Here is a 56655-nt window from a genome sequence, read left to right as displayed (position 1 = left end):
GACTGGCAGTACTTTTATAATCATGAACGACCTCATATGTCAGTAAATGGTTGTCCACCTATTTTTAAACAATAACAAGGCTTTAGATTTTCTACCCATTAATTCAATTAAAAATGGGGGTATTACCATTCGAGATTTTTAATGCAGCTTTATCAAACCCAAGCACAGTCATTAGTAGAACTTACAGAAGATCCTTTTCGTTTGGAAAGAGAAATTCAAAGCCTGTTTGAAAACAATCTTTACAGTTTTACAGGTCTGGAATTCATCAAGTCTGAATTCACCATTAAAAATAACCGTATTGATACACTGGCTTTCGATCCTGAAAGCCAAGCTTTCGTAATTATCGAATATAAGCGAGAACGCAATTATAGCGTGATCGATCAAGGCGTTTCTTATCTGAATCTGATGCTCGACTATAAGGCAGATTTTATCGTTGAGTACAATGAGAGCCAGAGCAACCAGCTGAAACGTCAGGATGTGGATTGGTCACAAAGTCGAATCATCTTTGTCTCACCGAGCTTTACCGACTATCAAAAGCAGTCCACCAATTTTAAAGATTTGGGCATTGAGCTGTGGGAAATCAAACGCTATCAAGGTGGAATTGTTTCAGTCAATTCATTGCAGAAAGCCAAATCAGCCCCTTCAATCAAGCAAGTGCAAAAGGTTGAGTCTGAAGATATTCAAAAGATTGCCAAAGAAATCCAGCAATATGATGAAGCCTATCACTTGGCGGATAAGTCCGATGACATCAAAGAGCTATATGAGCAATTCAGGAACTCAATTCTGGGCTTAACCACCGATTTAGATGTTCATCCCAAGAAAATGTACATTGCCTTCCGAAAGGGTAAGCGTAACTATGTCTATATGAGTATCGGGACAAAGCAAATTCGCATTTGGCTGAATATGCCTTTTAATCAACTGGATGACCCGAAACAGCTCGCGAAAGATGTTACCAATATTGGACATTGGGGCAATGGCGATTGTGAGGTGATCGTGTCAGATACAGAAAATTTAGAATATATCTTGAGTTTAATTAAACAAACATTGAAGTGAATAATTTAAGATTTCAGAGGGGAAGGAAATGACAGTACAAAGCGAATACCAACTTGAAAACGAACTGATTAGCCAGCTCAAGCAATTGGGTTATGCCTCAGTCACGCTCAAGGATGAAAGCCAGCTACTGTCTAACCTCAAAACCCAAGTCGAACGCGCCAATGGACTTGCGCCCCTGTCAGAAACTGAATGGAAACAAGTCATCAGTTTTTTAAACACGGGCACCGTGTTTGAACGCGCCAAGAATCTGCGTGATCTATTTCCAGTCAAATTTGATGATGGAACCAGTAAACACCTTTTTTTCCTGTCTGATGATCCTAGCAAAAATATTTATCAAGTCACCAATCAAATCACCATCGACCACCGCGACTATAATGGCAGAACCAGCCGTTTTGATGTGACCTTACTGGTCAATGGTTTGCCTTTGGTACAGATCGAGCTGAAAAAACGCGGCATGGAAATCGCCGAAGCCTTTAACCAGACTCAGCGTTATACTCGTGAAGCGTATTGGGCTGGGCAAGGGCTATTTGGCTTTATCCAGTTGTTTGTGATTAGTAATGGTGCCAATACCCGTTACTACTCCAACGGCACGACCGGCATTGAATTTGCCTTTCCCTGGGCCGATGTCAGCAACAAACACATCAATGAAATTGTCGACTTTGCCGATACGTTTTTAAATCAGCGGCATCTAACCCAAATGCTGACCCAGTATATGGTACTGCTGGAAACCACCAAAAGCCTGATGGTGCTGCGTCCCTATCAGATCTATGCAGTACAGAAAATCGTGCAGCATGTGCAAAACTCCAATCAGAACGGCTATATCTGGCACACTACCGGTTCAGGCAAGACCCTGACTTCTTTTAAAGCCAGTCAGATCATCATGCAAATGCCTGATGTAGAAAAAGTCCTGTTTGTGGTCGATCGTAACGACCTCGATACGCAAACCTCACGCGAATTTAATGCTTTTAAAGCCGATAGCGTCGACAGCACCGATAACACATCGACCTTGGTGAAACAGCTGGATCAACGTCATGACAAACTGATTGTGACCACCATCCAAAAACTCAATCGAGCTATCAGTACCGACCGTTATTTAGAATCGATTGATTATCTTAAAAATAAAAAAGTGGTGTTTATTTTTGATGAATGTCATCGCAGTCAATTTGGTGAGACCCATCAGAACATCAAAAAATTCTTCAGCAATGCACAAATGTTTGGTTTTACCGGTACGCCTATTTTTGAAAAGAACAGCCAAAGCAAAGCAGGTTTAAAACTCACCACAGACTACCTGTTTAATGAATGTTTGCATAAATACGTGATTGTCGATGCCATCCGTGATCGTAACGTCTTGCAGTTCCAGATTGATTATCGTGGCAAATACACCGCCAAAGGCATGGCGACGAATGAAAGTTATGAGGAGGATGTAGAAGGCATCGATACCAAAGAACTGTATGACAATCCGCAACGCCTTGAAATGATTGCCCGCTACATTGTCAATATTCACGATACCAAAACTCGTAATCGCGAATTTACCGCAATGTTCTGTGTCAGTTCGGTCGAAACACTGACCCAATATTACGACCTCTTTGAAAAGGTGCAGGCTGAAAAGCAAATTGAAGATGAAGCACAAGGTCGGATATTTAAACCGTTGACCATTGCCACCATCTTTTCCTATGCGGCAAATGAGGCTGTACCGACTGATGACTTAAATGGCTTAATTCATGAAGAAGCCGCAGATATTCCAACTCAGGTCAATTCATCCAGTCGGGATAAGCTGGATCGCTACATTGCCAATTACAACCGCCAGTTTAAAACCAACTACAATTCTGGCGATCAATTTTATGCGTACTACCGCGATATTGCACAGCGCGTAAAAAACAGACAGATTGATATTCTAATCGTGGTCAATATGTTCCTCACGGGCTTTGACTCTAAGCCGTTAAATACCTTGTATGTCGATAAAAACCTAAAATATCATGGCTTGATTCAAGCATTCTCACGCACCAACCGTGTCTATAACGATAAAAAACCATTTGGCAATATCATCTGTTTCCGTAACCTAAAACGTGCAACGGATGAAGCGCTGGCGCTATTTTCTAATAAAGAAACGACCAAGATTGTACTTGTTCCCAGCTATGCGGAAATCGAACAGGATTACCAAGCAGCGGTGAGCAAATTGTTTGCCTTAACGCCTAATTACCAATCAGTCGATGATCTTGTCACTGAAGAACAGCAACTGGAATTTATTAAAGCTTTCCGTGAAGTGATGCGCTACAACGCCCAGCTACAAACTTTCATTGAATATGACCAGGATCAAACCGCATTAGATAAACAGCACTTTGCCAACTTTGCTTCCAAGTATGCTGACCTATGTCGTGCCGTTAGAAAGACCACCAAGAAAGAAAAAGTATCGGTACTGGATGATGTCGATTTTCAACTGGATTTACTGCACAGTGATCGCATTAATGTTGGTTATATCATCAACCTCCTACAGCTTGTTGTTGATACGGACTCAGAGGACAAACGTCAGAAGTACCAAGCGCAAATTTATGACTTAATCAGTAGCGATATTAGCTTGCACGATAAGCAAGACCTCATTCAAAAATTCATTGAAGAAAACATGCCTAAGATGATCAATGGTCAAAGCGTCCAAACGGCTTTTGCTCAGTTCTGGGATGCTGAAAAAGAACAGGCCTATCAGCATCTTTGTAAAGAAGAAAACCTGAAACCAGAAGCGATGAAGCAGGTTCTGGAGCATTATGAGTTCACCAAACGCCTACCACGTAAAGAAGAGTTGAAGGACTTACCAAACTATAAGGTTAAGCTGTTTGAACGGGAGAGCATTTTTAGCAATTTGCTGGTCAAGACCCGAAAGCTGATTGAAAAGTTTTATGTGGGCATATGATTTTGTTTTTATTTATTAAGAATTTACTTTTCATGAAAATATACTTGAAAGCAATATAAATGAATAAACGAAAAAAAATACTGTTAGTACGAGAGGATATCACTAAGCTTGCTGTGGATGCTATTGTGAACTCTGCGAATAAGTCGCTACTAGGTGGAGGTGGTTTAGATTACGTAATCCATAAGAAAGCAGGACTACTGATGAAGCAAGCCTGTATAGAGTTAAACAAGCTAAAAGGTGGATGTCCTACGGGACAGGCAGAGGTAACGATCGCAGGTGACTTGCCGGCACAATATATTATTCATGCCGTTGGACCAAGATGGTTGAATGGTGATCATAATGAAGCAGATTTGCTGTGTAGTGCATATTCAAATGCTTTGATCAAAGCAAATGAAGTACGAGCTAAAAAAGTTTCATTCCCCTCCATCTCTACAGGTGTTTATGCTTTCCCAAAGCAATTGGCAGCAGAAATAGCCATAGGAACAGTATTGTCCACTTTGCCAGATTATTCGTTCATTGATGAGGTGGTTTTTGTCATAAAGGATTCTGACAATTATCAAATTTATCAGAATATTTTGAGCAATCTGCATGATGAACATTTAGAAATTAAGATTGAAAAAACATGACCATAGCAACTTTAGAGCCGAGAGTTATCTCATTAAAAGAACTTTACCAACAAGCTTTAAGTATTCCTGATTATCAACGTCCTTATAAGTGGACAGAGAAGCATGTCAGAACGCTGTTTGATGACTTAGATTATTTTGTTGCGGGTATTACGGCAAAGAATCGTGATGATGATCGTTATAAGTATCGCCTAGGGACAATTGTTCTACACAAGCCTACTTTGATCATTCGCACGAAGAACCATAATGATTGCAATCAGCATCATCTCAGAATGATTGTCCAACACAAGTTACCTGATGTTAAAAAAAATATTGTGGACGGACAACAACGGACATTAACCTTTTATTTAATTTGGCATGCCTTGCAAGCGAGAAAAAGTCAATTAAACAGGTTGATTCTTCCTGAGTTCAGTTTAGAGATTCCTGCGTGTCGCATGAGTCAAGAAAACTTACGCCGAAATTATGATGTGGTTGAAAAGCTCATCGATAAGCCACGCTCAAAGCCCTTAGAGGAATATATTGATATTCTGCTGACCAAATGTGAGTTTGTTATTGTTGAGTTAAGCAAGCTGTCAGAGGCTTTTCAATTCTTTGATTCACAGAACTCGAGAGGATTGGATCTTCATCCACATGATTTGTTGAAGGCATATCATCTGCGAGAATTTGATCCATCAGAAGCTGAGTTGAAAACGAAAGCCGTTCAGCAATGGGAGCAAAGGAATGAAAAGGATGTCCATCGGATATTTTCTCATTTCCTCTATCCCATCAGACAATGGACTAATGGGGAAAAGGCATTCCACTTTGGTAAAGAGCAGGTGGAGGGTTTTAAAGGTTTGTCACTGCATCAGGAAGATCAGTTTCCACTGAGCCAGTCATATCGTATCTTGCACAGTATGGTTGATGAGTACAACAATGATCGCTTCCGTAAGGTAGATAACATACATTTGGCTTACCCATTTCAAATCACCCAAACCATGATCAATGGGCGACGTTTTTTTGAGTGGTTTAGCCATTATGAAAGCAAAGCTTTAGCGTTGCTTAATCCACGAGATCATGATGATTGGGTGGAGCCATTATTAACCACAGCAATGTCGAAAAAAATTTGGACAGTCATTAATGGCACTGAGAATTCTAAAGGCTATGAGTATACGGGTAGGAACAGAACAGGTGATGGCTATGTCCGAAAAGTGCTCAATGCTTTTTTGTTGGCTTACTATGATCGCTTTGGTGAAGCGGAATTTTCGAGTGCTTTGGAGATAGGATTTATTTGGGCATACAGTTTACGCCTTAAGCAATCTAGCATCTATGAGTCCAGTATTGAGAACCATGTGATAGGTCAGAATCTCTTTAGGCGTTTGGATCAATCATTACGACCAAAAGACTTCTTTAATTTTTCCTTGAATATCTATATTGGTTCAAATGATATAAGTGAGAAAAGTAGTAAAAGTAAAGTTGAAGGCATTAAGAAGCTGTTTAGAGAAATGAAATGCATGGCGGAGCAGGGATGATGTCTACAGAGCAAACACAACCATATACCATCTCACAATTGTTGAGTGAGGATGTGAAGTATCAAATCCCTGTATACCAAAGAAATTATGCTTGGGGAAGACCACAGATCCGAGCATTAATACAGGATGTTTATGACTATTATCTAAAGTTACAGACCAGTCCTGAAAACTATTATATCGGTAGTTTGGTGGTCGCAAAAAAAGAGCATTACTTTGAAGTGCTAGATGGACAGCAACGGTTTACAACCTTAAATCTTATGGCTTTATTCTTAAAGTCTAAACTTAAAAATGCACAACTCGATCAATTTAATAGCATACGATTAAGTTTTGAAAGCCGTGAAAAGTCAGAAATTCTTTTAAATTCATTATGGAAATTTGTCAGTGATAAATCTGTTGAAAAAGAAATAGATCGATTGAATGCACAATATGGTGATCACGCTATTCTCAGAGGTTATCACATTATTCAGGAAGAATGGCTCAAGCTTGTCCAAGAAGATGAGCTTGAAAAGTTTGCAAACTATCTATTAGATCGCGTGGTAATTTTACGCACAATGATTCCAGAGCTTGCAGATGTGACGCATTATTTTGATGCACTTAATAACCGTGGGGAACAGTTAGAAGCGCATGAAGTCATTAAGGCACATTTTCTGAGCTTGTTAAGTGCTGAGGATGCAGACCGTCATGTTGTTCATCAAGTTTGGTCAGCATGTCAGGATATGTATAAATATGTGGCATATGGTTTTAACCCCACAGATAGAAAGCAAATATTTGGTGGTTCATATCATGAATGGTGTGCCAAAGACTATGAAGACCTTAAGTCATGCCTGCCTATACAAACTCCATCGAAAGATACGAGTACTGAAGGGAAGCGCTCATATGGGGATAAGCTCACTTTGGAAGGAATTCTAAAGCTTAATCTTGTTCCTGTTAGTGAGAAGACAAATGAAGAGTCGAGCGAACGTTTTGCAAGCATCATTGATTATCCCAACTTCCTGATGCAGGTTTTGAAGATTTATGTCAGAAGGCAGTTGAAAGATGGCGACGCTAGCAAGATTGCACTTGATGACAAGACTTTATTAGAAAGCTTTAAACGCATGATTGTAGATGCAAGTCATGCAAAAGACTTTATCTACCTGCATTTAAAAACACGATATCTATTCGATCTGTATGTCATCAAACGTGAGAATAGTCCTCAGTACAAAGGTTGGTCACTCAAGAAACCTAAATACTATAGTTCTGGTAATGTGAGCTATGTGAATACCTTTTCACAATCTGAAGCTGAGGGGGAAAATGAATTAGCATTAGAAGGTGGTCAAAGAAACCTCGTGATGCTTCTATCTGCATTTCATGTTTCCTACCCAACACATGCACGTAAGAATTGGTTGTTGAGCATTTTATATTGGCTCATAGATCATAGTGACAAAGGAATTGGTTTAAATACCTATTTTGCATTTGTGGAAAATTTGGCACGTACTTTGATCAAGAAGCGGTACTTAAGTACAAAGCAAGACTATGAAAGTTTCATGTATGGCAATGAATTTGAGTGCAATACAGCAGTCACTGTAGAAGATGTAAAAACGCAGTTTACTTATGGGAAGATTCCTTACTTCTGTTTTAACTATTTAGATTACCTTTTGTTAAAAAAGGAAAAAGGGAATCATGCTAAATTTTACTTTAGTTATAAGGACTCAATTGAGCATTTTTATCCGCAAAAGCCTAAGGTCGGTGATCCATTACCACTGCAGGTTCGAGATAGTCTAGGTAATTTAGGTTTAGTGAATCAAAGTGAAAACTCTTCACTTACTAATGATATGCCGATTCAAAAAGCCAATTGGCTAAGGAAGCATACGGAAGCACCAATCAGTTTAAAGTTAGAGTTGATGATGCAGGTTGTTGAGAAGAACGAATCTGAGTGGAATGAAGCGAGTATAGAAAAACATCAGCATGATATGATAGAGTTACTGATAGAAGATTTAAACGGAAAAGCATGCTCTTAGAGGCATGCTTTTTTATTATGTATACCTTTTAGTGTACGAAATCTTAATTGGTTATAAAAAACATAATAAAATCAATAGTTAGATACTAATGCATCATTGGAGTGTGTGAAGATAGATCAGCCATGATTTCTGTCATGTTCATGCAGTTGAAGTCCTTTAATTTGAAGCGTAATTTAAGTGTAAGTATGTGACTAGCTTATTTTACGCCATCTTAGTCAAATTAGTGAACCTGCATGTCATTGTTGCTCGCTCTCTAACGAGTCGAACATCGAGCGGTTTAAGCTTTTAAATGGATAATATTCAATTGATCGGGTGTGTTAGTGAGCACACAGCCATAAAAAATATCGCCCATAAAATCTAAACCCACAGTTTCAAAAATGATATCGCATAGCTCAAAGAGCTTAGCTGTTGAAAATGTATGATTTGCGAAGTTAAAAGTGAAAATTATTGTGTCATTTGGCTGAATTTTACTGAGTTTTTCGTGTAATTCATCGTTATAAAAAGCATCGAAATTTGATTGTTTTCTATGGATTCATTTAGAAAGTAGTGCATGTTGTAACATTATGCTTTGCATGGTCTTATTTCTAGCTAAAAGCCGTACTTTGGAAAAACTTCATCACAATCAAAGTAAAAAAAGCCATCATCTTTTCAGATCATGGCAAGCTATTATTCAAACTCAAGCTATGTAGAATTTAAAAATTCAAACTATATGACACGCCCAAAATATTTTGGCTCATGCTTAAATTGGCTTCGCCACCACCAAAATCAGCGGGGATAGAGTTGTTACCTTGCACTGTTTCTTTGAGTGCGTGTGTATAAGCCACACTTACATTTTGTTGATCATCGAGTCGCCAAGTTGCACCAACACTTAAATGCTCTTGTACCACACCTGGTGCCAAAATATTTAGGAAGGTTTGATCATTTTTAACAGGCTGATCGTTATAGCTATAACCCGCACGTAAAGTCAGTTTTTCTGAGGCTTGATAAGTCGCTGAAATTTTATAGACATTGATGTCATCCCATCCAAAACCAGGACCTTGTGTTGTGCCAAATTTATTGTTTGCGAATAATTGATCCAGTTTATTGCCAACAGAATCTACATCTGAATAATTAATGCGTAAGTAATCTGTCGCGACTGATAAAGCAGGGGTAAGTTGATAATTTAAACCTACACCATAGCTTTCAGGTACGTCAAAATCACCTTGTTTGGCAAATAAACCTTCATATTTCTTAAAGCGGCTGGCATTAATTTTAGATGAATAGCTTGCACCAAGGGTCAGTTTCTCATTTGGTTTTGCAGACCAGCCAATACGTGCACCTACACCGTATGAATCGTCATTGCCACGGTCGCTAATTGCCGCACCGTTTGACGAAGCACCACCAAAGACATCACCAGCAAAACCTTGTGCGCTAAAACGTTGATATAAAATATTTGCAGCCAAAGCTATAGATTGATTTTCTGCATATTTGCAAGATAAAGCAGGTGAAATAAAGGCTTGGGTTAATGAAATACCTGCGCTTCCTGTATTATCATAAACTGCATAAGGATTATTTTTATAATTGGTATTCATGCCACCATTGCCATAAACCGCAATACCCGCAGTGACTTGTTCATTCACTGGGTGAACATAACCTACATCTGGAATTACAAAGTATTTACGGCTATTGCCATCATACTGACCATTTGCTCCATAACCATTTCCTGTAATTTCAGACTCACGATCTGGAGAGAAAATAGTTAAACCTGCATCAACACGCTTATCTAACCAGCTCAAACCCGCTGGGTTGCTTGCAATAGTCAGACTGTCCTGAAAATGGGCAATGGCTGTGCCTGCATTTCCTTGAGATTTCGCACTATATGCATGCATGAAATATCCTGTTGTTGCAAAAGCAGATGTTGAAAACAAAGGTGCGATAACAGCAATTGAGATAAAAGAAGATAGATATTTCATGAGAATATAGATCGAGTAAAAACAATATATGCGGCAGTATATTGAAAAGTTATATTCTTGTATTTGAATATAAATTCATATCTTTATTATATTTTTGAATATAGAGCTATGAAAACAGCAAGGGTATTCATTCTATATGTATATCAAAATGATGCTTCAAATCTTTTGACCAAAGAAGCTCCCTTGGGAGCTTCTTTATTGATTTACATTGCTTTAATTCATAATTATCAAGTGCTTTATGCCAAATTTTCTAACACAAATTGTGGCGATTTAATAAATAATCGAATTAATGCTTGAGCAGAACTCGAGGGTTGACGAACACCACGTTCCCAACTTTCTAAAGTTCGGGCAGAGATACACAATTTTGCCGCAAGTTCAGTTTGTGAAATATTCATTTTTTGCCGAACTTTAATGATCTGTTGTGCTAAATCCAAACAAGCCGTTTGCTCTACAGTATGATTCACATGATTATGACTGTGTTGAAGCAGATGCATAGTTATCTCCTCCTTAGGGTCGAATAAACAAGTCAATGAGTTATTAAAATAAGTATTGTCCTACAGCTGCATAAATTTGATACTGCAAAATTTACACTTTAGAGTGAAGCAAAGATGGCAACACTGTAAGAAATGATAAGAAAATTCAAGAGTCAAAGTGGGGCGGGGCACGACCTTGTGGCAGAACAAAAAGCGGCTCAGTTTGAAATAGTGTTGGTGTAAACGATGTTTTAAAAGACAAAACCCGAATTTGCGTTCGGACTAAAATTGGTCTGATTTTGTTTTCAAATAATGGTAGTGCAAAACTATAAACTAGACAGTATTCACATTCATGATCTGTATGCGCCGCATCTTCAGATGATGCATGTTCGTGTGAACTTTCAAGTCCGAATGCAACATGAGTCGCAGTTTCATGGTGTGTAGATGAATACGAAGAATGGGGTGCGGTGCGTTCTAAAAATAATGCTTGGGCAATAGTTTCACAGACAGAGGAAAAATGTTGTTTCTCTGGTAATAAAGGCTGTAGGAACACAGCGACTTGTAACAAGATTGCAAATAATCCTAGCAATCTGCCCCACATCATAAACACTGTATCAATCTTTTATTCAATTTATTCATGTAATACTATAACAAAAATGATAATGATAAATATTGAAGTATTACACGAAGTTTTAATTAATATTTAACCTAATATTGAGCGTTATTTAAGCATTCAACAGACCCTAGTATCATCTTGTAAAAGAAACTGTCGGAAAACCTGCTTCCAGCCAAGCTTGCATACCACCTTGCATTGAATAGACTTTCTCGAAACCCATTCTTTGTAAGGCTTGAGTGGCAAGTGCAGAACGCGCACCAGTACCACAAAGTAAGTAAATATCTCGTTCAGCCAGATTGGTAAGAGCACGTTCAACATCGCAATAGTGGTTTACTACAGGGTGTTGTGCAATTTTCATTTCTAACATGCCGCGTGGAAAATTCACTGCACGGTCTATTGCACAAGCCTGATGTTCTTCAGGTTCTCGTACATCAATCAAAATAATATCGGGATGTTGCAAATATTTTTCATGCAATTCTTGCACGCTAATTTCTGTAATTTCACTTTTGGCTTCAGTGATTAGTTGATCTGGTGTTTTCATTCATCCACACTCATTTATTTTGAGTTTATATAATATAATATTATATATTTAATAAGATTTTATTATTGTTAGGAAATGTGTCTGATCGAATATCGTTGTGATTTTCTATAAAAACATTTTAAATCAGGTGTTTAAATCCTAATAAAATTTAAGTCATCAATTGATCAAAAAGTCATATCTTATTCAACTATAAGGTATATACTAGATCTAACACTTTTGTTCGATTGTTCAGGGGACGTCAAATGCCTGCAAGATTTTTTGGAATTTTTCTGGGTTTAATTGCAGCAGTATTAATCATTGGTGGATTATTCATCAATATGATCAGTGGTGAAGCTACCGTCGTGGAATACTGGATTTTATTGTTGCTTCCATGTTTTGGTATTCCAATTTTGTCTGCAGTGTGCCTAAAAGAAATAGACTAAGCACAAAAGTATAAGTTTTCTTTACATTAAAATTGATAGATGATTCATCGCATTTAATTTTAATGATCCAAAAGCCCATGCGATCATGGGTTTTTGTGTTTACAGCAAAACAGTTGGTTTTGAGTTTTATTTGAATATTTGCAAAGCAGCGTTGCAGAATTGGGCTGTTCAGCAGCCTAGTCATAGTTAAATGCTATTAAAATCTAAAGACAATATTTAAGTTTAATAACATGTAAGCATTCCATTATCAGGTATTGCCAATCAATGTTCATTTTGGCGTAGGTCATCTGCAAAAAATTCAAGAGATTTTACGATCTTATACCTATAGGCGTATTTTAACTATTGCCACTGCAGGGCAAAAAGCCGCAGGCGAGCGTTTATTGGCACTAATCCAAGACATGGCTGTAGCGGTCTATCCTCATGCGGTGATGCATGTGCCAAAAGAAGTTGCCGATCAAGCCATTCAAGATGTGCAGCGTTTAAAGGTCGATTGCTGTTTGGCACTCGGCGGTGCTCTGCGATTGGTTTAGCCAAAGCAATTGCTTTAGAAACCCATTTACCGATTATTGCAATTCCGACCACTTATGCAGGTAGTGAAATGACTGCGGTGTATGGCATCACCGAAAACCAGCTGAAAACCACAGGCAAAGCAGCTCAAGTTTTGCCTAAAGTAGTGATTTATGATCCTGAATTGACACTCAACTTACCCACTGAAATTTCGGTATGTTCGGGTATGAATGCGATGGCACATGCAGTTGCGGCATTATATGCACAGGATAAAAATCCCATTGTAAGTTTAATGGCGCTAGAGGCGATTACTCAACTGGCACAGGCTTTACCTGAAATTGTGCAAGCGCCTCATAATATGCAGGCACGTGAACATGCTTTATATGGCGCATGGTTGGCAGGTGTGTGTTTGGGTTCGGTGGGTATGGCAATTCATCATAAAATTTGCCATAGCTTGGGCGGACGCTATCAGTTACCACATGCGCAAACCCACGCCATTGTGTTGGCGTATTCAGTGCATTACAACCGACATGCAGATATTGCTGCAATGAATCAACTGGCAGCGGCTTTAAATGTGTCAGATCGGGAACAGTTAGGCTTGGCGATTTATCAGCTTAACCAAAAATTGAATATTCCAATGGCACTTAAAGATTTAGGATTACCCGAAACAGCACCTGCCCAAGTGGCACGTATTATCTGTGATAGTCCATATTATAATCCACGTGAATATGACTATGCCGAATTAGAGGCTTTATTGACCAAAGCCTATTGGGGACAAGCACCGCTATAATGCTGCTAAAAAATAGCATGATAGATAAAAAACCGAAGCCACTTAGACTTCGGTTTTTTATTTGCCGTGACGGATTACGGTTTATACAAGCCTAAATCTTGCAAATGTAATCTAAGAATACGTCGCAGTTCCAATACAGCTTCTGGCGTTTCCTGAATGGAATGTCCGCCTTTAATAATTTTTTCTGAAACAGCGCCATCTAAGTGGGCACTGTTGTAATGCACCACATCGTCATTCATTAACAGATGCTCAGTGCTGTCGGTATTATTGCCAATAATACTGTGATATTTAAATCCTTTGACAGGCAAAATATCTTCAGTTAATTCCGTAAATTTGGAATTTTTACTTAAATCACTCGGTCCATTTTGAATGACGCCATGCCCAATTTCTTTGGTTAGATTTTTTAAATCGACTTCATGTTGCTGCAAGGTATCCGCAAACGCGCTTAAAAATGCAGTCGGTAAGCGAATGACTTTACGTGCTGCAAGGGTGAACCAGCGGTCTGCAAACTCTGTACCTTTATGCGGTGCAGCCAAGAATATTGCACGGTTAAAATTGGTGATGGGTTTAAGGCGCAAACGTGCTTGCAACAAAGGATCAGATTTAAAGCGTTCCAGACGTCGGTTTTTAAGCATTTGCATGGCAGGTTGAGTTAAATCAGTATCGCTGACCAACAAACGTGCCAAAATACCACCCATGCTGTGTCCAATTACTACAGCATCTTTTTTGGCTGCAGCAGAAGGACTGACCTGTTTAAAGCCTTGTTGAAGCAAGGCATAAATTTGGAAACGGCTTTCTAAAATTGGCATATTGGTCGAGTAAAACACTTGCCAGACTTGAAAGTTTTCCCGCAATACAGGATCGCCCATAATATCGTTGGTTAAGCGAATCCACGCTTCGGGGCTACTGGCCAAACCATGAATGAGGACAATGACTTTTTTATTCGGATTATACGGCTCAAGTAAGTACAAATGCGGCATACTGAGTCGTTCTTCACGATCAATTAAGGATAAATAAGCCGATTTACCTAAATTATTTTGCGCTAACCACAAGCCATAAGGTGCAGAAAAGTTAGCTGCAAGCGGGTAGTTCTTTTGTGCAATTTGGGCAGATTCATATTTATACGGATCATAAGCCTTGAGCTTAAAATGCGGCCGATTCAAAATATCTTCAATGGAATTGGCGCTATGTGGTTCTGCAGTGATTGTCGCGGCTAAATAGCGAGCTTGGTGAATATTTGGATTTTTTCCTGCAGGATAATCATATTTTAGCGGATCAATAATATATTTGCTTTTGCTCAGATCATCGTTTGGATTTTCAGGCAATACCACCAGAAATTCAGACCCAAAACCATCACGGCGCGTGACCGAGCGCAAACCCGAAAAGTTCAGGTTATAGGTTGACATCAACTGCTGAATTTTTTGTTGTTTCAGCTGCGGGTAGTACTCAAAATCAATGTCATAAATGCTGTTGCCAACACGAATTTGTTGTTGCAATTCATCGTGTTTATAGCGCAGCGCATAGCTGCTGACCAATTTGGCAATCGCCTGATTATAAAAATCCCGAATTTGGACTTGTCTGTTATCAAAAAGACGGTCTTGCGGCGCACGTTTGGTTTTAAACATGTAGGCGTAACTATAACGAATACTTTGATCGAGCATGTGCAATTGCTGATCTAAACATTGTTCATAATTGGCCTGATGAATTTTTTGTTGTTCTTCCGATCTTTTACTGTTCAGAATACTGATTTTACAGGACGATGAATTTTCCAGTTCAATCGCTTTCGCTAAATATAATTCACTGGCGGTTGAGAGCAGTTGTTCATCTTGAATTTGCGGGATTTGTTTGAGTGCACTTACACATTCTTCAGGTTTTTCGGCACAAATATTGGCTTCACGTCCTGTCATCGACAAGACATTTAAACTGGCTTCACTCAGTTTTTTGCGCGATAAAATACTATCACGTTCATTGGCAATACTAACTTTTAACGCCTGATTTTTAACACTGACCACCTGACAACCAGACAGCAGTGTTGTACTGAGCAATGCAGCAATCACAATTTTATTCATGGAAAGTCTGGCTTAATTTTTAAGATTTTTTTCCATCATACGTTTTTTTAAAGCTTTTTCAATTGCGTAGAAAGCAAAATAGACCGTCGAAACGGTCTATTTTTAGGTATTTTTGTATCGATTTTTTATTAAGTGCGTGGTGCGATCACTTGCCACACATTCCAGCGACCTTGCTTTTCAATTTCAGCAATCAAACGGTCAGCCACTTCGGCTTCTTGCGGGTATTTGATTTTATAGTTTTTCAAAGTTTGTACTGCATTTTTCTTTTGTTCCATGGCAATATAATTGTTTGCCGCAGACAAATAAGCTTCCTGCACACCTGCTTTCATGGCTTTGTCTAAATAAGGAATGGCTTCACGATGACCGCCACCTTCAGACAGACCGAAACCAAACCAGAAATTCGCTTCGGCATCTTCCTGATTAATTTTTAAGATACGCTGCGCATAGTTAAGTGAGCGTGTGGTGTAAACAGAGCCTAAGTCTAGGTTACGTGCCATAACACTGGCTTTAAATGCACGCATCAAAATATCAAAAGAGGCATTTTCATTGGCTGCCAAAGTGTCTAATTGTTGAGTCAATTCTTTGAGCTTTGCCTCGAAACCACGACGTTCCTGACGTTCGCTAAAACGTGGTGGATAGTGACGTGCTTTGCCTTCGACCAATTGTAAGAAGTCATCAATTTCGGTGATGTCAATTTCGTTTTCACCTGCCAAAACTGCAAACTTCAAGCTACGGGCATTGTTATTGACCGTAGGTACAATCAATTTGTTTTGATCTAAGGTAATGCTTTTGCTTGGATCATTTGGGTTAGTAACCACCATTTTAGTCACAGGCTGTGCTGCTGCTTTTTGTAGGTTAATTTCAAATGGTGGTGGGGCATCATAATTAAATGGATTTAAGGCATAGAATGGTGCACTTAATTCAGGTTCGGTAAATACGATAGGTGGTTTTACTTCTTGTTTTGGTGGTGCAACACAGGCGCTAACGAGCGTTGCGGCTAGAATACTGAGTGCCAAAGGCTTAAGAGTCATGGTGTCCTTCCGTTCAATTTATTTTAAAAGTGAGAGGTGATTGTGTCGGATTAAAATATTGCATGTCGGTCAGTCTAAGAAATCTGTTCCGAACATGCAATACAATTGAGGGGGCTTAGTTACACAGTGATACGAAGTTTTTTTAAGTATGTAGGATTGATCAAATAAACAGCCCTATTTACTTTGTGCTTCACACTCACGTCTAACATCTTCAATTATTTTTAATTCTTCTGCACTATAAGGTTGTTCATTTTGCTGTGGGTTTTTAAAGCTTGGGTCAAGTAAAGAGAGACGCTGACATAATAAATTCATACGTTTTTCATTTTGTTCCAAGCGATCTAGTAATACTCGCATGCCGTCCAATACTGGGTCAGATTGGTCCTGCGTTGCTGCATAAGGTTGGAAACCAATACTGGCAGCATAATCACGACGACGTGCTTCCTGATCATCGGCAGGTTTATTTTTCATAATAAAGCGCGCAGGGTTACCCACAGCAGTTGCGCCTTCAGGTACTTCTTTGGTCACAACCGCATTAGAGCCAACTTTGGCATTTTTATGTACGGTGAATGGGCCTAGAATTTTCGCGCCTGCACCGACTACTACGCCATCTTCCAAAGTTGGATGACGTTTGCCTTTATTCCACGTTGTGCCGCCTAAAGTCACGCCATGATATAAGGTGACATCATCACCAATTTCAGCAGTTTCACCAATCACCACGCCCATGCCATGGTCAATAAAAAAGCGACGACCAATTTTTGCACCGGGATGAATTTCAATTCCTGTAGCAAAACGGCTAAATGACGAGAGTAGACGTGCCGACCCCTTGCAGTCTTTGTTCCATAATTCATGCGCCACACGATGCATAATTAAAGCGTGAATTCCTGGATAAGTGGTTAAGACTTCAAGTGTATTTCGAGCAGCAGGATCGCGCGCGAAGACAGCTTGAATGTCTTCTTTGAGCTGTTTAAGCATTAGTTTGATCCTCGTCCTGTGTTGATGTAGATTTTTTCCATGAACCGTTATTCATTGCTTGTACGCGGCTAAAAATACCGCGAAGTAAATGGTATTCCATACGATCTAATTGTATACGTCCGAAAAGCCGACGCAAGCGCAAAGGCAATAATCGTGGATTTTTTGGATCCATAAATTCAATTTCTGCCAGCATTTTTTCTAAATGTGGATAGAACTGTTGCATTTGTTCATGGTTGACCAAAGGTTCATCCCATTGCATCGCTTCAGAATCTGTCACTTGCATCGTCGCTGCAGGATCGGCAATTTTTCCGACAATATCGATGGCAGCCATACGCATTTCATAGCAAATCACTTGAATGGCTTGAGCAACATTGAGCACACCATATTCTTCATTGACAGGAATCGTCACGTGATAATTCGCCAAAGCCAGCTCTTCATTGGTTAAACCACGATCTTCACGTCCAAAAATAATGGCAACATTTTGCCCATGCTGTGCCACAGCATTTAACGACTTTTCTGCCGCAGGGCGTGCATCTAAGAGTGGCCAAGGAATAGTACGACTACGTGCACTGGTGCCAAAGACCAAATGGCAGTCGGCAATTGCATCTTCGAGCTGTTCAACCACTTCAATCTGTTCAATTAAATCGGTTGCACCTGCCGCCAAAGCATCAATATCTGGATGCGGATAGGTTTTTGGATCAACCAAAACCAATTTACATAGCCCCATGGTTTTCATGGCGCGTAAGGCGCTACCGATGTTGGCAGGCAGGGTGGTATTCACCATGACAATACGCACGTGGGAGAGGTGTGCTGATACTGCAGCATTGTCGACTTGACTCATACAAGGTCCAAAAATTATTTTAAATTAAGAATATTGATCAACTTCGGTATGGTATAAATCCATAGCATCATCCATGCTCATATCAGCTGGTGGTGGTGCAATCGTTGCGGGTTTCGCCACATCGACAGCTTTCGCGGCTTTGGATTTCACTTGATATTCAATGTGCAGGCTTTCTTTACCAAAATAGTCACGCAATTTGACCAAGGCTTCATCTAAGGGTACGATTTTCCACTGAATGCCCAAATGTAATTCTGCAGTGGCATAAGCATAGTCAAGGTGCAATAAAACAGGAATATGCGTGCATAAATCCACATTACAATAAGGCAGCAACATATTTTGTAAGTCTTGACTCAAGGTCTTGCTTAAATGTTCTGCATGCAAGTGAATTTGAATACTATTGGCGCGTTTTTGACGAATTTCATTCAAGCTAAACGCTTTGGTTAAGCGTCCCATTGGGCGGTCAAAACCTTCACGTTCGTAAATTTCGCCTTCAATCACCACCACTTTTTCAGTTTGTACAATATCTTTAAAGCGTTGGAAGCGCTCATGGTTGGCAGATACTTCAATACGTGCCGTACCATCATCTAAAGTGACCACCATCCGATTTGGGAAGTTGGCGACATCCACCACCAAGCCTGCAAAGACGGTGGTCACGCCACGACGGGTTGGCGTCAGTTCATTAATTTTACTTGGAATAAAGGCTTTTAATTCATTGCGATAGACATCAATCGGGTGACCAGTGAGGTAAAGTCCAAGTGTGTCTTTTTCACCTTTAAGTCGGACTTCATCTGACCATGGTTTTACAGGTTTGGCAGGCTTACGTTGTACTTCTTCAACTTCACCAAATAAATCCATGATGCCTGTTTCACGGTTGGAACGTGCTTGTTCCGCCGCTTGTACCGCTTCTGGCAATTGTGCCATTAAACTTGAGCGTTCGATGCCTAAACAGTCTAATGCACCCGCACGAATTAAGGCTTCAAGGGTTCGTTTGTTGATTTTTTTCAAATCAATACGATGACAGAAGTCAAATAAATCGCGGTATGGACCTTCTTTTTGGCGAGAATCAATCACCGATTGCATGGCTTGTTCGCCCACGCCTTTAATTGCGCCAAGTCCGTAGACAATGGTGCGTTCATCGCTGGCGTGGAAATGATACAAAGACATATTTACCGAAGGTGGTAAAACTTCCAGACCATTGTGGCGACAGTCATCAATCAGGAACACCACGTTATCGGTGTTTTGCATTTCCGACGACATTACCGCAGCCAAGAATTCGGCAGGGTAATGTGCTTTCAGCCATGCCGTCTGATAGGCAACGAGGGCATAAGCAGCCGCGTGGGATTTGTTAAAACCGTAGCCTGCGAACTTTTCCATATAGTCGAAAATATGGTTGGCTGTGGCGGCATCAATGTCTTTTTTCGCAGCACCTTCAATAAAGATTTGGCGCTGTTTCACCATTTCTTCAGGTTTTTTCTTACCCATAGCACGACGTAGTAAGTCCGCACCACCGAGGGTATAGCCTGCACAATACTGTGCCGCCTGCATTACCTGTTCCTGATAAACCATAATGCCGTAGGTTGGTTCAAGCACACCTTCTAGCAAAGGATGCAGATACTCAAACTCGCCACCGTGCATACGGTGAATAAAGTCTGGAATGAGATCCATCGGGCCAGGACGATACAAGGACACGAAGGCAATAATTTCCTCAAATTTGCTTGGGCGTGCTTCTTTCAGCATCTTTTTCATGCCCACGGATTCAAACTGGAATACCGCTGTGGTGTTGGCATTGGCAAAGACTAAATAGGCGTCTTTATCGTCCAATGGAATATGGGCAATATCTAGCGGTGTATCGGCTTGGATGCGTTTATTGATATTTTGTACTGCATCTTCAATAACCGTCAGGTTACGTAAACCCAAGAAGTCAAATTTGACCAAACCTGCCGACTCAACATCGTCTTTATCGTATTGTGCAACACGGGCGGTTCCATCAGCATCGCACATAACCGCAGAAAAGTCGGTGATTTTGGTTGGTGCAATGACCACACCACCTGCGTGTTTGCCTGTGTTGCGGGTAATGCCTTCAAGTTTTAAAGCCATTTCCCAAATTTCTGAAGCATCGTCATAGTCTGGGTTAGATGGATTGGTCACCACATCTTTCAGCTGTGGTTCGGCTTCAATTGATTCTTTCAAACTAAGCCCTAAAGGTTTAGTTGGAATCAGTTTAGAAATACGGTCTGCCAAACCATAAGACTTGCCCAAAACCCGTGCGACATCTCGAATCGCACCTTTGGCGGCCATAGTACCGAAAGTGGCAATTTGTGATACCGCATCACGTCCATAGGTGCGTGCCACATAATCAATGACTTTATCGCGTCCTGCAATACAGAAATCGACGTCAAAGTCGGGCATGGATACACGTTCTGGGTTTAAGAAACGTTCAAAGAGTAGTTCATAACGCAATGGGTCTAAGTCGGTAATTTTTAAGCTATAAGCGACCAATGAGCCTGCGCCTGAACCACGACCCGGCCCAACAGGTACGCCATTATTTTTAGACCATTGAATAAAGTCCATGACGATGAGGAAGTAACCCGGGAAGCCCATCGAGTTAATAATATTAATTTCGTATTCAATTCGTTCATCATAAGGTTTGCGAATTTCTGCCCAGTCTTCATCGCGCTGTGTGACAGGATAGAGCACATTTAGACGTTCTTCTAAACCTTGTTTGGATAGGTGCGCGAAGTAGGTATCAATGGTGTGTCCGTCTGGAATTGGATAATCTGGAAGGAAATATTTACCCAATTGCAGCGTGACGTTACAGCGTTTGGCAATGTGATAGCTGTTTTCAATAGCACTTGGAATGTCGGAAAATAATTCCGTCATTTCTGCAGTAGTTTTAAAATATTGCTCAGGACTATACGTTTTAGGACGACGGTTATCCCCTAAAACATAACCATCGGCAATACAAACTCGCGCTTCGTGCGCTTCATAATCTTCACGGCGGACAAAGTGCACATCATTATGTGCCACCACGCCAATATTATATTTTTTAGCTAATTTAACCGCTTCGGCAATAAAAGCATCTTCATCGGGACGATCTGTACGGGTCAGTGCCAAATAAACCCGATTACCAAATTTTTCGATCCATTCTTCTAGCAACGGTTCGGCTTTTTGTGGATTGGACGTGATCAGCATTTTGCCGACATCACTTTGAATGCCGAGTAACAGAATTAGGTCATCGGCTTGTTCTAAAATCCATGCTTTATTGACGCAAGGGATATTGAGTTGCTGACCTTCAATATAGCCACGCGACACCAATTCGGTCAGATTGCGCCAGCCGTGATTGTTCATCGACAATAAAGTCACACGATGATCGGCATCATTTAAACGCAGCACTGAACCTAAAATCGGTTTGATGCCTTGCCCCAAACATTTGCCATAAAACTTTACGGCAGCGTGCAGGTTAGAGAGATCGGTCAATGCCAAAGCAGGCATTTCTTCATTGACTGCAGCTTTAATCAAGTCAGGTACGCGTACAATCGACTCGGTAATCGAAAATTCTGTATGTATACCTAAATGAACAAAGCGCATGAATCAGTCCCTTAAAAAATCACGGGTTAGTTTAGCATGCTCTGCTCAAGACAAAACATGCTGCAAAGTTTTTCCTACGGTTTTCGATGATCTTGACCGTATATCAAAATTTCAGTTTTTTGGATGTTGATATGGCGTGAATCACGTATGCATGGAGAAGGAGTGTGGTTTTAACCCCTTACACACTCATACGAGTAGCAAGGAGTTAAATGGTGAATCTATTTCTGATGTGTAGATGAAAGATTTATCTGAGTTTAGATAACCAATCGCCTAAACTTTGCACCAATTGCACTAAAATTAATAAGACCACCACGGTTAGCATCACGACACTACTATCAAAGCGTTGATAACCATAAGAAATAGCAAGGTCACCAATGCCGCCTGCACCGACTGCGCCTGCCATAGCAGTTGCGCCAATTAAGCTAATGGTGGCTGTGGTTAGGTTCAAAATGAGTGAGCTACGTGCTTCAGGTAAAATAAATTTGAAGATAATCTGTAAGGGTGTAGCACCCATTGCCTGTGCAGATTCGACAATCCCTTCATTGACTTCAAGCAGTGAAGTTTCTACCAAACGACCAATATACGGGCCGACATAAATGGTCAGTGGAACAATGGCTGCCCAAGTTCCGATGGATGTACCCACTAACAATTTAGTCAGCGGAATCACCGCAATCAATAAAATAATAAAGGGTAGGGAGCGTAGTGCGTTTACAATCGGGTTAAGCCCGTGATAAATCACACGGTTTGGCAAAATACCTGTCGGACGAGTCACTACAAGGGTAATGCCCTGAATAAAGCCCCAGATACAACCAAACAACATGGCAAAGAACACCATGTGAAAGGTCTCTTGTAAGGCTGTAACAAACTGGTCAATAGATAAAGAGCTTTTCCAGAAAGGCGCAGTTACTGAGGTCAGCCACTGTACAATTAAATCTCTCATGCTTGTACTCCTGACTGTTCAACTTCAACACCATTGGCTTGCAGAAATTCAAGTGCTTGTTGAATGACGCTTGCATCACCGAGCAATTGTATAAACATTTGCCCAATCACAGCGCCATCAATTTCGGTCATATTGGCAAATAAAATATTCAGGCTGATATCAAACTGTTTAATGACGGCTTGAATTACGGTTTCCTGAGCTGATTTACCTAAAAACTTCAGACAATAAATGCTGTGCTGATTTTGATTTTCCAGATTATTCAAAATATTGATAGGCAATTGCTGCTGCAACACGGTTTGAATAAAGCTTTTGGTGGTCGGATGTTGCGGTTGACTAAATATTTCTAGGGTTGAACCTGTTTCAATGACTTTGCCTTGTTCCATCACCGCCACATAATCACAAACCGATTCAATCACATCCATTTCATGTGTGACCATTACAATGGTAATGCCTTGTTCGCGGTTAATTTTTTTCAGTAATTCCAGCACAGATTTGGTGGTTTGTGGATCAAGTGCTGAAGTTGCTTCATCGCAGAGTAAAATTTTAGGATGATTGGCTAGCGCACGCGCAATACCGACACGTTGTTTTTGTCCGCCTGAAAGTTCATCAGGGTAGGCGTCTTTTTTATGTTTTAAATCAATAAACTCAAGTAATTCATTTAAACGCTTTTCGCGTTCGGCTTTGTTCCAGCCTAACAGTTTCATCGGCATTTCAATATTGGCAGCCACAGTTTTGGTCTGCAATAAATTGAAGTGCTGAAAAATCATTCCAATATGGGCACGTTCTTGACGTAATTCGCGGGCATTGAGTGCAGTAAAATCTTTTTGATGAATGATGACTTGCCCAGCATTTGGACGCTCCAACAAATTGATCAAGCGGATTAACGTACTTTTACCTGCACCACTATAGCCAATAATGCCAAAAATACTGCCTGTTGGAATTTGTAGGTTAATTTGATCCAACGCACGCAGTGTTTGACCTTTGAGCTGATAGTGCTTTGAAATGTTTTTAAATTCAATCATATCGTCAAGAAATGTCCATAAATGAAAAAACAGGCAAAGTTCGCTTTGCCTGTTTTGTTTAACGCATTATATTACTATTTTGCTGCTTCAGTGAAATAGCTGACAGGTTTATTTACCGCAACTTTTGTTCCGCCAAAGTGCTGATCAATATATTGCTTCACCGCTTCGGTATGATACAACGCACCTACTTTTTGCAAGATTGGGTCATTTTGACGATCTGCAGCAGTCGCGAGAATATTGACATTCATTTTTGTGCTTTGGTCAATTGGTTCGTAATAAATTGAATCTTTCAGTACGTTCAAACCACCTTCCATTGCAAGGGTGTTGCCCAAGACAATTGCATCGACTTCATCTTTTACACGTACAGCCGTTGCCATTTGAATTGGTTTGATTTGAATTTGCTTCGCATTTTCTACGATGTCTGCAGGCGTGCCTTGAACATTGTCAAAACCATCTTTCAGTTTAACCAAACCAGCCGATTGAAGTAATAACAGTGCACGTGATTCATTGGCACCATCATTTGGAATAGCAATGGTTGCACCTGTTTTGAACTCATCCAACTTTTTCACTTTGCTTGAGTAAATACCCATTGGCTCTAAGTAAGTTGTCGCTACTGGTGCAATTTGATCTTTATTGTTGGCATTAAATGCCACCATATAGGCATAAGATTGGAATGCGTTAAGATCAATTTCTTTATTTGCTACCGCCGTGTTCATTGACACGTAATCGGTGAAGTTTTTCACTTCAAGTTGAATACCTGCTGCTTTGGTTTCAGGTAAGTCGGCAATAAAACGCCAAATATCTGCATCTGAACCAGTCGATGCCATAGTGACAGTGTGTAGAGCAGAAGAATCTTTTTGTGCCGCGTCAGTCGCAGGCGCTTCTTGTTTGCCACAGCCAGCCAAGCCAACTGAAAGACCAAGTACAAGACCAAGGAGCTTTTTCATGAATATATCCCGAGCAAGTTTAAGCAGTGCCTAAAGTTGCCAATGATTGAGAAGAATCAAATCAGCACGATGGATGGAATCGCATGATGATGATTTTGTATGTTTCTCAAATATGTTGTAGGTATTGTTTGAGTACTGAAAAAGTCAGCCCACAGCTCAATCAATAATTTTGAGATGGATGGGCAATTCACTTTTTCAAAAGATGCACCATCATAACAATAAAAAATAATTCTATATAGTGCTGTGTATGTTATGCATATCACTGTTTTTACAACAGAAAGCGAATAAGTCAAAATAAGTTCTTATAAATAAATATATTCTGTAAAGATTAAGGATTTGAACAAGTGTTTAAATATTTAGGTGCTTTAAAATTTATTCTGCAATCGATAGTAAAAAACGAGATATGAAATTGTCGGTATGAAATCGGCTTAGTTACAAGAATCAGAACATGGATGTAAATACATAAAAGAAGTTATGAATGATTTTTCCAACGATAATATATCGCCCATATATAAGGCAAACTGCAAAATCAATAACTACTTGGACATCTATTCTTATTTTATCTGGACATTTTTTTCTTTTTTAAGATTAAATAAGACTACATAAAGCCGTGGAATTTTAATTGTTTATTGACCGCGCAACATGAAAAATCACCAAAAAGCTGTTCCGGTGCACTGAACCCTAGAACAGCTTTGACTAAGATATTGATGCTTGCAGGAATATTTCAAGCATTATGTATAACGTGCATTATGTTAATTTTAGAAAATCTTAAACTAAATCAGTTTCTATTTTTAAAATTGTCCCATCGTAATTTGCTTTAACTCTGATGACTTATCAAATTCAAAATGTAAGTAGCTATCAAGTATTTTATATTTCAGCCAACTGTTACTTTCTCTTTCTGGATTTCCAAATAGCTTAACTACAGATTGCTTCGTACTTTTATGATTAATACCTATGATAAGACCTTCTAAAAATGGGTATGGGTAATATTCTTCATTCTCTTTGACGTAGATGAAAATAGTGTCTAGTATTTGATGTTCATTAAATCTGAACGTAACGCCTCTCTTAAAAAATTCCCAATAGGATAGCTTTTCTCCACCAAAATTAGTCTCTGATGTATCAAACTCACTTGCAACAAGAATAACTGCTTTCAAAATATCTGAACTTGATTCTTTAGTTCCAAGACAAGATAAAAAAACTTCTACATCACCTGAAAAATTCACTTATTACATACCTAAATCTAAAGCTTCTTTATCCTTGAGTTTTATCATATTTAAAATGAAATCTCTGATTCAAAGTTAAAATTTTCAAAAAACTATATTCAGTTGACATAATGGTGCTTATACGAAATTGAGTTGTTATTCCCATTTAAAGTGTCCAAGTTAGATGCGATTCTCTGTTCATTTGTTTGTGAAATTTGGTGTCCATTAGAAAAAGAATCTGCAGGCAAACAGAGTAACAATGAACCTATCCCTATAAAAACATAAGCCAAATATATTAATCCTGCAAAAATAAAAAGTATTTGCAATGTAAACTCAACGAATATTGAAATTAAAAATTCTTTGAAGCTTTTTATTTTTTGCATGTTTATTGATCTAAAGTATTTTATAAACGTAGATCATCACAATGTACATGGGTTACAACCTGATAAACAAAAAGCTCGTACAGTGACGAGCTTTTTTATGGACTTAAATTTTTAGGCTAAACTAAAAATTTTAAGCATTTTCACGAGCAATGGCACGATAGCCAATATCTTTACGATATTGCACACCATCAAAGGTAACTTTTTCGCACAGTTCAAGGGCTTTAGCTTGCGCTTCGCCAATGGTATTACCGAGCGCAGTTACACACAGTACACGACCACCATTGGTCACAATCTCACCATCGGCATTGCTTGCTGTACCTGCGTGGAATACTTTCGCATCTGCCATTTGTGTTTCTAAACCAGAAATCACATCACCTTTGCCTGAAGTTTCAGGGTAACCCGCAGTCGCCAATACAATCCCGACAGTTTTGCGTTCATCCCAGTCTGCTTCGGCAGGTAAGTTGCCTGCAATACCTGTTTCAACTAAATCTACCAAAGATGACTTTAAGCGCATCATAATTGGTTGTGTTTCTGGGTCACCAAAACGGCAGTTAAACTCGATCACTTTTGGTTGACCTTTGTCGTCAATCATTAAGCCTGCGTATAAGAAACCTGTATAAACATGACCGTCTTTTTTCATACCTTCAACAGTAGGACGCATCACTTCATTCATGGTTTTTTCAAATACGTCTGCAGTCACGACAGGGGCAGGAGAGTATGCACCCATACCACCAGTATTTGGACCTTGGTCGCCTTCAAAAATACGCTTGTGGTCTTGTGAAGTTGCCATAGGAAGGATGTTGTCGCCATCAATCATACAAATGAAAGAAGCTTCTTCACCTGCAAGGAATTCTTCAATGACTACACGTGAACCTGCATCACCAAATTTGTTGCCTGCTAGCATGTCATCAATTGCATCAAATGCTTCTTGATTGGTCATCGCCACGATCACGCCTTTACCTGCAGCAAGACCGTCCGCCTTGATCACGATTGGAGCACCATTTTTTTCAACAAATGCTTTTGCCGCATCAACTTCGGTGAATACGTCATAGAATGCAGTTGGAATGTTGTGACGTTTTAAAAAGTGCTTGGCAAAGGCTTTAGAACCTTCAAGCTGTGCAGCAAACTGGGTTGGGCCCCAAATTTTTAAACCCGCTTCACGGCAGGCATCTACTACACCATTGACCAGTGGTGCTTCAGGGCCAACAATGATTAAATCAACAGCATTATTTTTGGCAAAGTCGATGATTGCAGGGTTATTTTGAATATCTAACGCTACATTCTCGCATTTGTTTTCTGTTGCCGTACCTGCATTACCCGGTGCAACGAAGACTTTAGCGACTTTGTCATCTTGTGCGATTTTCCATGCCAACGCATGTTCACGACCGCCGCTACCTAAAACTAAAATATTCATCTAAAAATCCCTCAAAGAATAAAATCCCCCTAGCGAAGCTATGCTTTTCACCCTTGAAAAGGAAGGAGATTGTGCATAAAAACACAGTTCCCTTACGTGAAAAGTCCCCCTTTTATAAAAAAGGGGGATTTCGGAGGATTATTAAATACGACTTCTAATTAATGAGTTTAATTAGTGACGGAAATGACGCATGCCAGTGAAGACCATTGCAATACCAGCTTCATCTGCTGCTGCAATCGTTTCTTCATCACGCATAGAACCACCCGGTTGAATAATGCATTTGATACCAGCTTTAGCTGCGTTATCAATACCATCACGGAATGGGAAGAATGCGTCAGATGCCATTACTGCACCTTCAACCACTAAACCTGCATGTTCTGCTTTAATGGCAGCAATACGAGCAGAGTTTACACGGCTCATTTGACCTGCGCCAACACCAATGGTCTGACGGTTTTTCGCATAAACAATTGCGTTCGATTTTACGTATTTCGCAACTTTCCAAGCAAAGATCATATCGTCAATTTCTTGTTCAGTTGGTGCACGTTTGGTCACAACTTTTAAGTCATCTTTCGTGATCATGCCCAAGTCTTGGTCTTGAACCAATAAACCGCCGTTGACACGTTTGTAATCCATTTGTGGAGCGCGTGCATCAATCGCAGGAAGTTCGCCACATACCAGTACACGTACGTTTTTCTTCGCGCCAGTCACTTCAAGTACGCCATCTGCAATGCTAGGCGCAATGATTACTTCAACGAATTGACGGTCTACAATCGCTTGTGCAGTGGCAACGTCTAACTCACGGTTAAACGCAATGATGCCACCAAATGCAGATTCAGGGTCAGTTGCATAAGCAAGGTCATAAGCCGCTTGAATACCGTCTAAAGATACAGCAACACCACATGGGTTCGCGTGTTTTACGATCACACAAGCAGGTTTTGCAAATGATTTCACACATTCAAGTGCGGCATCAGTATCTGCAATGTTGTTATAAGATAATTCTTTACCTTGAAGCTGTTTCGCTGTAGAAACAGAAGCTTCAGTTGCAGCAGGGTCTACATAGAACGCTGCAGATTGATGCGGGTTTTCGCCGTAACGTAAATCTTGCGCTTTGTTCAATTGTGTATTGAATGTACGTGCAAATTGGTCAGCAGTACCTTCTTCTTTACCTACACGTGCACCTAAGTAAGAGGCGATCATGCCGTCATATTGTGCAGTGTGTTCAAATGCTTTCACTGCCAAATCAAAACGAGTTTCGTAAGACAATGCACCGTTGCTTTTCATTTCTGCAATAACAGTCGCATAGTCAGAAGCATTTACTACAATACCTACAGAAGCATGGTTTTTCGCTGCAGCGCGAACCATAGTAGGGCCACCAATGTCGATGTTCTCAATCGCATCTGCAAGTGAACAATTTGGTTTTGCAACAGTCGCAGCAAATGGATAAAGGTTAACAACAACCAAGTCGATGGCATCAATATTGTGTTCTGCCATGACTGCTTCGTCTAGACCACGACGAGCCAAGATACCGCCATGAATTTTTGGGTGTAACGTTTTTACACGACCATCCATCATTTCAGGGAAACCAGTATGCTCTGATACTTCTACGACAGCAATATTGTTGTCTTTAAGCAACTTATAAGTACCGCCAGTAGATAAAATTTCTACCCCAAGAGCAGCAAGGTCTTGTGCAAATTCAACAATACCTGTTTTGTCAGAAACAGAGATTAAAGCGCGTTTAATAGTCATGATCTTCGTCACAGTTTTCAATTACAGATTAAAACAAACTAGCAAAATGCAGGTAAAAAAAATGCCTGCGGAGGTCGCAAGCATTTTATCACTTATTCACTCATTAAACCGTGAGCTTTTAACTTTTTACGTAAAGTACCACGGTTTAGTCCAAGAATTTCAGCAGCGCGTGTTTGGTTACCGCGAGTGTATTCAAGAACAACAGATAAAAGAGGTTTCTCCATTTCTGCTAACACCATGTCATACACTTGTGAAGGTTGTTCACCTTGTAGTTGTGCAAAATAATGGCGAACTGCGCGATCTACGTGAATACGTAAAGCAACATCAGATTGTGCAGTAAAAATAGGAGATTTGCTATTCATGCGAATTAATCCGAAAATCAGATATCACTGGGATAAAGTGATATATCAATGTGGTCTATAAATTAAATGAACTCCGTTTTAGATCCTAAAACGGGAAGTTCTAAAACTGGAACATTTAGCTTGCCACAACTCTAGGCATTGGTCGAAATTTAAGCGTAACAATACATTAATAATTGTTACAGACCAAAATCAAAACAAAAAATCTACTCTGTACGCGATATATAAAAATAAAGCGCATTAGACAAATCTATATTTGTTGTGAATCTTGCGAGGAGTTTGCAGCACAAAGCTTTCGTGGCGCGTATGATACCATTGTATGAGAAAAAGTGAGCAAGAAAACTGCAATTTTTTTAATTTTTTTCGCTATTTTTTCACTATTTTTTTGTGAATTAAGGCTTGATAATTTCTAAAGTATAGGCATCGAAGTCGTTTCGTGATATTGGAACTAAAATGTCAAACTTAAATGGACTGTTTTTAGGAATACGTTGAATGCTCGAAAGACTTTCGACCAAATACTCCTGTGGGGAATAGATGTAAGTCGATAATGTTTGTTGTTTTTCTTTTAAAGTGACTTTGATATTAGGCAAAGCCAAGCTTTTATCATAGTAATTGATCAGCTCACCCGTAAATTGTGTATTCATACGATCTACACGTTTAACCTTCACGCGATTTGCTGAAATTAAGCTATAGCGTTCTTCTAAACTGCTACAGTTAAAAAATTGACAGACTTGGGTAAATACAGAATTCAGTGCAGGGCTGCTGTTTAAAAACTTTGGGTTAAACCACAAAATTTGGAAGATCAACAAGCCAATCAATAAAAGATTAATAATTCCCCAAAGTAAGTAGTAACCATTGCCATGCTTTTTTTCACTTTCAAGATCAGGCGCAGACAACTTCATGGCAGGAATGTTGCCAATCGGTTCAGTACTGAAATAATTGAGGTTATTCAGATAGGTTTTCAGATCAATATTGGAATGTTCAACTTTACGCTGAAAAATATCTAAAATATGTTGCGGTTGCGCAAGTTCAGCAGTTGCCTGCATAAAACTGCGGTTTTGAATGTGATGTAATTGTGATGTGACTGAGTTTTTATTTTGAGGAAAGGCAAATACCAAATGCGAAAGAGCATTAAAGGTATTGTCGCATTTAGGACAACAAACCATCCCTTGCGCAACGGTCAGCTGCGCAACGGATACTTTATAAACAGTTTGGCATTCAGGGCACTTGGTTTGCTTGTCACTCATAACTCAAAAATTACAGTTAGTGGGGATGGCGTTTCCCAGAAATTCGACACCAGTTTTCTTCACGTTTTTCGACTTGTACTATATCAAAAAATTCAGAATAAACACTAGAAACTTCAGCAACTTGCTCTTCAATTACACCTGCAAGTGCGAACTCGCCCTCAGATTTAATTAAAGTTGCAAACTCTGGCGCAAGCATCATCAATGGGCCTGCCAAAATATTGGCAACTAAAATGTCTGCTTTTTCATTACCGATGGTTTCATTGAACTCTTCTGGAAGTCCAACATATAAGTTTTTAAGTACACCGTTGAGTTCAGCATTTTGTTTGGTCGCTAAAACTGCTTGCGGGTCAATATCAGTCGCATAGACTTTTTTTGCACCGAGCAACAAAGCCGCTACTCCTAAAATACCTGAACCACAACCGTAGTCGATCACGACTTTATCTTTTACATTGGTTTTACCTAACCATTGCAGGCACAGGAACGTACTGGCATGGTTACCTGTACCAAAAGCCAAACCTGGGTCAAGTTTGATATTGACTGCATCTGCCTCAGGTGGTTCTAACCATTCAGGTACAATCCAGAATTTCTCTGCAATCTGGATTGGCTCGTAGTAATCCATCCATGAGCGTTCCCAAACCTGATCTTCCAAAAATTCACTGCGTAAAGGGGCATCTGGCATTTGCGCACGAATAAAGGTTTCTAAGGCTGCAACATCAATTTCTTCACCTTCGTCTTGTGCATAAATACCTGTCACAATGACTTTGTTCCAAAGTGGTGTTTCACCTGGTAGTGGCTCAAGTAAGTCCTGATTTTCCGCATCATCTAAGGTTACGCTGACTGCGCCCAATGAACTGAGCAGGGTTTCAGTAAAATCGACTTGCGCTTGATCAACAGTAATATGTATTTGTAACCACTTCACGGAGATAACCTAAAATTTAATGCGTAAGCGCTATTGTAACTGAACTGCTGCAGGCGCTGTTATTTTTTATTCGGATTGCGAAAGGGAAAACTCTATACGATTGGAAGTTTCAAATTCGCTTTATGCTTATAGTCGAATAATGTGACAAAAATATAACTCTAAAAAATATAAGTTAAGAATTTGTTTGAACCATCATCGCTCAATCATCCCCAAAACAGTCAAATTGCTGGATTGGGGATGATTGAGAGACTTGTTTAGGATGCAGATTGCTCCGATGCAGGAGTCGGCACAAATTTATTTAGTAATGTGCCTAAAATTGCGGCAAAAATATACATGAAAATAGAATAAACCGCAGCAGGCATGGCAATGGTTGAGCTTGCCATAACGGTTAGGGCGATGGTCATTGCAAGGGTACTGTTGTGAATGCCAATTTCAAAGGCGCAGGCACGGGCTTGTTGGCTGTTCACACCAAAGAAACGCGGGACAAAATAACCAATCAATAAACTGCAGGCACAGAACAGAGCAGTGGCAAGTCCTACATCTGCCAAATAAAGCATGATGTTATTTCGCTCTTTGGCAATCGCGCCAATAATAATCACTATCAGAAAAACCACAGCAAAAATACGCACAGGTTTGTTTAAACGGTCTGCCGTTTGCGGGCTAAAATGGCGTACCAACATCCCCAAAGTGACAGGGATAATAATAATTAAAAACACCTGTAATACTTTGGCAAACTGTAAGCCGACTTGTTGCCCATCCTGCGTAAAATGTTGAATGGCAAAGTTGACAATCAGGGGCAAGGTAAATGCTGCAATCACGGAATTCACGGCAGTGAGGGTGATGTTTAGGGCAATATCACCTTTATATAAGTAGCTAAATAAGTTGGCTGTTGGCCCACCTGGAGATGCTGCTAGTAGCATGAGTCCGACTGCAAGCAGTGGTGGTAAATTCAGCAGTTTACAAATAAAGAATGCAATTGCTGTCAGGACGACCAATTGACAAAATAAAGCAATAAACACTGCTTTGGGGTGTTTGCTCACCCGTTTAAAGTCGTTAGGAGTGAGTTCTAAGCCAAGTCCAGCCATGACCACGGCCAAAGCCAGCGGCAAAAATATTGTGATTAATCCTGAATCCATAAACACTCCTTTGTTTTTACATCTACAATAATTTATTTGATATTTAACTGTTTGTTTAATATGTAGTTAATTTTGCTCACGTTTTAAATTGTATTTTTATTGTGGTTTAAACTCTGCTCCTGTTTGTGTTGATGGGCAAGTTTGGCCGATTGTCTAGCTAACATACTCCCTAAAATAAAGCTGAACATATACATAAAAATGGTGTAAATCGCAGAAGGAATGGCAATTTCAGTGCTTTGCAAAACCGATAGCGCAACGGTTAAAGAAACAGCAGTGTTATGAATGCCAATTTCAAAACAACAAGAGCGTGCTTGTTGATCAGGCACACCCGCCAAATACGGCACAAGATAACCAATAAGTAAACTTAAAAAGCAAAAAAGCGCTGTGGCGATACCAATCGCACTGAAATAGTCAAAGACATTGGCGCGTTCGCGGAAAAGCGCATAAAAGAATAAAGCGAAAATGAAATAAATGGACATCAAACGCATAGGTTTGCCCAACTGTAATGCAATTTGTGGCATTGCATTACGCACCGCCATTCCTACACAAACAGGCACAATAATCAGTAAAAAAACCTGTGCCATTTTTTCAATTGGCATGCCAATTTGTTGTTGATCGGTCATAAAATACAGAAAAGACAAATTAACAATAAAAGGCAGGGTAAAGGTCGCCATCACAGAGTTCATTGCGGTTAGGGTAATATTTAGGGCAACGTCACCTTTATAAACATAGCTAAATAAGTTAGCAGTAGGCCCCCCTGGTGAGGCAGCAAGCAGCATTAAGCCAATTGCCAAGAGCGGTGGCAATTCTAAAAATAAACAAATTGAAAATGCTAAAACAGGCAAAATGACCAATTGTGAAAAAAGCGTTAAAAAAATGACTTTAGGAAATTGATTGACCCGAATAAAGTCTTTAGGCGTGAGTTGTAAGCCTAAGCCCATCATCATCACAGCTAAGGTCAGTGGTAGAAAAAAGGTAAAAAAGCCTGAATCCATAGCACATCCTTTATTTTTTTCTTATGGGTATAATTTTCCCTCTCTTTGCAGTGTAATTGTTTTTTGAGCTTGTGCAATAAACAAAGCAGTCACTTCTTATAAATGACTGCTTTGGTGTTATTTTCATGCTTTCAGTTTGAATGAATACCCGATCTGTTCATGAAAATATAGATTAAGTGATTGATCACATTGCAGCAGGGCGTGGTGGCGTAAAGCCTAAGGCACATTTGCCTTTTAACTCAGTACCATTGACTGTAATGACGGTGCTTTGCGCATCTGCCATACAAGAACGGTATAATTCAGGCTCATTGCCTTGTAATTGCACTGCTTTAGATGAACTAAAGAATTGTGGTTCACAGGTACCATTCCAGATAATCCCACGATAAGCAAAGCTTACAGGTGCGCCCTGAGTTTTACCTTTACAGACTTGCTGGAATTTTTGCGCGTTATAGACGGTTTCTACTTTATCATTTGCCTGCACTGCAAATGGACTGAAAAATAAGCCACAAAGCATAGAGGACAGCAAAATTTTCTTATTCATGATGTTTCCCTTTGTTTCTCATATCTGTGCTATTAGGATAAAAAATAGACAAATTAAAACAACGGTGATCTGGTTAATTTTTAGGTCTAAATGTTTTTATGTACAGTAAAAATGCAAATTTGGATTACAAAATATTAATTTTGTAGCGCGGTTAAGCCAATAAAATCGACTGAATCTGTCAACTTATGCCACAAGTTTTGCTATAATATTCCGTCTTTATTTTTTATCTCTCATTGACCATTATGCACTATCCTAAAGTTTACGATGTCATTGTTATTGGTGGCGGTCACGCAGGCACCGAAGCGGCGCTTGCAGCAGCACGTATGGGTCGTCAAACCTTACTCTTAACTCATAACATTGAGACTTTAGGGCAGATGAGCTGTAACCCTGCAATTGGCGGGATTGGTAAGTCACATTTGGTACGTGAGATTGATGCCTTAGGCGGCGCAATGGCATTGGCTGCCGATAAAAGCGGGATTCAATTCCGTATTTTAAACTCGCGTAAAGGTGCTGCTGTTCGTGCAACACGTGCGCAGGCAGACCGAGTTCGCTTTAAAGCTGCGATTCGCGCCACTTTAGAAAACCAAGCCAATTTAGATATTTTCCAACAAGCAGCCGATGACCTGATTGTAGAAGGCGATACTGTAAAAGGTGTAGTCACTCAAATGGGGATTCGTTTTGATGCGAAAACCGTGGTATTGACCACAGGTACATTCTTGGGTGGTGTGATTCACATCGGTTTAGAAAAATCGAGCGGTGGTCGTGCAGGCGATCCTCCATCAATTGCTTTGGCGGCACGTTTACGTGAATTAAATTTGCCTGTTGGGCGTTTAAAAACAGGTACGCCACCACGTATTGATGCACGCTCAGTCGATTTTTCGGTCATGATTCCGCAGCCAGGTGATTTCCCATCACCAACCATGTCATTCATGGGTGATGTGTCGATGCACCCTGAACAAGTGAACTGCTATATCACCCATACCAATGAACGTACTCACGAAATTATTCGTGGTGGTTTAGATCGTTCACCGATGTATACAGGTGTGATTGAAGGTGTTGGCCCACGTTACTGCCCATCGATTGAAGATAAAATTCACCGTTTTTCTGATAAAGACTCGCATCAGGTATTTTTGGAGCCTGAAGGTTTAGATACACATGAATTGTATCCAAACGGGATTTCAACCTCTTTACCGTTTGATGTGCAGTTCGAGTTAGTTCGTTCAATTCGTGGTATGGAAAATGCGCATATTTTGCGTCCAGGTTATGCGATTGAATATGATTACTTCAATCCACAAGCCTTGAAATTCACTTTGGAAACCAAAGCCATTAATAACTTGTATTTTGCAGGTCAAATTAATGGTACGACTGGCTATGAAGAAGCGGGTGCGCAAGGTGTGTTAGCTGGTTTGAATGCGGCACGTCGCGCTTGGGATCAGGAACAATGGACACCAAAACGTGACGAAGCTTATATTGGTGTATTGGTTGATGATTTGATCACGCTAGGTACCAAAGAACCGTACCGCATGTTTACCTCACGTGCGGAATACCGTTTGATGTTGCGTGAAGATAATGCCGATCAGCGTTTGACGCCAATTGGTCGTGAGCTTGGTTTGGTGGATGACACTCGTTGGGCAGCTTACTGTGAAAAAATGGAAGCAGTAGAACGTGAAACAGGGCGTTTACAACATTTGTGGGCTGCACCAAACAACCCAATGGGTAAAAAATTTGTTGAAATGACAGGTGCAGATTTATCCAAAGAATGTTCTGCGATTGATCTGTTAAAACGTCCAAATATCAGTTTTGCGCAAATCGCAGAATTAACGGGTTCAGACGTTTCTGCACAAGTGGGCGATCAAATTGAAATTGCAGTGAAATATGCAGGTTATATCAACCGTCAGCATGAAGATGTCGCACAATTAAAACGCTTGGAAGAAACCAAAATCCCTGCCGATTTTGATTATGATGCAGTGTCAGGTTTATCGCGTGAAATCACGCTAAAATTGAAGCATGTTTTGCCTGAAACTTTGGCACAAGCCAGTCGTATTCCAGGTGTGACACCTGCCGCAGTTCAATTGGTGATGATCACCATTCGTAAAAATGCACAGTCACGTAAATCTGCTTAAGGTTTGATGGATTGATGAAGAAGCCCACAATTTAAATTGCGGGCTTTTTTATGCGCCAAAGTAAATCAGATGCTAAGCAAAGAAGAAGTTGCGTATAAGAATAAATCTGATTTCGACTGCATATCTTATGATTTCACAGCTAGATCAGGAGCATTTAAAGTGACACTTATCAACATAGATAGGAGCAAAATATGACTTTAAAAAGCATTCGTTATAGTACAGCTGAACTGGCATGCCCACGCTGAACGATGCCGAGTCAATTTTAATTTTAACTTCAATCAGCAATCACAATAATTTGATTTAAAAGAGAACGATAATGCTATCGCCCCAATATATTTGGGGCTTTTTTATTCCTGAGTTTGATGCACCGCATTGGCAACTTCTACAGGTTCAATCTGAATTAGCTTTTTACCAAAACTACGCAACCACCAAACCAATTGTGAGGTAAACGGCACAGTGGCAGTCACCAACACATTACCATTTTCCAGTGTTTCCATAGTTTGATCTTTGCTTAATTGGCTTTCATCGAAGTATATGGCATCAGCTTTTTGCATGGTAAGTTTGAGCTGAATATTTTCAGTAGCTTTACTGAAATCGACTCTAAAACCTAATTCGCCAGATTCAATATAGGCATCAATATCAAAATTAACAGGATGCAAGGCGCGTGAATCTAAAACTTTGGCTGCTTTAAAACGATGCAGGGCAAAGGTTTGAATGTCGGTTTTGTCAAATCGAGTACAGATTAAATAAATCACCGCACCTTTTTGCACCAAAGCCAAAGGATTCAGCACATAAGTTTTTTCTTCGCCTGAATTGCTGCGTGATTGATAAATACATTCTAGTTGTTTGTCTTGGAGCAAGCCTTCATATATCGCCTGTTGTGCATTGCGGTCTACGACTGGTGGAATTAAAGGTTGTGTTGCAGGCACAATTCGCACACGATTAATCCATTGGCGGACATTGTTTTGGGTCGATAGACTGCGTCGTGCCAAATCAAACCATGGGTTCATTTCTTCAATCAAACTTGGCGGCAGCAGATGTTTTAAATGTTCCTCGACCATCATAAACGTTACCGCTTGAGAGCTGGTCATGTGCGGTAAACTTTGAATCGGTGCATCTGAACGCCAGCGCCAACCTTGTGGTACGGTACCATTACTTTCAATTGGAAAGCGCTGAGAAATTTGATTTAAGTCACGTTGAATCGTACGCAAACTAATGTCGATACCTTCACGTTGCAGGACATCGTGTAATTCACGTGTGCCCATCCATTTACCTGTAGAAAGGCGCGATAAAATTTGCCATTGGCGATATAAACTATTAGATGTTTCTTTTTCTTGTATAGACATATTCAATATTTACTAGGTCAATTCATACGGATGAAAACTTGTTCTTCCACACAATAAGAAAACTCGGAATGATTAGCAAGTTTTTTACTGAAAAAGGGCAAAATATAACCGCAGATTTTGCAGTAAATATCACAAAATTTGGACGGGCAAAGTTAATCAAATAATAGAAGTGAATCAGAAACTATGACCTCAAGCCATACTTGGATCAATTAGAAAAGCAAGATTGAATAGTTGTGTTTAAGTGAAAACCTGTCATTGTTTTGTATGGTAGATACAGGTTTATGTAAATAAAAGCGGTCTGAGTGGATGAGTGCTGTAGGTTAATTGGGCAAGGCGATTGAGGTGCTTTATCGCGATGAATTATCAACAGATCTTAGAGTTAGGAGGATGAAACAACCGTGAATTTATCTAGCAGCGATGCGCGAGAAATTTTTTGGTTAGCCCGATATTTAACCCGTATTCAATATGTATGTCAGCAATTTCCATTTAAACAAAATGATGCTGCTTTGACTTATGCACATGCCTTTTGTTTGCCTGCATTTGATGCAGCTTCTTTAAATGAATTGATTTTAAACGAAGAACAGCCTGCTTCATTTGCGATGCAGTTTGAGCAAACACGGACAAAAATTCAAAACTTGGCACAGGTGTTTTCTAAAGCTACTTATGTTGAATTACAGCAATGTATTCAAAATGCGTGCGATAACGCGAGTTATATTTGTGATGTGGTACAAGACTGCGAAGCACTATTAGATGCAGAACCACAGCAGATATATTTATTTTTCCAATTGGGGCAAAAAATTGAACAATTAGACCGACAAATTCGGTTAAAACAATCGACTGAAAAGACTTTGTCGCAATTGGAAATGATTGTGCAATGCCTAAAAGATTTAGGTTGGACGTCGTTTGTAGACGCATGGCAACAGCTGAAACAGCAACCCGATACCATGCATTTTTATCACTTTAGTGATCATATTCAGCACTTACTTTCGGTGGATTAAGCAGAACTTGTCATGTCAAATTAATCGACAACAATATTATTTTAAGCTCTGTGTAGTTAAAAAAATAGTGGAAGCCGAAGCTCCCATTATGTCTTAACTTATTACTGGCTTTGAACAGCTATCAAATTCAATAGCTTTGACTCGTGCAGTACTTTCGGCTCGGTTACTTAGTCGCGTTCAACCGCAAGTGCAACACCCATACCACCGCCTACGCAAAGCGTTGCGATGCCTTTTTTCGCATCACGGCGTTGCATTTCGTGTAGTAACGTCACGAGGATACGGCAACCTGAAGCACCAATCGGGTGACCGAGGGCAATTGCGCCACCATTCACGTTTACTTTATCTAGGTCTAAGCCTAATTCTTTGGCAACACCTAGTGCTTGTGCGGCAAAGGCTTCGTTGGCTTCAATTAAATCGACCTGATCTAAGCTCCAGCCTGCTTTATTTAAGGTTTTCTTAACCGCTTCAACAGGGCCAAGACCCATAATTTCAGGCTCAATACCCGACATTGCATAGGCTTTAATACGTGCTAAAGGTTGTAGGCCTAATGCTGCAGCTTTGTCTGCGCTCATCATTAACACTGCTGCTGCACCATCGTTGATACCAGAAGCATTACCTGCGGTTACGCTGCCATCTTTTTTGAACGCAGGGCGCAATTTATTCAAGCTTTCAAGGGTGGTATTGGCTTTGATGTATTCATCTTCAGCAAATACAATTGGGTCGCCTTTACGCTGTGGAATGCTTACAGCTGCAATTTCATCTTTAAATTTACCAGCCGCTTGTGCTGCAGCCGCGCGTTGTTGTGAAGTCAGTGCCAATTGGTCTTGTTCTTCACGGTTTAAACCAAGCTTTTCTACAATATTTTCTGCAGTAATACCCATGTGATATTGGTTATAGGCATCGGTTAAACCATCAGCCACCATACTGTCGATCAACTGGGCATTCCCCATTTTTTGACCGTTACGCAACTGCATATAGTGTGCGCTTTGTGACATTGATTCTTGACCACCAGCAACTACAATTTCTGCTTCATCACACTGAATCGCTTGTGCAGCCAAATGTACGGCACGTAAACCTGAACCACACACCACGTTAAGCGTTGATGCAGGTACTTGTACAGGAATACCTGCAGCAATTGCGGCTTGACGTGCAGGGTTTTGTCCTACACCTGTAGTGAGTACGTTACCCATAATCACCTGATCGACTTGTTCAGGCTGTACTTTAGCACTGTCTAAGACTGCACGAATTGCTGTTTGCCCCAATTGTGGTGCAGATAAAGAAGCGAGACTACCTAAAAAGCTACCAATTGCAGTACGTTTTGCAGCAACAATGACAACATCTTTCATTTTATATCCTTAAATTTTATGTTTACGTTTCTGTGGATGCACATGATATATAGCATGTGCATTGCTGATGTTATATGACTGATTAAAATAAATTTACCAAAACATAGCGACCTGGTGCTGCTTCTATCATTGGATATTGCGCATTACCTAAGGCGCGGGCAGGGACTTGTTCGCCTGCATACGGTGTGACCCAAGCCTGCCAGCGTAGCCACCAAGACTCAGGATGATACTCTGCACCATCTAGCCATTGCTTGGTATTTTCAAACTTGGCAGAGTTGGTATAGCAGCCGTATTTATTACGACTTGGCGGATTCACAATGCCTGCCACGTGTCCAGATTCACCAAGTACCAGTGTAGATTCACCGCCTAAGTAATCTGCACCACGGAAGCTTGTATCCCAAAGTGCGATATGATCTTCCTGCGTTGCAATAAAGAAGCTTGGTGTTTTGACACGAGAAAGGTTGAGTCCAACACCGTTTACTTTCACTGCGTTTGGTGAAATCAATTCATTATTCAAATACAAATTACGCAATAAGAAATTATGAATTTTGGCAGGAATATTGGTGCCGTCGCTGTTCCAATACAAAATATCGAAATCTGAAGGCTCTTTGCCTTTTAAATAGTTCTCGATGTAGTAGTTCCAGTACAGGGTATTTTCACGTAACAAACTGAACGTAACTGCCAATTGGCGACCATCAAAATAACCGAATTGATTATTTAAGGTTTCTAAACCATTAATCACAGGTTCATTAATAAATACGCCTAAGCTGCCTGGGTTTTCAAAGTCGATAATGGTTGCCATATACGTGGCAGATTTCACATGACTTTTCAGGCGTTTTGCCACGTAATAAGCCTGCGTTGCAGCAAGTAAAGTACCACCAATACAATAGCCGATACAGTTGGCTTCTTTTTCTCCTGTAATTTCTTCAATAACACGCAAAGCTTCAACCGCACCTGCGGTGATCAGATCAGCGAAAGTGAGTTCTTTTTGTTCAGCATTTGGGTTACGCCAAGACATTAAAAAGACCGTATGACCTTGCTGACGTAACCAGTTCACCAATGAGTTTTGTTCGCGTAAATCCAGCACATAATATTTATTAATAAATGGCGGCACGATTAGAATCGGGGTTTGATATACATTTTCTGTCGTTGCTTCATATTGCAACAACTGGAAAATTTCATTTTCAAAGACCACTGCGCCTGGTGTATAGGCTAAATCTTTACCCAAGCTAAAAGAGTCACTATTGACTATGCGAATAGATAAATATTTTCCGCTATTGACCACATCATCATGGAAAATTTGCATACCACGGACAAGGTTTTCGCCTTGTTCGGTAATGGTTTGCTGAATCACTTCAGGGTTAGTCCAAAGAAAATTGCTTGGTGATAAAGCATTAATCATTTGACGGGTAAAAAAGTGAATGCGGTAACGCACTTTGTCTGGAATGCCTTCTACGACATCCACCATATTTTGTACCAGTTGGCTAAACAGCAAATAAGACTGCGATAACAGGTCAAAATTGGGTTGTTCTTGCCATAATGGGCTGTTAAAACGACGATCATCACTTTCAGGTTGAATGAATGGTTCGATGTCTTTTGCCACACTGCGCATCATCACATTTTGGTAGATTTGCATTTGACCTTGCCACCAGCTCCATTGCATTTCCATCAAGCGTGCTGGATTTTTAGACAAAGCTTCAAAGAACATAGACATATCTTCTTTGTTGAGCTGTGTTAAGGCGTCATTAATAGGGCTTTGCCCATAATAAAATTCTTGTAGTTTTTTCCAGATATCATCGTGGCTAGAGAAAAATTGTAATATATTTTCTTTGAATTGAAATGAGTTCTGTTTCATTTCATCGCTCCATAGCACATGGCTTTTAGCAATCAAATTGAGTGCAAGGCTGAAACTAAAACGGGGAAATTTTCACACTTCCCCGTAACATTCGTCCTGATAACGCATGGTTTTCAGAGCAGTGTTTATTTATTATTTGGCATTGAATCGCTGACTAACTTTTCAAATTCTGCTTTGACTTCTGAAGTCAGTGTTGCTAATTTTTTGCCATCTTCAATCATTTGCTGACTGAGTTTGTTCATAGTTTCTAATTGCTTGGTGGTGCAGTTCACCATGCTTTGCATGTCTTTCACTTCGCTATTGGCAAACATTTGTGCTAAACCAATGTTGGCATAGTTGCGTGCTGCTTCTAATTGTAGGTTGGTTAAGTTAGCAAAATTTTTTGCAACTATACTGTTGAATTTGGTGTACGGTTCAAACACGTTTTTGTATTGAGCATTCATGTTTGAAAATAAGTCGCCGTATAGCATGGGTGTCACTCCAGTAAATAAACTTGTAGATTAAAATGAGGTGTTACACGCTTAGTGCATGTATAAGCCGCCGTTGATTGATAAGGTTTCGCCTGTTACGTATGCAGCATGATCACTCACTAAATACATAACTGCTGCCGCAATTTCGGTAGGGGCGGCAAGACGTTGCAGAGGAATTTGTGCTTCAATGCTTTTAATTACTTCTTCGCGCATGGCTGTGACCATCGGGGTTGCGGTATAACCTGGTGCAACGACGTTCACGCAGATATTTGAACGTGCGCCTTCTTGCGCCAAAGCTTTGCTAAAGCCGATGATGCCTGCCTTAGTTGCAGAGTAGTTGGCTTGACCAAATTGACCTTTTAAACCGTTCACCGAACTAATGTTCACAATGCGACCAGACTTTTGTTCTAACATTTTGTTAAATACAGGCTGAGTCACGGTAAAAAGTGTTTTTAAGTTGGTTTTAATCACTTCAGACCACTGCGTATAGCTCATTTTTTTGAAAGTTGCATCGCGGGTAATACCAGCATTGTTGACCAACACATCTACACGACCTTCAGCATCAATTGCTTCTTGAATGGCTGCTGTAGCCGCTTCATGCTCATTTAAGTTGGTTAAAACAAAGCGCACATCACTTTCTGTAAAGCCTTCGTCTTTAAGCCATTGCTTTTCGCGATCTTCTTCTCTTGGTACAACCGTTGCAATAATTTTATAGCCTGCTGTAACCAGTTGACGGCAAATCTCACTGCCAATACCACCTAATGCACCCGTCACTAAAGCTACTTTTTGTTCAGACATATTCTTTTCCTAAGCAGAATAAGGTTATAAAAATTAAGGAGTTTTTCCTCTTTATTCTTGTTTAGAAATTAAGCGTTTTATATTTCAAAGAGGCTGCAGTTTGATGATGCTTTGAAGTCAAAAGTAAACAAATATTGGTAATAGATTATTTTCTTATCATGTGGATGCTTTTATAAATGGCTTAAATAGTCGTGAAGTCATTGATTCATCGTAGCGCGCAGCACAAACTTCTGAGAACTGGTGAAATGTGATTAATCCATGAATTTGAAGCGATGTGGCAGTTTAAAGACAGTGCGCGAGCATATTGTTTTTTCTTGAGATTTTGAGTGTGATTTTCAGCTAAATATTTGGATGACTGTAAAGCGCTAAATGCAAATGTGGGTGACCACAAATTTTTATCAATATGAATGGAAATACAGTGAATTTAAGAAAATAAAAAGCGAAAAGAAAAATATAAGAAAGAAAAAGAGAATGGCTTAGACGATTGCATGCAGCAAAACTGCTACATGCAACAGATCGAAAAAAGAAAGTTAAATGCTGGTTGCCTTGCGCTGTGGGCGAGGGCTTAAACGACACAACAACTCATAGCCAATCGTACCATTGGCTGTGGCAACATCATCCACCAAACGGTGTTTGCCCCATAGTTCAACTTGTGTGCCTAATTCAACGTCTAAACCTGTGACATCAATGGCAATCATATCCATAGACACACGACCAAGTACAGGCGTTAATTTTGTACCAATCGCAACAAAATTTGGCTGCACAAATGTACGTGGATAACCATCGCCATAGCCAATTGAAACAATCGCAATTTGCATGGCTTGTTCTGCAGTAAAGGTTGAACCGTAGCCGACGTGTTCGCCTGCATCAATTTCATTTAGTGCGATCACTTCTGCGCTTAAAGTCATCACAGGCTTTAAGTCGAGTGTATGCACATTATGTGCGGCAAAAGGCGTTGCACCGTAAAGCATAATGCCTGGGCGTACATAATCAAAATGCAATTCGGGATAACGATAGATTGCAGCAGAGTTGCAGCAAGAAGCAAGAATAGGGCTGCAATTGTCTTTGACATGCAAAAATTGTGCGACTTGTTGATCATTCAAAGCATGGTCGCCATCGGCATTGGCAAAATGCATGGTCAACACACAGGTAAAACCTTCGGCTTTGAGCATGTGAATCACATCAATAATTTCAGGAATTTTAAAACCTAAACGATTCATGCCGCTGTTGAGTTTGACCCAGACTTTTAAGCCTTGTGCGATATAATCAGCTTTATGTTGTAGTAGCCAATCGAGCTGTGCTTGATGATGCACTACACATTCCAATTTGTGTGCCAACACACTTTGCATTTCATCGGCAGAAAAAACACCTTCAATCAGGGTGATGGGCTGCGTATATCCCAATTCACGAATTTCTAAGGCTTCTTCAACGCAAGCGACACCAAAGGCATCGCTGTCTTTTAAAGCTGCTAAGCAGTCTTTTACACCATGTCCGTAAGCATTGGCCTTGACCATGCTAACAATTTTTGCTGTTGGGGCAAGTTGTTTGACACGGTTTAAATTATATTGCAGTGCCTGACTGTCAATATAAACTGTTGCTTGGCGCACCCTAAATACTCCTTGGGAATGACAATTGGTAATTTGTGTTAGATACACTGTGGAGTGATAAATAAATACTAAAAATAGTTCTATTTAAAAATATTCACTATTGTAGACCTATCAACCTCAAATAGACATGAACATTTAAGTTTTTGATCATAAATTAATTTAAGATCGAAAAATCTATTAGGTTATTGATTGCAAATAATTTGTAAAAGTTTCAGACTTTATTTTTCATATAAAACTATACGTTCTAAAAGCTATTATGGTGTTAGATGCTCTCACTCAGGAAATTCTAAACTGTACGAGTTATGGCAAGATTCAGATGATTGTGGAGAGTGGGTTCGTAATTTAAATGAACTCAAAGAGAGATTAAACAATGCATTTTAAACTTGGATATGTTGAATAAATAATGAAAATATTTTGTTATCTGGGATGGATTACTTTATTTTTTTGTCAGTCAGTTATGGCTTGTATGCCACATTCACCCAATGACGTTTTTATTGCCCGTTACCAAGGTTCACTGGCAGTACAGGAGAGTTCAGACTTCATTTTTGAACTCAGTTCAGGTCAATTTATTTTTCGCTCAATACTAGATGAGGTTAAATATAAAAAGCCTACTCAATGGTACAGTGGATTTTCAGGTAAAAGTACAGCTAAAAACCAATTAATTATTGGTTTAGCTTATGCACCAGATGGTGCTAAACCCCAGCAATATCAAGTAGTTTCATTTGCAACATTAAACTGTAAGAATGACCAGCTTGTTTTATCTAAACCGATTGTCCCATTTTTAGCTTGGAATAAGCAGACCTCAAATTGTTCTACAGTCGATAGATCAGAGGTTGGGATTTTAGATGGTTTTATAGACTATGATCAGACACATTATTTGGCGCAACTGCAACAAAAGTATCCGACATGCAAGCAATTAAATAAAGCATTTCCATCACTTGAAATGGAAGAAAATAGTCAAGATTATAATTTACTCTCAAGTTGGAAACTATGGTGGGCAAAGTTAATAAGTCAGATTAAAACATGGTTTTAATAAAAAAGAGCAATGCAAGCATTACTCTTCATCATCATACTGAGCATAATACTCAGGAGATAAGTTACTAAAACGCGTATATTGCCCTTCAAAAGCAAGACGTACCGTACCAATTGGGCCGTTACGCTGTTTACCAATAATAATTTCGGCAGTACCTGCTTCTTTAGATTCTTTATTGTAAACTTCGTCGCGGTAAATAAACATGATTAAATCCGCATCCTGCTCAATTGCACCAGATTCACGCAAGTCAGACATCACAGGGCGTTTATTAGGTCGGTTCTCTAATGAGCGGTTGAGCTGTGACAAAGCAATCACAGGGCAGTTCATCTCTTTGGCCAAGGCTTTTAAGCTACGTGAAATTTCTGAGATTTCGCCGACACGGTTATCGCCCATGCCTGGGACTTTCATTAACTGCAAATAATCGACCATGATACAGCCAATTTTACCGCCATGTTGTTTGGCAATGCGTCGCGCACGTGCACGTACTTCCGTAGGCGGCAGGGCAGATGAGTCATCAATATACAAATGCTTTTCTTGCAGTTGTAAAATCGTGCCTGTGACTTTTGACCATTCATCGCCACTGAGTTTACCTGAACGTAAATTCCCTTGATGCACTTTGCCGTATGCAGAAATTAAACGCATTGCGATTGAGTCTGCAGGCATTTCCATAGAGTAGACAAGGGCAGGCAAATCATTGTTAAACAAAACACTTTCGACCAAGTTCATGGCAAAGGTGGTTTTACCCATAGATGGACGCGCAGCGACAATAATCAAGTCACCCGCTTGCATGCCCGAAGTTTTATTATCTAGCTCCACAAAGCCTGTGGTTAAGCCTGTGATGTTACCTTCCATTTTAGAAAGTTCATCAAGTTTGTCGAATACATCGGCAACCACGCTCGAAATGGCTTTTGGGCCTTGTGCTTTGGCATTGTTATTATGTTGTTCGGCAATTTGGAAAATATTGGTTTCGGCCAAGTCTAAAATTTCACTTACGCTACGACCTTTGGTGTCATAGGCATTTTGTAAAATTTCAGAACTGACTTTAATCATGTTTCTGAGGGTCGAGAATTCTTTAATTTTCGTGGCATAGGTTTCTAGGTTATAAAAACTAGAAGGCGAGTCTGCCATGAGCTGCATTAAGTATTCTTCCCCGCCTGCAGCTTCAAGTAAATTTTGTTTAATCAGCCAGTCATTCACCAATACGGCATCATAAGGTGAGTTTTCTTTAGACAAAGAATCAATGGCGCGGAAAATATATTTGTGGCGTGTCGCGTAAAAATCAGATTCTTGTAGCACATCACCCACTTGTTCAAAAGATTCGGCCACAGTCATTAACGCAGCCAAAACAGCTTGTTCGATGGCTAAGTTATGCGGTGGGGTACGAAACTCTTTAAGCGGGCTGTTCTCATTTGGTTTTAGATCAGACTTTGCAGTATGTTGCTTTGCGCTAGCAGTCGCCTGTGACATATAAATCCCTGATTTTTAAAACAGTAAATGCTGAATAATGCACGGGGATAGAATTTGAAACTCATATTCTTTCCACTTCCCGATGATACGCCCTCTAGAAAAAAAAGCGAGTAGATTTTGGCGAAGGATAAGTCAAAGCGTGCAGGACGATTTAGGAAAATTGTACTAATCGTATATTCTAAAGACAAAAAAAGAGCATGCGATTAGGCATGCTCTTTTCTTTTGCAGCAAATTACTCAGATACGATAGTAACGAGAACTTCAGCAACAACATCATGGTGCAATTGGATTGCGATGTTGAATTCACCAGTGTGACGAAGCGCACCGTTTGGTAAACGAACTTCTGCACGGTCAACTTCAAGACCAGCATTCGTTAACGCGTCAGCGATGTCACGAGTACCGATAGAACCGAAAAGTTTACCTTCATCACCAGCTTTAGCAGTGATTACGATGTTAACTTCGTTCAATTGGTCAGCACGTGCTTGAGCAGCAGCTAAAATTTCAGCTTCTTGCTTCTCAAGTTCAGCACGACGAGCTTCAAATGCAGCAGTGTTTGCTTCAGTTGCAGCAACTGCTTTACCTTGAGGGATCAAGTAGTTACGGCCGTAACCAGCTTTAACTGAAACTTTATCGCCTAATTTACCAAGGTTCTTAATGCGTTGTAATAAGATAATATCCACAGCTCAACCTCACTTATGATTGTCAGTGTAAGGGATCAACGCTAAGTAGCGAGCTTGTTTAATAGCAAGCGCTAATTGACGTTGGTAACGAGCTTTAGTACCTGTAATACGGCTAGGAACAATCTTGCCATTTTCAGTGATGTACTGTTTTAGTGTATCGATATCTTTGTAGTCGATGTACGTAACGTTCTCAGCTGTAAAGCGGCAGAACTTGCGACGACGGTAAAAACGTGCCATTGATGTTCTCCTTAAGCTTCAGCAGAGTCTTGGTTAGCGTGTTGTGCTTCTTCACGTTGAGCTTTACGCGCACGTTTTTCTTCAGCACTCTTAGCCAATAATGACTCTTCAGTGATAGCGTTTTCACGACGGATGATCAAGCTACGAAGGATCGCGTCGTTATAACGGAACAATTCTTCTAACTCGTCAAGCGTAGTTTGACCACATTCAACGTTCATAAGAATGTAGTGCGCTTTGTGAATTTTGTTAATTGGGTAAGCCAATTGACGACGGCCCCAATCTTCTAAACGGTGAATTTGACCTTCAGCTTCTTTGATGTGAGTTAGGTAACGTTCTACCATACCCACAACTTGATCGCTTTGGTCTGGGTGTACCAAAAGTACGATTTCGTAGTGACGCATTGTCAGCTCCTTACGGTTTATGCAGCCCCTGACTAAATTGAGCCAGAAGCAAGGAGTCACAACCGAAGTTGTGTCGCAAAATTGCGAAGCGTGAATTTTAGAGCTTTTACCAAGTAAATTCAAGGCTTGGTCTAAGAAAAGATCGGCTTGGGTAAAAAGGGAATGTAATATTTTGCATCTATGATTGGAATTTAAATTTTATGCTTTGTATTTGTATGTCACTAACTTTTAGAGTGTTTAATGCAAAAATTATTAAGGACGAATAATTCAAAGACAGATAAATTGTTATTATTTAAATATTGAAGTGTGGAGAGGGTAGGCACTCCATTAAAAGATAGAGCTAAACTCTATCTTTTAAAAAAGTATGATTTGCGTGCTTGGTGCGGTTGCTGTAAAGCTAAAACATAAACTCACAACAGTAATTAAAATAACCGAAAATAGGAAAAAGCGTTTTGCCCATAATTGATCATTTTCTGCTTTGAAGCCAATGACGCCAATATAGAACCAATAAATACAAAGTGCATTCAAAATAACCAGATATAGCCAGTTTGCATAACCAAATACAAACAGTCCATTCATGGCAACGGTAAATAACACCACATAAATTAGTGATTCAATTTTCGTTCGTAAAATTGAACGAGCAACTGGCAAAATTGGAATCCCCGCATTTTTGTAATCATCAAAACGGTAAATTGCAATCGCCCAAGAGTGGGGCATTTGCCAAAGTGCATAACCTAAAAAGATAAGTAGTGCAGCTAAGTCAAATTGATTTGCAACAGCGGTATAACCAATGACAGGTGGGCTTGCGCCTGAAATACTGCCAATAATGGTTTGATGAATTGTTGTGCGTTTGGTCCATAGACTGTAAAAGCCGACATAAACCACGAAACCAATCAGTGCAAAAAGAAAAGCGTATGCGTTAACTCCAAACCATAAAATGCTAAAACCAATTATGCCCAATACCACTGAATAAATCAGCGCAATAGGAACAGAAACAGTTTTTTTCACTAAAGCACGGTTTTGTGTGCGTTGCATTTTTTGGTCGATGTCTTGGTCAATAATATTGTTGACCACACATCCTGAGGCGACAACAAGCGTTGTACCAAGCAGAGTAAGCAGTAGGAGAAGGAAATCTACAGAACCTTGGGCAGCTACAAAGTAGCCACCCAAAGTGGTAATAAAATTACCAAAGAGAATTCCTGGCTTTGTCAGGAATAAATACTTTTTCAGCATGACAACCAGTTTAGATCATCATGTTGTAGTGTAGGTAGTTCATGATCCATACAGAACCAACCAAAAGGATGGCAATGGTCAGAATGGTATACACGAATGCAATCACGTTCCAACGTTGCTCTGAAGAAGAATTCATATGCAAGAAATAAATTAATTGAATAAGAATCTGAGCAACTGCTGTAATCGAAATAACAGTAATCAAAATACCACGGCCAAAACCACCTGCCATAACCATACCAAAAGGAATAATGGTAAGGATAACAGAAAGGATAAAGCCAATCGTATATTGCTTAGTGTTACCGTGTGATGCACCAGCAGAGTTGTGATCGTGACTCATTAGAGAACTCCCATCAAGTAAACTACGCTGAATACACAGATCCAAACGATGTCAAGGAAGTGCCAGAACAAGCTTAGGCAAGCTAAACGACGCATGTTCGGAATAGTCAAACCATATTTCTTGATTTGAACCATTAACACGATCATCCAAACTAAACCTGAAGTTACGTGAATACCGTGCGTACCAACCAAAGTAAAGAACGCAGATAAGAACGCACTCGCACTTGGACCATGTCCAGCGTGAACTAAATGGTTGAACTCATAAAGTTCCATACCAATAAAGATCGCACCGAAAACCCAAGTCACGCCTAACCAAGTTAGAACTTTAGCAACATCTTTCTTGTAAGCAGCTAAAACGGCAAAACCGAAAGTTACAGAAGAAATCAACAGGGCAAAAGTTTCTGTTAAAACGAAGCCTAATGACTCGCCAAACAAATCTTTAGCTGTTGGAGTGCCTACTGGAACGTGGCTACTTAATACAGCGAACGCGATGAAAAGTGTACCAAAAATTACAAGGTCACTCATCAAGTAGGTCCAGAAACCAAAGACGGTGATGTCTGTATCATCGTGGTGATGATCATCATGTCCGTGGTTGTCGTGATGAAGTACTTCAGCCATGTCTTAGTCCTTCTTCAAGTGTTTTTCAAGGATCGCATAGCGTTCGTTTTCAATACGCTCAACTTCAGCAGCAGGAACATAGTAGTCCACTTTCTTCGTGAAAGAACTCACGATGAAGCTGATGATTGCCGCAATGAACGTAACGATTGCTAGCCACCAAATATGCCAGATTAATGCGAAGCCCATAGTTGTAATAAACATTGCAATTATGAAGCCAGCTGCACGGTTAGTTGGCATATGGACATCTTCATACTTAGTTGGACGAGCGTATGCAACACCATTTTCTTTGTCAGTCCAGAAAGTATCAATACCATTGATCTTTGGAAGGTGAGCAAAGTTATAGAACGGTGCTGGAGAAGAAGTAGCCCACTCAAGCGTACGGCCATCCCATGGATCTCCAGTAAGGTCTAAGCGTTGGTTGCGTTGTAGGAAGCCAACCACAATCTGCATAACGAAGCAGAATAGACCAATAGCAATTAACACAGAACCGAAGAACGCAATTGCCAAGTATGGATCCCATTCTGGGTTGTCATATGTATTCAAACGACGAGTCATACCCATGAAACCAAGGATATAAAGTGGCATGAATGCAAAGTAGAAACCGAAGAACCAGAACCAGAATGCTGCTTTACCCCAAGTTTCATTGAGTCTCCAACCAAACATTTTTGGCCAGTAGTAAATGATACCTGCGAACATCGCGAATACTACACCACCAATAATTACGTTATGGAAGTGAGCAATTAGGAATAAAGAGTTGTGTACAAGGAAGTCCGCTGGTGGAACTGCCATTAATACACCTGTTAAACCACCGATACCAAAAGTCACAAGGAAGCCAAGTGTCCAAAGCATTGGGGTAGTGTAGGTAATACGACCCTTGTACATGGTGAATAACCAAGAGAAGATTTTCACACCAGTAGGAATCGCAATAATCATGGTCATGATACCGAAGAACGCGTTAACGTTGGCACCTGCACCCATGGTAAAGAAGTGGTGAACCCATACAACAAGTGATAACACACCAATTGCAACAGTTGCGTACACCATTGATTTGTAACCGAACAATGTTTTGCGAGCAAAAGTCGCAGTTACTTCTGAGTAAATACCAAATGCTGGTAATACTAAGATATAAACTTCTGGGTGACCCCATGTCCAAATCAAGTTTACATACAACATTGGGCTACCACCCATGTCGTTCGTAAAGAAGTGGAAACCGAAGTAACGGTCAAGCGTTAACATTGCAATTGTCGCAGTTAAAACTGGGAATGTTGCAATGATAAGTACCGCAGTAACTAATGTTGTCCAAGTGAAAACAGGCATGTCCATAAGTTTCATGCCAGGCGCACGCATTTTGATGATGGTAACGAAGAAGTTAACACCAGTAAGAAGCGTACCTAGACCAGAAACCTGAAGTGCCCAAATATAGTAGTCAACACCAACACCTGGAGAGTATTCGATACCAGATAGAGGAGGATAAGCCATCCAACCTGTAGCAGCGAATTCACCTAATGCAAGTGAAACCATCATTAAACCTGCAGCACCAGCGAATAACCAGAAGCTTAAAGAGTTTAATAACGGGAAGGCTACGTCACGAGCACCAATCTGTAATGGTACAGAGATGTTCATTAAGCCAACAACAAGACCCATTGCCACGAAGAAGATCATGATCACACCGTGTGCGGTGAAAATCTGGTCATAGTGTTCTGGGTGTAAATAGCCTTCACCACCACCTTTCGCAAGGAACTGTTGAAGACGCATCATGATCGCATCTGCGAAGCCACGAAGTAACATGACTACAGATACAAAGATATACATGATACCAATTTTTTTATGGTCTACAGATGTGAACCATTCGTTCCACAAGTAGCCCCATTTTTTGAAGTAGGTAATACCAGCAATCGCTGCAAGACCACCTAAGATCATCGCTGCAACAGTTACCAATACGATTGGATCGTAAGGAATTGCATCTGGACCTAACTTACCTAATAAGCTCATGTCTTATTCCCCTTGAGAAGCAGTCGCATGTTCAACTGCTACATGAGTTTCAGAAGCAGGCGCTTCACCAGCCACTACAGGAGCTGAATGGTCAGCACCATGGTAGTTACTCATATAGTTATTGATCACTGATTCAAACAAGCCTTGCTCAACAGAAGAGTAATAAGTCACAGGATGTGGCTGAGTCTTATATGGACCTTCTTTTAAAGCCGTTGCAGCAAGTTTTTTCTCTAATTCAGTTTTGGCGTTACGAACCATTGCATCAATTTGTTTCTGTGAACGGTTACCGTCACGTAAAGAAGCAAATTCAGCTTGATCTAAAACTGTTTTTTGAACAGCTTGAGGATTGATAGTCGTACCTTGACCTGCTTTAACAGCTGTTACCCATTGCTCAAAATCAGCTTGAGTTACAGAGTGAGCTTTAAAGCGCATTTGCGAGAAACCATAACCTGAGTAGTTAGATGAGAAACCACGGAATTCGCCCGTGTTGTCTGCTAAAACGTTCAAGTGAGTTTGCATACCCGCCATTGCATAAATCTGACCAGATAATGCAGGGATAAAGAACGAGTTCATTGTGAAGTTAGATGTTAAACGTAAGCTTACAGGCGTTTGCTCTGGGAAGCGTAATTCGTTAACAGTAGCAATGTTCTGTTCTGGGTAGATGAAGATCCATTTAAATTGTTCAGCAATAACTTGAACAGTTAAAGGAGCTTTTTCGGATTCTAGCGGACGGTAAGGGTCGTACTTGTGGGAACCCCACCAAGTTAACCAAGCTAAAATACAAATAATAATAACAGGTATACCCCATACTACAATTTCAATTGCAGTAGAGTGTGACCATGTTGGTTGATAGTCTGCGTCTTTATTCGATGCGCGATATTTCCAACCGAACCACAATGCCATAATTGCAGATGGAATAACCACCAATAGCATTAGGTAAATCGCAGTCATCATCAGGTTACTTTGACCTGCTGCAACTGGACCTTTTGAGTTCAGAAGTACTAAATCACCGCCACACCCAGTTAAGAGTGCAGCCATCGTAGATAAAGACAATACAGCTAAAATCGTTTGTCTCATTTTACAACCTCGGTGAAGAGTCCCATTCCCTAATTTAATATGGGATAGCGATTAAAGTGTCGCATGATTAAAAAGACATCAAAAAAGATGAAAAAGTCTTCTTAATCATCGGACACCGCTACGTTGTAGGGCATTATGCCTGATATCGACAAACTAAGCTACACATAAAGCGGCTTTAAGTGGAGGGAATGAAAACCAATTTTTATACTCGGAATTATTTGTGTTAATTTTAATTTATTTATATTTATCAATATTATAAGAAAAAAGGGATGATCAATCATCCCTGAATAAATAAAATCAAATTATTGCTTTACGACTTTGGTTTTGGCGAGTTTATCGTGCAAAGCCTGTCGTTTTGCACCAAATGCAAAGCCATAATCTAAAATTGTGATGAAGGGCATAAACATCATATTCAAAATAATGAAAATGATAGAGCGAATAGTAAACACACGCATTAGGCTGACTTTTTCATCGGTTTCAGCATCGACAATCTTAATTTTAGTCAGACGTTTGCCAATACTTTGTCCAGTTTTAGCCAGCAGGAAGGCTTGTATGCCCAGCATAATCAATAAATAAATTGCCACCGCTTGCCAAGCTTGCATTGGAATGAGCTGAAAGAGTTCAGTTTGCAATTGCATGGCTTGATCAGACGTTGTCGCTGCCTGCATTTTTTGTTGTAAACCAGACAATTGTTCAAACTGGTCCGCATTTAAGAAAAAAGAGGGAAGTGCTGCTGCAGGCAACCATAACAACATGTCTATAATTTTGGCTAAAGCACGTTGGTTAATGCTCGCCAATTCATTTTTTGTTGCCTGTGTTCTTGAATTTGATGATGCTGAGCTTGGTCGTGATGTGTTTGTAGCCGTGTAATCTGTATTTTGAAAAGGTGAATGTTCAGGGGCAGGTGGTGTGCTGACGTAGCCTTGTGGTTCATATACAAGTTTACCTTGGGTGAGTTCACCTAAAGCTTTCCATTCGCTCATGCCTTGGTGCCAAGCCAAATCTGTCAGCAACACTTGTTGGCTGGCGAGCATTTGGTTGAGCTGCTCTAAGGTGTATGGCCCAGCTTGTTGATTATTTCGTGCCAAGTAAATTTGCATAAATATAAAATCTCAAAAAATGAATTTGAAAAAAAACCCACGCAGGTGCATGGGTTTTCTTTTAACACGTTTTACTACGCTTGTTGAGCTTTTTCTTCAGAAAGGAAGAACCAAGTGTCTAAAACTGAGTCTGGGTTTAAAGATACAGATTCAATACCTTGTTCCATTAACCAACGTGCAAGGTCAGGGTGATCTGAAGGGCCTTGACCACAGATACCGACATATTTACCTGCTTTACGGCATGCGTGAATTGCCATAGAAAGTAATGCTTTCACTGCAGGGTCACGTTCATCGAACAGGTGAGAAACAATGCCTGAGTCACGGTCTAAACCAAGTGTTAACTGAGTTAAGTCATTTGAGCCGATAGAGAAACCATCGAAGTGCTCAAGGAATTGTTCAGCCAACAATGCGTTGGTTGGTAATTCACACATCATGATCACTTTCAGACCATTTTCACCACGTTTTAAACCATTCAGCGCAAGCAATTCGATCACACGTTTTGCTTCAGCAACGGTACGTACAAATGGAATCATAATTTGTACGTTGGTTAAGCCCATTTCGTCACGTACTTTTTTCAAGGCACGACATTCAAGTTCGAAGCAGTCACGGAAATTGTCAGACACATAACGACTTGCACCACGGAAGCCCAACATTGGGTTTTCTTCTTCTGGCTCATATAACTTACCACCAATTAAGTTTGCGTATTCGTTTGATTTGAAGTCAGACATACGCACAATCACTGGTTTGTCAGCGAATGCAGCAGCAAGGGTAGAAATACCTTCAACCAATTTTTCTACATAGAATTCGATTGGCGATGAATAGCCCGCAGTACGCGCCATAACTGCTGCACGTGTTTCACGTGGTAAGCTGTCAATATTAAGCAATGCTTTAGGATGCACACCAATCATACGGTTGATGATGAATTCTAAACGTGCAAGACCAATCCCTTCGTTTGGAATTTGAGCAAAGTCAAATGCGCGGTCTGGGTTACCAACGTTCATCATGATTTTGAACGGAAGTTTAGGCATAGATTCGATTGAGTTCTTTTGAACTTCAAAATCTAAAGCACCTTCATAAATGAAACCTGTGTCGCCTTCGGCGCAAGAAACTGTAACTTCCTGACCATCAGTCAAAACTTCAGTTGCATTACCACAACCTACAATTGCAGGTACGCCTAATTCACGGGCAATAATTGCAGCG

The 56655-nt window shown here is 40.1% G+C and carries 49 protein-coding genes (1 of these 49 running past the window's edge); 11 read left to right on the top strand and 38 right to left on the bottom strand.

The annotated features are described in order from the left end of the window. Positions 1 to 141: 141 nt before the first annotated feature. The 5 genes from FTU09_RS01405 to FTU09_RS01385 are packed head-to-tail and all read left to right on the top strand — an operon-like array spanning position 142 to position 8086. A complete protein-coding gene (locus tag FTU09_RS01405) occupies positions 142 to 1053 on the top strand; it encodes a DUF5655 domain-containing protein (RefSeq protein WP_180079426.1) in 912 nt (303 codons plus the stop codon). A 28-nt stretch (positions 1054 to 1081) separates the two neighbouring features. Continuing rightward, positions 1082 to 3958, top strand: a complete 2877-nt coding sequence (locus FTU09_RS01400; RefSeq protein WP_180079425.1) for a type I restriction endonuclease subunit R — start codon at positions 1082 to 1084, stop codon at positions 3956 to 3958. A 59-nt stretch (positions 3959 to 4017) separates the two neighbouring features. Then, positions 4018 to 4584, top strand: coding sequence for a macro domain-containing protein (locus FTU09_RS01395; protein WP_180051500.1), 567 nt, complete (start codon positions 4018 to 4020; stop codon positions 4582 to 4584). Continuing rightward, positions 4581 to 6089 carry a DUF262 domain-containing protein gene (locus tag FTU09_RS01390; RefSeq protein WP_180079424.1) on the top strand — a complete coding sequence of 503 codons (1509 nt, stop codon included), beginning with the start codon at positions 4581 to 4583 and terminating at the stop codon, positions 6087 to 6089. The genes FTU09_RS01395 and FTU09_RS01390 overlap by 4 nt, the downstream gene beginning before the upstream one ends. Further along, on the top strand, positions 6089 to 8086 hold the full coding sequence (locus tag FTU09_RS01385; RefSeq protein ID WP_180079423.1) for a DUF262 domain-containing protein: 1998 nt from the start codon (positions 6089 to 6091) through the stop codon (positions 8084 to 8086). Before FTU09_RS01390 ends, FTU09_RS01385 begins: the two co-directional genes overlap by 1 nt. Positions 8087 to 8778: 692 nt before the next feature. Here the strand turns inward: FTU09_RS01385 and FTU09_RS01380 are convergent. The 4 genes from FTU09_RS01380 to FTU09_RS01365 all read right to left on the bottom strand — a co-directional run bounded on the left by FTU09_RS01380 (position 8779) and on the right by FTU09_RS01365 (position 11668). After that, positions 8779 to 10038: an OmpP1/FadL family transporter gene (locus FTU09_RS01380; protein WP_180079422.1), complete on the bottom strand. Its 1260-nt coding sequence runs from the start codon at positions 10036 to 10038 to the stop codon at positions 8779 to 8781. A gap of 236 nt (positions 10039 to 10274) precedes the next feature. Beyond that, positions 10275 to 10532: a DNA-binding transcriptional regulator gene (locus tag FTU09_RS01375; RefSeq protein ID WP_004973099.1), complete on the bottom strand. Its 258-nt coding sequence runs from the start codon at positions 10530 to 10532 to the stop codon at positions 10275 to 10277. A 145-nt stretch (positions 10533 to 10677) separates the two neighbouring features. After that, a complete protein-coding gene (locus FTU09_RS01370; RefSeq protein ID WP_154321263.1) occupies positions 10678 to 11112 on the bottom strand; it encodes a DUF2946 family protein in 435 nt (144 codons plus the stop codon). Between the two features lie 148 nt (positions 11113 to 11260). Further along, the gene (locus FTU09_RS01365) at positions 11261 to 11668 is read right to left on the bottom strand and encodes a rhodanese-like domain-containing protein (protein ID WP_096900921.1); all 408 of its coding nucleotides are present in this window, start codon (positions 11666 to 11668) and stop codon (positions 11261 to 11263) included. Between the two features lie 242 nt (positions 11669 to 11910). Between FTU09_RS01365 and FTU09_RS01360 the strand changes: the two genes are divergently transcribed. The 3 genes from FTU09_RS01360 (at position 11911) to FTU09_RS01355 (ending at position 13387) form a co-directional block, all read left to right on the top strand. Then, positions 11911 to 12090 (top strand): hypothetical protein, encoded by a 180-nt coding sequence (locus FTU09_RS01360; RefSeq protein ID WP_004973110.1) that lies wholly within the window; start codon positions 11911 to 11913, stop codon positions 12088 to 12090. A gap of 254 nt (positions 12091 to 12344) precedes the next feature. Continuing rightward, positions 12345 to 12620: an iron-containing alcohol dehydrogenase gene (locus FTU09_RS13825; protein ID WP_253103581.1), complete on the top strand. Its 276-nt coding sequence runs from the start codon at positions 12345 to 12347 to the stop codon at positions 12618 to 12620. Then, on the top strand, positions 12581 to 13387 hold the full coding sequence (locus FTU09_RS01355; protein ID WP_253103578.1) for a maleylacetate reductase: 807 nt from the start codon (positions 12581 to 12583) through the stop codon (positions 13385 to 13387). The genes FTU09_RS13825 and FTU09_RS01355 overlap by 40 nt, the downstream gene beginning before the upstream one ends. A gap of 74 nt (positions 13388 to 13461) precedes the next feature. Here FTU09_RS01355 and FTU09_RS01350 read toward each other — a convergent pair whose 3' ends face one another. The 17 genes from FTU09_RS01350 to FTU09_RS01270 form a co-directional block, all read right to left on the bottom strand. Further along, a complete protein-coding gene (locus FTU09_RS01350) occupies positions 13462 to 15456 on the bottom strand; it encodes a triacylglycerol lipase (protein ID WP_004973116.1) in 1995 nt (664 codons plus the stop codon). Between the two features lie 128 nt (positions 15457 to 15584). Next, a complete protein-coding gene (locus FTU09_RS01345) occupies positions 15585 to 16487 on the bottom strand; it encodes an ABUW_2363 family tetratricopeptide repeat lipoprotein (RefSeq protein WP_154320674.1) in 903 nt (300 codons plus the stop codon). A 174-nt stretch (positions 16488 to 16661) separates the two neighbouring features. Continuing rightward, on the bottom strand, positions 16662 to 17459 hold the full coding sequence (gene cysE / locus FTU09_RS01340; protein ID WP_004973118.1) for a serine O-acetyltransferase: 798 nt from the start codon (positions 17457 to 17459) through the stop codon (positions 16662 to 16664). Beyond that, positions 17452 to 18300, bottom strand: a complete 849-nt coding sequence (locus tag FTU09_RS01335) for an RNA methyltransferase (RefSeq protein WP_136144392.1) — start codon at positions 18298 to 18300, stop codon at positions 17452 to 17454. Before FTU09_RS01335 ends, cysE begins: the two co-directional genes overlap by 8 nt. A 24-nt stretch (positions 18301 to 18324) precedes the next feature. Continuing rightward, positions 18325 to 21888, bottom strand: a complete 3564-nt coding sequence (dnaE, locus tag FTU09_RS01330; RefSeq protein ID WP_180079421.1) for a DNA polymerase III subunit alpha — start codon at positions 21886 to 21888, stop codon at positions 18325 to 18327. Between the two features lie 244 nt (positions 21889 to 22132). Beyond that, positions 22133 to 22828, bottom strand: a complete 696-nt coding sequence (locus FTU09_RS01325; RefSeq protein ID WP_004973122.1) for a methionine ABC transporter permease — start codon at positions 22826 to 22828, stop codon at positions 22133 to 22135. Next, a complete protein-coding gene (locus FTU09_RS01320) occupies positions 22825 to 23850 on the bottom strand; it encodes a methionine ABC transporter ATP-binding protein (RefSeq protein ID WP_004973123.1) in 1026 nt (341 codons plus the stop codon). Before FTU09_RS01320 ends, FTU09_RS01325 begins: the two co-directional genes overlap by 4 nt. Positions 23851 to 23924: 74 nt before the next feature. After that, positions 23925 to 24797, bottom strand: coding sequence for a MetQ/NlpA family ABC transporter substrate-binding protein (locus FTU09_RS01315; protein WP_096900915.1), 873 nt, complete (start codon positions 24795 to 24797; stop codon positions 23925 to 23927). A gap of 791 nt (positions 24798 to 25588) precedes the next feature. After that, on the bottom strand, positions 25589 to 26020 hold the full coding sequence (locus tag FTU09_RS01310) for a hypothetical protein (protein ID WP_154320678.1): 432 nt from the start codon (positions 26018 to 26020) through the stop codon (positions 25589 to 25591). A gap of 492 nt (positions 26021 to 26512) precedes the next feature. Next, the gene (purD, locus tag FTU09_RS01305; protein WP_180079420.1) at positions 26513 to 27796 is read right to left on the bottom strand and encodes a phosphoribosylamine--glycine ligase; all 1284 of its coding nucleotides are present in this window, start codon (positions 27794 to 27796) and stop codon (positions 26513 to 26515) included. Between the two features lie 171 nt (positions 27797 to 27967). Beyond that, the gene (purH, locus tag FTU09_RS01300) at positions 27968 to 29542 is read right to left on the bottom strand and encodes a bifunctional phosphoribosylaminoimidazolecarboxamide formyltransferase/IMP cyclohydrolase (RefSeq protein ID WP_004973127.1); all 1575 of its coding nucleotides are present in this window, start codon (positions 29540 to 29542) and stop codon (positions 27968 to 27970) included. A gap of 92 nt (positions 29543 to 29634) precedes the next feature. Continuing rightward, positions 29635 to 29904, bottom strand: coding sequence for a DNA-binding transcriptional regulator Fis (gene fis / locus FTU09_RS01295; RefSeq protein ID WP_001086304.1), 270 nt, complete (start codon positions 29902 to 29904; stop codon positions 29635 to 29637). Positions 29905 to 30293: 389 nt separating this feature from the next. Further along, positions 30294 to 31148 (bottom strand): DUF3426 domain-containing protein, encoded by an 855-nt coding sequence (locus tag FTU09_RS01290; RefSeq protein WP_004973129.1) that lies wholly within the window; start codon positions 31146 to 31148, stop codon positions 30294 to 30296. Positions 31149 to 31164: 16 nt separating this feature from the next. Beyond that, the gene (gene prmA / locus FTU09_RS01285) at positions 31165 to 32067 is read right to left on the bottom strand and encodes a 50S ribosomal protein L11 methyltransferase (protein ID WP_004973131.1); all 903 of its coding nucleotides are present in this window, start codon (positions 32065 to 32067) and stop codon (positions 31165 to 31167) included. Between the two features lie 254 nt (positions 32068 to 32321). Further along, positions 32322 to 33203, bottom strand: a complete 882-nt coding sequence (locus FTU09_RS01280; RefSeq protein ID WP_178865780.1) for a bile acid:sodium symporter family protein — start codon at positions 33201 to 33203, stop codon at positions 32322 to 32324. Positions 33204 to 33286: 83 nt separating this feature from the next. Next, positions 33287 to 34198: a bile acid:sodium symporter family protein gene (locus tag FTU09_RS01275; protein WP_004973134.1), complete on the bottom strand. Its 912-nt coding sequence runs from the start codon at positions 34196 to 34198 to the stop codon at positions 33287 to 33289. A gap of 184 nt (positions 34199 to 34382) precedes the next feature. Beyond that, complete coding sequence (locus tag FTU09_RS01270; protein WP_004973135.1) at positions 34383 to 34739, bottom strand: hypothetical protein; 357 nt, start codon at positions 34737 to 34739, stop codon at positions 34383 to 34385. A gap of 242 nt (positions 34740 to 34981) precedes the next feature. Here FTU09_RS01270 and mnmG point away from each other — a divergent pair, with 242 nt between their 5' ends. Continuing rightward, the gene (gene mnmG, locus FTU09_RS01265) at positions 34982 to 36862 is read left to right on the top strand and encodes a tRNA uridine-5-carboxymethylaminomethyl(34) synthesis enzyme MnmG (protein ID WP_096900911.1); all 1881 of its coding nucleotides are present in this window, start codon (positions 34982 to 34984) and stop codon (positions 36860 to 36862) included. A 347-nt stretch (positions 36863 to 37209) separates the two neighbouring features. Here mnmG and FTU09_RS13770 read toward each other — a convergent pair whose 3' ends face one another. Then, positions 37210 to 38208, bottom strand: a complete 999-nt coding sequence (locus FTU09_RS13770; RefSeq protein WP_004973137.1) for a YafY family protein — start codon at positions 38206 to 38208, stop codon at positions 37210 to 37212. Positions 38209 to 38606: 398 nt separating this feature from the next. On the opposite strand from FTU09_RS13770, the gene FTU09_RS01255 reads away from it, so the two are divergent. Continuing rightward, positions 38607 to 39206 carry a hypothetical protein gene (locus tag FTU09_RS01255; protein ID WP_004973138.1) on the top strand — a complete coding sequence of 200 codons (600 nt, stop codon included), beginning with the start codon at positions 38607 to 38609 and terminating at the stop codon, positions 39204 to 39206. A gap of 167 nt (positions 39207 to 39373) precedes the next feature. Here FTU09_RS01255 and FTU09_RS01250 read toward each other — a convergent pair whose 3' ends face one another. The 5 genes from FTU09_RS01250 to alr form a co-directional block, all read right to left on the bottom strand. Next, positions 39374 to 40552, bottom strand: a complete 1179-nt coding sequence (locus tag FTU09_RS01250) for an acetyl-CoA C-acetyltransferase (RefSeq protein ID WP_179988648.1) — start codon at positions 40550 to 40552, stop codon at positions 39374 to 39376. Between the two features lie 82 nt (positions 40553 to 40634). Then, positions 40635 to 42407: a class I poly(R)-hydroxyalkanoic acid synthase gene (locus FTU09_RS01245; protein WP_180079419.1), complete on the bottom strand. Its 1773-nt coding sequence runs from the start codon at positions 42405 to 42407 to the stop codon at positions 40635 to 40637. Positions 42408 to 42532: 125 nt separating this feature from the next. Next, on the bottom strand, positions 42533 to 42877 hold the full coding sequence (locus FTU09_RS01240; RefSeq protein ID WP_004973142.1) for a phasin family protein: 345 nt from the start codon (positions 42875 to 42877) through the stop codon (positions 42533 to 42535). 51 nt (positions 42878 to 42928) lie between these two features. Further along, positions 42929 to 43675, bottom strand: coding sequence for a beta-ketoacyl-ACP reductase (locus tag FTU09_RS01235; RefSeq protein ID WP_180079418.1), 747 nt, complete (start codon positions 43673 to 43675; stop codon positions 42929 to 42931). 530 nt (positions 43676 to 44205) lie between these two features. Further along, positions 44206 to 45282 carry an alanine racemase gene (gene alr / locus FTU09_RS01230; RefSeq protein ID WP_179989546.1) on the bottom strand — a complete coding sequence of 359 codons (1077 nt, stop codon included), beginning with the start codon at positions 45280 to 45282 and terminating at the stop codon, positions 44206 to 44208. 466 nt (positions 45283 to 45748) lie between these two features. On the opposite strand from alr, the gene FTU09_RS01225 reads away from it, so the two are divergent. Then, entirely contained in the window at positions 45749 to 46315 is a 567-nt protein-coding gene (locus FTU09_RS01225) for a hypothetical protein (protein WP_026438364.1), read from the top strand. Positions 46316 to 46336: 21 nt separating this feature from the next. On the opposite strand, the gene dnaB is transcribed toward FTU09_RS01225, so the two are convergent. The 11 genes from dnaB to ppsA form a co-directional block, all read right to left on the bottom strand. Then, positions 46337 to 47782, bottom strand: coding sequence for a replicative DNA helicase (gene dnaB / locus FTU09_RS01220; protein ID WP_004973149.1), 1446 nt, complete (start codon positions 47780 to 47782; stop codon positions 46337 to 46339). 232 nt (positions 47783 to 48014) lie between these two features. Continuing rightward, the gene (gene rplI, locus FTU09_RS01215) at positions 48015 to 48461 is read right to left on the bottom strand and encodes a 50S ribosomal protein L9 (protein WP_004973150.1); all 447 of its coding nucleotides are present in this window, start codon (positions 48459 to 48461) and stop codon (positions 48015 to 48017) included. Positions 48462 to 48470: 9 nt separating this feature from the next. Next, the gene (rpsR, locus tag FTU09_RS01210) at positions 48471 to 48698 is read right to left on the bottom strand and encodes a 30S ribosomal protein S18 (RefSeq protein WP_004719336.1); all 228 of its coding nucleotides are present in this window, start codon (positions 48696 to 48698) and stop codon (positions 48471 to 48473) included. Positions 48699 to 48709: 11 nt separating this feature from the next. Next, positions 48710 to 49099, bottom strand: a complete 390-nt coding sequence (rpsF, locus tag FTU09_RS01205; RefSeq protein WP_004973153.1) for a 30S ribosomal protein S6 — start codon at positions 49097 to 49099, stop codon at positions 48710 to 48712. A 354-nt stretch (positions 49100 to 49453) separates the two neighbouring features. Then, positions 49454 to 50332 carry a heme o synthase gene (gene cyoE, locus FTU09_RS01200; protein WP_004973155.1) on the bottom strand — a complete coding sequence of 293 codons (879 nt, stop codon included), beginning with the start codon at positions 50330 to 50332 and terminating at the stop codon, positions 49454 to 49456. Between the two features lie 10 nt (positions 50333 to 50342). Next, on the bottom strand, positions 50343 to 50669 hold the full coding sequence (locus FTU09_RS01195; RefSeq protein WP_004973158.1) for a cytochrome o ubiquinol oxidase subunit IV: 327 nt from the start codon (positions 50667 to 50669) through the stop codon (positions 50343 to 50345). Further along, positions 50669 to 51286 (bottom strand): cytochrome o ubiquinol oxidase subunit III, encoded by a 618-nt coding sequence (gene cyoC, locus FTU09_RS01190; RefSeq protein WP_004973159.1) that lies wholly within the window; start codon positions 51284 to 51286, stop codon positions 50669 to 50671. The genes FTU09_RS01195 and cyoC overlap by 1 nt, the downstream gene beginning before the upstream one ends. Positions 51287 to 51289: 3 nt before the next feature. Further along, positions 51290 to 53278 (bottom strand): cytochrome o ubiquinol oxidase subunit I, encoded by a 1989-nt coding sequence (gene cyoB / locus FTU09_RS01185; protein WP_096900904.1) that lies wholly within the window; start codon positions 53276 to 53278, stop codon positions 51290 to 51292. 3 nt (positions 53279 to 53281) lie between these two features. Continuing rightward, positions 53282 to 54355: a ubiquinol oxidase subunit II gene (gene cyoA / locus FTU09_RS01180; RefSeq protein WP_004973169.1), complete on the bottom strand. Its 1074-nt coding sequence runs from the start codon at positions 54353 to 54355 to the stop codon at positions 53282 to 53284. A 302-nt stretch (positions 54356 to 54657) separates the two neighbouring features. Next, positions 54658 to 55455 (bottom strand): RDD family protein, encoded by a 798-nt coding sequence (locus FTU09_RS01175; protein WP_004973172.1) that lies wholly within the window; start codon positions 55453 to 55455, stop codon positions 54658 to 54660. A 74-nt stretch (positions 55456 to 55529) separates the two neighbouring features. Beyond that, positions 55530 to 56655, bottom strand: partial view of a phosphoenolpyruvate synthase gene (ppsA, locus tag FTU09_RS01170; protein WP_004973175.1) — the 3' portion only. The gene runs 1253 nt beyond the window's last position; the window shows 1126 of its 2379 coding nt (coding positions 1254-2379); its start codon lies beyond the right edge, outside the window; its stop codon occupies positions 55530 to 55532.

It is taken from the genome of Acinetobacter sp. YH12058 (assembly GCF_013419805.1).
GTDB lineage: Bacteria > Pseudomonadota > Gammaproteobacteria > Pseudomonadales > Moraxellaceae > Acinetobacter > Acinetobacter towneri.
This window is presented reverse-complemented; position numbering and strand designations above follow the sequence as displayed.

Coding starts and splice junctions, on each gene's coding strand:
- FTU09_RS13770 (WP_004973137.1), bottom strand. CDS start 38,208: ATGTCTATACAAGAAAAAGAAACATCTAATAGTTTATATCGCCAATGG.
- FTU09_RS01360 (WP_004973110.1), top strand. CDS start 11,911: ATGCCTGCAAGATTTTTTGGAATTTTTCTGGGTTTAATTGCAGCAGTA.
- FTU09_RS01235 (WP_180079418.1), bottom strand. CDS start 43,675: ATGTCTGAACAAAAAGTAGCTTTAGTGACGGGTGCATTAGGTGGTATT.
- rpsR (WP_004719336.1), bottom strand. CDS start 48,698: ATGGCACGTTTTTACCGTCGTCGCAAGTTCTGCCGCTTTACAGCTGAG.
- cyoC (WP_004973159.1), bottom strand. CDS start 51,286: ATGGCTGAAGTACTTCATCACGACAACCACGGACATGATGATCATCAC.
- FTU09_RS01400 (WP_180079425.1), top strand. CDS start 1,082: ATGACAGTACAAAGCGAATACCAACTTGAAAACGAACTGATTAGCCAG.
- purD (WP_180079420.1), bottom strand. CDS start 27,796: ATGAATATTTTAGTTTTAGGTAGCGGCGGTCGTGAACATGCGTTGGCA.
- FTU09_RS01375 (WP_004973099.1), bottom strand. CDS start 10,532: ATGCATCTGCTTCAACACAGTCATAATCATGTGAATCATACTGTAGAG.
- FTU09_RS01270 (WP_004973135.1), bottom strand. CDS start 34,739: ATGAATAAGAAAATTTTGCTGTCCTCTATGCTTTGTGGCTTATTTTTC.
- FTU09_RS01245 (WP_180079419.1), bottom strand. CDS start 42,407: ATGAAACAGAACTCATTTCAATTCAAAGAAAATATATTACAATTTTTC.
- cysE (WP_004973118.1), bottom strand. CDS start 17,459: ATGCTTAAACAGCTCAAAGAAGACATTCAAGCTGTCTTCGCGCGCGAT.
- FTU09_RS01390 (WP_180079424.1), top strand. CDS start 4,581: ATGACCATAGCAACTTTAGAGCCGAGAGTTATCTCATTAAAAGAACTT.
- FTU09_RS01325 (WP_004973122.1), bottom strand. CDS start 22,828: ATGAGAGATTTAATTGTACAGTGGCTGACCTCAGTAACTGCGCCTTTC.
- dnaE (WP_180079421.1), bottom strand. CDS start 21,888: ATGCGCTTTGTTCATTTAGGTATACATACAGAATTTTCGATTACCGAG.
- FTU09_RS01370 (WP_154321263.1), bottom strand. CDS start 11,112: ATGTGGGGCAGATTGCTAGGATTATTTGCAATCTTGTTACAAGTCGCT.
- purH (WP_004973127.1), bottom strand. CDS start 29,542: ATGACTATTAAACGCGCTTTAATCTCTGTTTCTGACAAAACAGGTATT.
- FTU09_RS01395 (WP_180051500.1), top strand. CDS start 4,018: ATGAATAAACGAAAAAAAATACTGTTAGTACGAGAGGATATCACTAAG.
- FTU09_RS01320 (WP_004973123.1), bottom strand. CDS start 23,850: ATGATTGAATTTAAAAACATTTCAAAGCACTATCAGCTCAAAGGTCAA.
- FTU09_RS01315 (WP_096900915.1), bottom strand. CDS start 24,797: ATGAAAAAGCTCCTTGGTCTTGTACTTGGTCTTTCAGTTGGCTTGGCT.
- FTU09_RS01280 (WP_178865780.1), bottom strand. CDS start 33,203: ATGGATTCAGGATTAATCACAATATTTTTGCCGCTGGCTTTGGCCGTG.
- dnaB (WP_004973149.1), bottom strand. CDS start 47,782: ATGTCACAGGCGACTGCTAGCGCAAAGCAACATACTGCAAAGTCTGAT.
- fis (WP_001086304.1), bottom strand. CDS start 29,904: ATGAATAGCAAATCTCCTATTTTTACTGCACAATCTGATGTTGCTTTA.
- FTU09_RS01405 (WP_180079426.1), top strand. CDS start 142: ATGCAGCTTTATCAAACCCAAGCACAGTCATTAGTAGAACTTACAGAA.
- FTU09_RS01385 (WP_180079423.1), top strand. CDS start 6,089: ATGTCTACAGAGCAAACACAACCATATACCATCTCACAATTGTTGAGT.
- FTU09_RS01365 (WP_096900921.1), bottom strand. CDS start 11,668: ATGAAAACACCAGATCAACTAATCACTGAAGCCAAAAGTGAAATTACA.
- FTU09_RS01380 (WP_180079422.1), bottom strand. CDS start 10,038: ATGAAATATCTATCTTCTTTTATCTCAATTGCTGTTATCGCACCTTTG.
- FTU09_RS01345 (WP_154320674.1), bottom strand. CDS start 16,487: ATGACTCTTAAGCCTTTGGCACTCAGTATTCTAGCCGCAACGCTCGTT.
- cyoB (WP_096900904.1), bottom strand. CDS start 53,278: ATGAGCTTATTAGGTAAGTTAGGTCCAGATGCAATTCCTTACGATCCA.
- FTU09_RS01175 (WP_004973172.1), bottom strand. CDS start 55,455: ATGCAAATTTACTTGGCACGAAATAATCAACAAGCTGGGCCATACACC.
- FTU09_RS01195 (WP_004973158.1), bottom strand. CDS start 50,669: ATGAGTCACGATCACAACTCTGCTGGTGCATCACACGGTAACACTAAG.
- FTU09_RS01275 (WP_004973134.1), bottom strand. CDS start 34,198: ATGGATTCAGGCTTTTTTACCTTTTTTCTACCACTGACCTTAGCTGTG.
- FTU09_RS01225 (WP_026438364.1), top strand. CDS start 45,749: ATGCCACATTCACCCAATGACGTTTTTATTGCCCGTTACCAAGGTTCA.
- mnmG (WP_096900911.1), top strand. CDS start 34,982: ATGCACTATCCTAAAGTTTACGATGTCATTGTTATTGGTGGCGGTCAC.
- cyoA (WP_004973169.1), bottom strand. CDS start 54,355: ATGAGACAAACGATTTTAGCTGTATTGTCTTTATCTACGATGGCTGCA.
- cyoE (WP_004973155.1), bottom strand. CDS start 50,332: ATGCTGAAAAAGTATTTATTCCTGACAAAGCCAGGAATTCTCTTTGGT.
- FTU09_RS01240 (WP_004973142.1), bottom strand. CDS start 42,877: ATGCTATACGGCGACTTATTTTCAAACATGAATGCTCAATACAAAAAC.
- FTU09_RS01250 (WP_179988648.1), bottom strand. CDS start 40,552: ATGAAAGATGTTGTCATTGTTGCTGCAAAACGTACTGCAATTGGTAGC.
- FTU09_RS01335 (WP_136144392.1), bottom strand. CDS start 18,300: ATGAGTCAAGTCGACAATGCTGCAGTATCAGCACACCTCTCCCACGTG.
- FTU09_RS01350 (WP_004973116.1), bottom strand. CDS start 15,456: ATGAATAAAATTGTGATTGCTGCATTGCTCAGTACAACACTGCTGTCT.
- FTU09_RS01290 (WP_004973129.1), bottom strand. CDS start 31,148: ATGAGTGACAAGCAAACCAAGTGCCCTGAATGCCAAACTGTTTATAAA.
- rpsF (WP_004973153.1), bottom strand. CDS start 49,099: ATGCGTCACTACGAAATCGTACTTTTGGTACACCCAGACCAAAGCGAT.